At 46.0% G+C, this 57671-nt stretch carries 47 protein-coding genes (1 of these 47 only partly in view); 34 read left to right on the forward strand and 13 right to left on the reverse strand.

The genetic code is table 11. The features are described 5' to 3' along the window. Positions 1 to 13 precede the first annotated feature (13 nt). The 7 genes from chrA (at position 14) to KOD92_RS05705 (ending at position 6862) form a co-directional block, all read left to right on the forward strand. Positions 14 to 1156: a chromate efflux transporter gene (gene chrA / locus KOD92_RS05675; protein WP_215232514.1), complete on the forward strand. Its 1143-nt coding sequence runs from the start codon at positions 14 to 16 to the stop codon at positions 1154 to 1156. A 77-nt stretch (positions 1157 to 1233) separates the two neighbouring features. Then, the gene (locus tag KOD92_RS05680; RefSeq protein ID WP_215232515.1) at positions 1234 to 4215 is read left to right on the forward strand and encodes a glycoside hydrolase family 3 N-terminal domain-containing protein; all 2982 of its coding nucleotides are present in this window, start codon (positions 1234 to 1236) and stop codon (positions 4213 to 4215) included. A gap of 62 nt (positions 4216 to 4277) precedes the next feature. Next, the gene (locus KOD92_RS05685) at positions 4278 to 4604 is read left to right on the forward strand and encodes a DUF721 domain-containing protein (protein WP_215232516.1); all 327 of its coding nucleotides are present in this window, start codon (positions 4278 to 4280) and stop codon (positions 4602 to 4604) included. Positions 4605 to 4637: 33 nt separating this feature from the next. Then, positions 4638 to 4856 (forward strand): DUF2683 family protein, encoded by a 219-nt coding sequence (locus KOD92_RS05690; protein ID WP_215232517.1) that lies wholly within the window; start codon positions 4638 to 4640, stop codon positions 4854 to 4856. Further along, positions 4832 to 5104: a Txe/YoeB family addiction module toxin gene (locus KOD92_RS05695; RefSeq protein ID WP_215232518.1), complete on the forward strand. Its 273-nt coding sequence runs from the start codon at positions 4832 to 4834 to the stop codon at positions 5102 to 5104. The genes KOD92_RS05690 and KOD92_RS05695 overlap by 25 nt, the downstream gene beginning before the upstream one ends. Before the next feature lie 17 nt (positions 5105 to 5121). Beyond that, complete coding sequence (locus KOD92_RS05700) at positions 5122 to 6057, forward strand: S66 peptidase family protein (protein WP_215232519.1); 936 nt, start codon at positions 5122 to 5124, stop codon at positions 6055 to 6057. 4 nt (positions 6058 to 6061) lie between these two features. Next, entirely contained in the window at positions 6062 to 6862 is an 801-nt protein-coding gene (locus tag KOD92_RS05705) for an SDR family oxidoreductase (RefSeq protein WP_215232520.1), read from the forward strand. 11 nt (positions 6863 to 6873) lie between these two features. Here the strand turns inward: KOD92_RS05705 and KOD92_RS05710 are convergent, their stop codons facing one another. Beyond that, the gene (locus KOD92_RS05710) at positions 6874 to 8187 is read right to left on the reverse strand and encodes an amidohydrolase (protein WP_215232521.1); all 1314 of its coding nucleotides are present in this window, start codon (positions 8185 to 8187) and stop codon (positions 6874 to 6876) included. Between the two features lie 424 nt (positions 8188 to 8611). On the opposite strand from KOD92_RS05710, the gene KOD92_RS05715 reads away from it, so the two are divergent. The 8 genes from KOD92_RS05715 (at position 8612) to KOD92_RS05750 (ending at position 21725) form a co-directional block, all read left to right on the forward strand. Beyond that, positions 8612 to 11887 (forward strand): SusC/RagA family TonB-linked outer membrane protein, encoded by a 3276-nt coding sequence (locus KOD92_RS05715; protein WP_229254541.1) that lies wholly within the window; start codon positions 8612 to 8614, stop codon positions 11885 to 11887. Positions 11888 to 11894: 7 nt separating this feature from the next. After that, positions 11895 to 13358, forward strand: coding sequence for a SusD/RagB family nutrient-binding outer membrane lipoprotein (locus tag KOD92_RS05720; RefSeq protein WP_215232522.1), 1464 nt, complete (start codon positions 11895 to 11897; stop codon positions 13356 to 13358). 268 nt (positions 13359 to 13626) lie between these two features. Beyond that, entirely contained in the window at positions 13627 to 16782 is a 3156-nt protein-coding gene (locus tag KOD92_RS05725) for a SusC/RagA family TonB-linked outer membrane protein (protein ID WP_215232523.1), read from the forward strand. Between the two features lie 10 nt (positions 16783 to 16792). Continuing rightward, positions 16793 to 18367 carry a SusD/RagB family nutrient-binding outer membrane lipoprotein gene (locus KOD92_RS05730; RefSeq protein WP_215232524.1) on the forward strand — a complete coding sequence of 525 codons (1575 nt, stop codon included), beginning with the start codon at positions 16793 to 16795 and terminating at the stop codon, positions 18365 to 18367. Between the two features lie 10 nt (positions 18368 to 18377). Next, positions 18378 to 19346, forward strand: coding sequence for a DUF1735 domain-containing protein (locus tag KOD92_RS05735; protein WP_215232525.1), 969 nt, complete (start codon positions 18378 to 18380; stop codon positions 19344 to 19346). A gap of 103 nt (positions 19347 to 19449) precedes the next feature. Beyond that, positions 19450 to 19620 (forward strand): hypothetical protein, encoded by a 171-nt coding sequence (locus tag KOD92_RS05740; RefSeq protein ID WP_215232526.1) that lies wholly within the window; start codon positions 19450 to 19452, stop codon positions 19618 to 19620. Positions 19621 to 19692: 72 nt separating this feature from the next. Continuing rightward, entirely contained in the window at positions 19693 to 20937 is a 1245-nt protein-coding gene (locus KOD92_RS05745) for a pyridoxal phosphate-dependent aminotransferase (protein ID WP_215232527.1), read from the forward strand. A 5-nt stretch (positions 20938 to 20942) separates the two neighbouring features. Then, positions 20943 to 21725, forward strand: a complete 783-nt coding sequence (locus tag KOD92_RS05750; protein ID WP_215232528.1) for a queuosine precursor transporter — start codon at positions 20943 to 20945, stop codon at positions 21723 to 21725. A gap of 6 nt (positions 21726 to 21731) precedes the next feature. Here KOD92_RS05750 and KOD92_RS05755 read toward each other — a convergent pair whose 3' ends face one another. Continuing rightward, positions 21732 to 22493, reverse strand: a complete 762-nt coding sequence (locus KOD92_RS05755) for a TrmH family RNA methyltransferase (protein WP_215232529.1) — start codon at positions 22491 to 22493, stop codon at positions 21732 to 21734. On the opposite strand from KOD92_RS05755, the gene tamL reads away from it, so the two are divergent. The 6 genes from tamL to secG all read left to right on the forward strand — a co-directional run bounded on the left by tamL (position 22484) and on the right by secG (position 29596). After that, entirely contained in the window at positions 22484 to 24952 is a 2469-nt protein-coding gene (gene tamL / locus KOD92_RS05760) for a translocation and assembly module lipoprotein TamL (RefSeq protein ID WP_229254542.1), read from the forward strand. The genes KOD92_RS05755 and tamL overlap by 10 nt on opposite strands. A 151-nt stretch (positions 24953 to 25103) precedes the next feature. Beyond that, positions 25104 to 26537: a tRNA (N6-isopentenyl adenosine(37)-C2)-methylthiotransferase MiaB gene (gene miaB, locus KOD92_RS05765; protein ID WP_215232530.1), complete on the forward strand. Its 1434-nt coding sequence runs from the start codon at positions 25104 to 25106 to the stop codon at positions 26535 to 26537. Between the two features lie 48 nt (positions 26538 to 26585). Then, complete coding sequence (locus KOD92_RS05770) at positions 26586 to 27881, forward strand: sigma-54 interaction domain-containing protein (protein WP_215232531.1); 1296 nt, start codon at positions 26586 to 26588, stop codon at positions 27879 to 27881. Beyond that, complete coding sequence (lptE, locus tag KOD92_RS05775) at positions 27865 to 28425, forward strand: LPS assembly lipoprotein LptE (protein WP_229254543.1); 561 nt, start codon at positions 27865 to 27867, stop codon at positions 28423 to 28425. The genes KOD92_RS05770 and lptE overlap by 17 nt, the downstream gene beginning before the upstream one ends. A 54-nt stretch (positions 28426 to 28479) precedes the next feature. Beyond that, a complete protein-coding gene (locus KOD92_RS05780; RefSeq protein WP_215232532.1) occupies positions 28480 to 29130 on the forward strand; it encodes a hypothetical protein in 651 nt (216 codons plus the stop codon). A 79-nt stretch (positions 29131 to 29209) separates the two neighbouring features. Beyond that, positions 29210 to 29596, forward strand: coding sequence for a preprotein translocase subunit SecG (gene secG / locus KOD92_RS05785; protein ID WP_215232533.1), 387 nt, complete (start codon positions 29210 to 29212; stop codon positions 29594 to 29596). A gap of 69 nt (positions 29597 to 29665) precedes the next feature. Here the strand turns inward: secG and KOD92_RS05790 are convergent, their stop codons facing one another. Continuing rightward, positions 29666 to 30373: a hypothetical protein gene (locus KOD92_RS05790; RefSeq protein ID WP_215232534.1), complete on the reverse strand. Its 708-nt coding sequence runs from the start codon at positions 30371 to 30373 to the stop codon at positions 29666 to 29668. Between the two features lie 230 nt (positions 30374 to 30603). On the opposite strand from KOD92_RS05790, the gene KOD92_RS05795 reads away from it, so the two are divergent. Both KOD92_RS05795 and groL read left to right on the forward strand, forming a co-directional pair. Then, positions 30604 to 30900 (forward strand): co-chaperone GroES, encoded by a 297-nt coding sequence (locus KOD92_RS05795; protein WP_031526862.1) that lies wholly within the window; start codon positions 30604 to 30606, stop codon positions 30898 to 30900. A gap of 60 nt (positions 30901 to 30960) precedes the next feature. After that, positions 30961 to 32592, forward strand: a complete 1632-nt coding sequence (gene groL / locus KOD92_RS05800; RefSeq protein ID WP_215232535.1) for a chaperonin GroEL — start codon at positions 30961 to 30963, stop codon at positions 32590 to 32592. A 198-nt stretch (positions 32593 to 32790) separates the two neighbouring features. Here groL and KOD92_RS05805 read toward each other — a convergent pair whose 3' ends face one another. Continuing rightward, on the reverse strand, positions 32791 to 33453 hold the full coding sequence (locus KOD92_RS05805; RefSeq protein ID WP_215232536.1) for an ABC transporter ATP-binding protein: 663 nt from the start codon (positions 33451 to 33453) through the stop codon (positions 32791 to 32793). Between the two features lie 90 nt (positions 33454 to 33543). On the opposite strand from KOD92_RS05805, the gene sucC reads away from it, so the two are divergent. The 3 genes from sucC to KOD92_RS05820 all read left to right on the forward strand — a co-directional run bounded on the left by sucC (position 33544) and on the right by KOD92_RS05820 (position 35591). Continuing rightward, a complete protein-coding gene (gene sucC / locus KOD92_RS05810) occupies positions 33544 to 34767 on the forward strand; it encodes an ADP-forming succinate--CoA ligase subunit beta (protein WP_215232537.1) in 1224 nt (407 codons plus the stop codon). A gap of 123 nt (positions 34768 to 34890) precedes the next feature. Next, positions 34891 to 35295, forward strand: coding sequence for a HEPN domain-containing protein (locus KOD92_RS05815; RefSeq protein ID WP_215232538.1), 405 nt, complete (start codon positions 34891 to 34893; stop codon positions 35293 to 35295). Then, positions 35268 to 35591 (forward strand): nucleotidyltransferase domain-containing protein, encoded by a 324-nt coding sequence (locus KOD92_RS05820; protein ID WP_215232539.1) that lies wholly within the window; start codon positions 35268 to 35270, stop codon positions 35589 to 35591. The genes KOD92_RS05815 and KOD92_RS05820 overlap by 28 nt, the downstream gene beginning before the upstream one ends. A gap of 15 nt (positions 35592 to 35606) precedes the next feature. Here the strand turns inward: KOD92_RS05820 and KOD92_RS05825 are convergent, their stop codons facing one another. The 3 genes from KOD92_RS05825 to KOD92_RS05835 all read right to left on the reverse strand — a co-directional run bounded on the left by KOD92_RS05825 (position 35607) and on the right by KOD92_RS05835 (position 39050). Further along, a complete protein-coding gene (locus KOD92_RS05825) occupies positions 35607 to 36941 on the reverse strand; it encodes a GntP family permease (protein WP_215232540.1) in 1335 nt (444 codons plus the stop codon). Positions 36942 to 36953: 12 nt separating this feature from the next. Further along, entirely contained in the window at positions 36954 to 38105 is a 1152-nt protein-coding gene (locus KOD92_RS05830; RefSeq protein ID WP_215232541.1) for an alpha/beta hydrolase family protein, read from the reverse strand. Between the two features lie 69 nt (positions 38106 to 38174). Then, positions 38175 to 39050 carry a diacylglycerol/lipid kinase family protein gene (locus tag KOD92_RS05835; protein ID WP_215232542.1) on the reverse strand — a complete coding sequence of 292 codons (876 nt, stop codon included), beginning with the start codon at positions 39048 to 39050 and terminating at the stop codon, positions 38175 to 38177. A 46-nt stretch (positions 39051 to 39096) separates the two neighbouring features. On the opposite strand from KOD92_RS05835, the gene KOD92_RS05840 reads away from it, so the two are divergent. The 7 genes from KOD92_RS05840 to KOD92_RS05870 all read left to right on the forward strand — a co-directional run bounded on the left by KOD92_RS05840 (position 39097) and on the right by KOD92_RS05870 (position 49353). Next, entirely contained in the window at positions 39097 to 40131 is a 1035-nt protein-coding gene (locus KOD92_RS05840; RefSeq protein WP_215232543.1) for an App1 family protein, read from the forward strand. A gap of 53 nt (positions 40132 to 40184) precedes the next feature. Then, positions 40185 to 41345 (forward strand): trans-sulfuration enzyme family protein, encoded by a 1161-nt coding sequence (locus tag KOD92_RS05845; RefSeq protein WP_215232544.1) that lies wholly within the window; start codon positions 40185 to 40187, stop codon positions 41343 to 41345. A 21-nt stretch (positions 41346 to 41366) separates the two neighbouring features. After that, positions 41367 to 42053, forward strand: a complete 687-nt coding sequence (locus KOD92_RS05850) for a response regulator transcription factor (protein WP_215232666.1) — start codon at positions 41367 to 41369, stop codon at positions 42051 to 42053. A gap of 9 nt (positions 42054 to 42062) precedes the next feature. After that, the gene (locus tag KOD92_RS05855; RefSeq protein WP_215232545.1) at positions 42063 to 43430 is read left to right on the forward strand and encodes a sensor histidine kinase; all 1368 of its coding nucleotides are present in this window, start codon (positions 42063 to 42065) and stop codon (positions 43428 to 43430) included. Positions 43431 to 43697: 267 nt separating this feature from the next. Next, positions 43698 to 44945: a TolC family protein gene (locus tag KOD92_RS05860; RefSeq protein ID WP_215232546.1), complete on the forward strand. Its 1248-nt coding sequence runs from the start codon at positions 43698 to 43700 to the stop codon at positions 44943 to 44945. Positions 44946 to 44992: 47 nt separating this feature from the next. Continuing rightward, complete coding sequence (locus KOD92_RS05865) at positions 44993 to 46081, forward strand: efflux RND transporter periplasmic adaptor subunit (RefSeq protein WP_215232547.1); 1089 nt, start codon at positions 44993 to 44995, stop codon at positions 46079 to 46081. Positions 46082 to 46245: 164 nt separating this feature from the next. After that, complete coding sequence (locus KOD92_RS05870) at positions 46246 to 49353, forward strand: efflux RND transporter permease subunit (protein WP_215232548.1); 3108 nt, start codon at positions 46246 to 46248, stop codon at positions 49351 to 49353. Between the two features lie 74 nt (positions 49354 to 49427). Here the strand turns inward: KOD92_RS05870 and KOD92_RS05875 are convergent, their stop codons facing one another. From KOD92_RS05875 to KOD92_RS05895, 5 genes are all read right to left on the reverse strand, one after another. Continuing rightward, on the reverse strand, positions 49428 to 50879 hold the full coding sequence (locus KOD92_RS05875) for a hybrid sensor histidine kinase/response regulator (RefSeq protein ID WP_215232549.1): 1452 nt from the start codon (positions 50877 to 50879) through the stop codon (positions 49428 to 49430). Positions 50880 to 50898: 19 nt separating this feature from the next. Beyond that, positions 50899 to 52359 (reverse strand): sigma-54-dependent transcriptional regulator, encoded by a 1461-nt coding sequence (locus KOD92_RS05880; RefSeq protein ID WP_215232550.1) that lies wholly within the window; start codon positions 52357 to 52359, stop codon positions 50899 to 50901. Between the two features lie 27 nt (positions 52360 to 52386). Continuing rightward, the gene (gene rpoN, locus KOD92_RS05885) at positions 52387 to 53829 is read right to left on the reverse strand and encodes an RNA polymerase factor sigma-54 (protein WP_215232551.1); all 1443 of its coding nucleotides are present in this window, start codon (positions 53827 to 53829) and stop codon (positions 52387 to 52389) included. A gap of 543 nt (positions 53830 to 54372) precedes the next feature. Continuing rightward, on the reverse strand, positions 54373 to 54684 hold the full coding sequence (locus tag KOD92_RS05890; RefSeq protein WP_215232552.1) for a hypothetical protein: 312 nt from the start codon (positions 54682 to 54684) through the stop codon (positions 54373 to 54375). A 53-nt stretch (positions 54685 to 54737) separates the two neighbouring features. Beyond that, positions 54738 to 55025 (reverse strand): YtxH domain-containing protein, encoded by a 288-nt coding sequence (locus KOD92_RS05895; protein ID WP_215232553.1) that lies wholly within the window; start codon positions 55023 to 55025, stop codon positions 54738 to 54740. Between the two features lie 354 nt (positions 55026 to 55379). Here KOD92_RS05895 and KOD92_RS05900 point away from each other — a divergent pair, with 354 nt between their 5' ends. Next, on the forward strand, positions 55380 to 55757 hold the full coding sequence (locus KOD92_RS05900) for a response regulator (RefSeq protein WP_215232554.1): 378 nt from the start codon (positions 55380 to 55382) through the stop codon (positions 55755 to 55757). A 132-nt stretch (positions 55758 to 55889) separates the two neighbouring features. Here the strand turns inward: KOD92_RS05900 and KOD92_RS05905 are convergent, their stop codons facing one another. Further along, positions 55890 to 57671, reverse strand: the 3' portion of a protein-coding gene (locus tag KOD92_RS05905) for a tetratricopeptide repeat protein (protein ID WP_229254545.1). It continues 450 nt past the right edge of the window; only the last 1782 of its 2232 coding nucleotides appear in the window; the start codon falls outside the window, past its right edge; its stop codon occupies positions 55890 to 55892.

The raw sequence follows: 57671 nt of genomic DNA on the forward strand, positions 1-57671 counted from the left end.
CATCATTTACCTGATGGACATCCTCTTGTTATCACTGACAGCTTTCGGAGGCCCGCAGGTACATTTAATGATGATGATCGAGCGGCTGGTCAAAAAAAGGCGATATATTACTGAGGAAGAACTACTTGAATTACAGGCACTTTGCCAGGTATTACCGGGCCCGAGCTCGACGCAGACCGTCACGGCGATCGGTTTAAAAATCGGCGGGCAGCCGCTTGCTTACCTGACACTGATCGTATGGTCTATCCCCGCAATGGTTTTAATGACCGCGGCGGCGATCGGAATACATTACCTGGAATCGAAATCTATTTCGCTGGATTTCACCAAATTCGTCGGCCCGATGGCGGTGGCATTCCTGATGTACGGCGCTTCGGCTATTGCGCGAAAAGTGATTCATAACACACAGGGATGGACATTTCTGATCATTTCCACAATACTCGCCTACCTTTATCCCTCGCCTTACACGACACCGGTACTGATCGTGCTGGGCGGCGTGGCGGCTTCGCTGAATTTCAAAAAGCACGAGAAAATGGACAAAGCGCCGATCCGTGTAAAATGGCGGCCGATCATATTCTGGATATCGGTACTGGTGGCGGCGGCGATCGTGGGTAAGGTTACCAACTCGCTTCCTGTGAGGCTTTTTGAAAACTTTTACCGGAATGGAAGTCTGGTTTTCGGCGGCGGGCAGGTTTTGATCCCGATCCTTTATAATGAGTTTGTGGAATTCAAGCATTACCTCACCGAGCAGGAATTTCTGGCCGGAATGGCATTGACGCAAGTGGTACCGGGGCCGGTTTTCTCGATTGCAACATTTGTGGGAAGCGTTTCTCTGCAAACGCACGGGGTATTCGGGCAGATCGTCGGTGGGTTTGTTGCTACCGCCGGGATATTTCTGCCTGGCACTTTCTTCATATTCTTTGCTTATCCTTTTTGGGATCAATTGAAAAAATACCGCGGGATCCGCGCCTCGCTGGAAGGTATCCACGCCGCCAGCTGCGGACTCACGATCGCCGCCGCAATACTGCTTTTTCAACCCATGATGGACGATCGCCAGCCGCTTTTCACCGTCATCATCACCCTATTAGTGCTCACCTTCGCCAGGATACCATCCTACTTTATTATTCTGGCCGGGTTGATATTAGGGTTGGTGTTTTGAGGTGATTTCCTTTTGAGATTGCATTAATGAATTGCTTTTCTAAACTTTGAAAGCCATATTCCCATTTCTTTCGCCAAATGAATAAATCCTTCCGCTTACTGCTGGTTTGCTGCCTTCCTTTTTTTAGTCATATTTCAAAAGCCCAGATCGCCACTTCACCCGGCTTCTTAAACAAAAACCAGAATGCAGCGGCCCGGCAGTGGGTTGATTCTGTTTTTGATAAACTGACTCCCGACGAGCGGATTGCGCAGCTGATTATGATCCCGGCAGTTTCGGATGTAAAAAGGGCGCTCATTGACCCGAAAGCAAGTAGTCCGGCCATGGTTGAGAAGCTGATCCGGGAAAATAGGGTTGGCGGGATCGTCTTTTTTCAGGGCGGCCCAATGCCCCAGGCCCGGCTGACAAATTTCTATCAATCCATTTCAAAAGTTCCTTTGCTGATCGCGATGGATGCCGAATTTGGCCTCGCAATGCGGATAGACAGTACCGTGCGCTATCCTTACCAAATGACGCTGGGAGCTATTCAGGGAAACAACGACCTGATCTACGAAATGGGCGCGCAGCTTGCCAGACAAGCAAAAAGGTTGGGAATGCATATCAATTTTGCGCCAGTGGCCGATGTGAATAACAACCCCGACAACCCGGTGATCAGCTTCCGGTCTTTTGGTGAAAATAAATATAAAGTGGCTGACAAGGCAGTTGCGTATATGAAAGGAATGCAGGATAACGGACTGTTAACCAGTGCAAAGCATTTCCCTGGACACGGCGATACCGGCACCGATTCACATTACGATCTGCCACTGATCAAGCACGATGTTACCCGCATTGATTCACTCGAAATGTACCCGTTCAAAGCATTGATCAGCAATGGGATAAGCGGGATTATGATCGCGCATTTAAGCATTCCTGCTTTGGACAAAACCCCTAACCTACCCTCAACCCTGTCCAAACCGATCGTCACGGACATATTGAGGGACAAGCTCGGCTTCGACGGACTGATCTATTCCGACGCCATGAATATGAAGGGTGTAACCAAATATTTCCCCGACGGAAAAGCCGATGCAATGGGATTGGAGGCCGGCATGGATATTCTGGAATTTACGGAGGACCTGAATAAGTCGATTTCTGAAATCAAAAAAAGCATTGCCGAGGGGCGAATCAGCCAGGCTGAGATCGACGCGCGCTGTAAAAAGGTACTAATGGCCAAAGCATGGGCCGGACTAAACCGCTACAAGCCGGTCGACCTGAACAATTTATATGAAGATCTGAACCCAAAATCAGCAGAGTTGGTCAACAGGCTTCTGACCGAAAAAGCATTGACCGTTTTAAAGAACGAAAACAACATCCTGCCGCTGAGAGAACTTGATACCCTCAAAATAGCGTCTGTTTCGCTTGGTGCGGATACCATCACTACATTTCAAAAAACGCTCGAACTTTACACTTCCGTAAAACATTTTACAATTCCTGCAAAAGCAACCGAGATCCAGATCGAAAACCTCAGAGCCCAGCTGAAAAACTACAACCTGATTTTGGTAGGCGTGCATTTGGGAAGTATCTCCCCAAGAACCAACTACGGTCTGACGGACCCGATGAATGCGGTATTGCAGGAACTGATCGCGTCGAAAAAAGCAATTGTTTCCATTTTTGGAAATCCTTATGCATTAAATAAAATGAACAAGCCCGAAAATGCAAAAGCATTGGTTATGGCTTATCAAATGACAACCTACACACAGAATCTGTCGGCGCAACTGATTTTTGGGGCGATACCCGCGAGCGGAAAGCTGCCGGTTACTGTGAATGCACAATTTCCTTATGAAGCTGGTATTTCAACGCCAGCAATCGGTCGGTTGAAATATACTATTCCGGAAGAGCTGGGAATGGATTCGAAGGTTCTGACGCACAGAATCGACTCTATCGCCAACCTCGCCGTAACCCAAAAAGCAACTCCGGGCTGCGTGGTGCAGCTAGCGAAAGATGGGAAGGTATTTTTTAGAAAAGCGTATGGAAAACACACGTATGAAGGCGCGGCACCTGTTAAACTGAATGATTTGTACGATCTGGCGTCGGTAACGAAGATAACTGCCTCTACACTCGCATTAATGAGTTTGTGGGACCAGAAAAAATTTGATCTGGATGCGACGATGAAGGATTACCTGCCCGATTTTGCTAAATCTAACAAAGCGGACCTGGACTGGCGCCACGTACTGACCCACAGCTCGCGGTTGAAAGCGTTTATCGTACTCTGGAAAGAGGCACAAAAACCTGATGGCAGCTGGAAGAACAAGACATTCAGTACAAAACAGTCAAGACGGTACCCGACTTCGGTTGTGGGAGATAGCCTGTTCATTTACAAGGATTATCCTGAAACCATATTCAAATCGATCCGGGATTCTCCTTTGAATGAAAAAGAAGGATATGTATACAGCGACCTGTCTTTTATTTTGTACCCGCAGGTCGTAAAAAACTTGTCAGGCGAGGATTTTGAGGACTATCTTAAAAATCACTATTACAATAAACTGGGCGCTACTACGCTGACTTTCAACCCAAAGAGGTTTTACAAACTAGAAGATATTGTCCCGACCGAGAAAGATACATTTTTCAGAATGACGCAGCTGCATGGACAGGTTCATGACGAGGCGGCTGCAATGCTGGGCGGACTGAGCGGACACGCGGGCTTGTTCGGAGATGCGAATGATGTGATGAAAGTGTGGCAAATGTATTTGCAGGAGGGTTATTATGGCGGGCAGCAGCTTTTGAGCAAAGACGCATTGCTGGAATTTACGAGATACCAGTTCCCGGACCAGGGCAGCCGTCGCGGGATCGGTTTTGACAAACCTTCATTCAAATATACCGGCAATGCACCGAAGTACGCCAGCCCGTCAAGTTTCGGGCATACTGGCTACACGGGAATTATGACCTGGGCGGATCCGGCCTGGAAGTTGAACTACGTTTTTCTATCCAACCGCGTGTACCCCACAAGAGAAAACAGCAAGATATCAACGCTCAATATACGCACCTCGATTATGGATGTGGTGTATGAGGAGTTGCTTAAAAAGTAGGGCAGATCGCTGCGGTGAACCTTATTATATGTCTACATTTGCAAAAATCACCTCGCGCAACTATGGCACAACACTATCGGTTTGACAAAGAAAAGGCGTCTCGGAAGCCGGGTGTCACGCCGCTGAAAGATGCTATTGATCAGATGCTCGACAGGTACAAGATCCGGACCCGATTTGACCAGTCTTACGTAGTCGCGCACTGGGACAAAATCATGGGTTCGGCGATCGCGACGCGAACTAAAAAGGTATATATTCACGAACGGACATTATTTTTGCAAATAGAATCGGCGCCGTTGAGAAACGAACTTCTGCGCGCAAAATCAAAGATTATCGAGCTGATCAACCGGGAAATGAAGAGTGATCTGGTTGATGATGTGATATTTATTTGAGGTATATTTGATGGGAACAAGACATGGAATAACATGGCCACACTAATTATTGATACTGAAAGTCAAGAAGTTATTGAAGCAGTAAAAAGTTTACTCAAGAAATTCAACGTGTCCTATAACATCAGCGGGGAAAAAGCTTACGACCCGGAATTTGTCAAGAAGATCAAGCTCAGTGAGAAGCAGATCGGCGAAGGCAAGGTCGTGAAATACGAACCTGGCACTGATTTATGGGATATACTAAATACGAAATAGAGTTTTCTGATGCTGCCGCCGAAGATTTAAGATTTTTCTCAAAATCAGGGCAGCTTACTACAATCAAGAAGATCAAAAACCTTATTGATTCAATTTCGGAAAATCCTGTCACTGGCATCGGAAAGCCGGAGCTATTGAAACATAATCTGGCAGGATACTATTCCAGACGAATAGACCGGGAACACAGAATTGTTTATAAGGTAGATCAACAAACCATTCATATTCTTTCTTTGAGGGGACATTATTGATGTACCCTTTTTTATTTATGAATCAAATCAAACTCCCTCCTTTTCTAAAACCCGGTGACCGGATCGGAATTGTAGCGCCGGCTAGCGTGATCAAGTATGAAGATATCCTTGGCGGTATCGACATTTTTACAAATCAATGGGGATTACAGGTAAGAGAGGGAAAAACACTAAAAACAGCTTTCAATCAGTTTTCGGCCAGTGATGATGAGCGGCGTTCCGATTTGCAACAAATGCTGGACGATCCTGATATCAATGCAATTATCGCCGCGCGCGGCGGCTACGGCTGCTCCCGCATTGTAGACGAACTTGACTTCACCCGTTTTTTAGAAAACCCCAAATGGATCGTAGGATTCAGCGATCTGACTGTTTTGCTTTCGCAGGTTTATAATCTGGGATATGTGAGCCTGCACGCGCCGATGGCCAAATCCATTACCACTTACGGAGGTGAATTAGCGGCTGAGTCGCTGAGGCAGCTTTTGTTTGGAGAAATGCCTGAATATAACGTCAAGCCGCATATTTTGAACCGCGAGGGTGAAGCTACTGCTACGGTTGTGGGCGGAAACCTTTGTATTCTCAATCATCTGACCGGTTCCAAAACGGAGATCGATCTGGACGGGACCATTTTATTTATTGAAGATGTAAGTGAATACCTTTATAATCTCGACAGAATGATGATCCAGATGAAACGGGCGGGCAAACTGGCTAATCTGGCGGGGCTGATCGTGGGGCAGTTTACTGATATGAAAGATAATAAAGAGCCGACTTTTGGGAAAAGCGCAAATGAGATCATTCAGGAACATATTGCCGAATATTCTTACCCCGTGTGTTTCGACTTTCCGGTAGGACACGTGGGCGATAACCGGGCTATGGGCGTAGGAATGCAGGCCAAACTTACAGTGAGTTCTGAAAGTGCCGGGCTTCAATTTCTTTCAACCGTCCCCGCATTCATATAGATCAATGGAGAATTTTAAAGACAAGGTTGTGTGGATAACCGGCGCGAGTTCCGGGATCGGAGAGGCGCTCGCTATTGCATTTGCCCGCGAGGGTGCGAAACTCGTATTGACAGCACGGAGAAAAGAGGAATTGGAAAGGGTAAAGCTGTCGACCGGCTTACCGGATACGTCGGTGCTCGTGTTACCGATGGATGTAACCGACCTGGAAAAGGCAGTGCCGGCAGCTGAGCAGGTGATCGCGCAATTTGGGCGGATCGATATTATGGTACACAATGCAGGCGTAAGTCAGCGCTCGTATATCAAGGATACTGACCTGGCAGTTTATAAAAACCTGATGGAAATTGACTTTTTTAGTACGGTTGCGCTGACGAAGGCGGTTTTACCTTACATGATAAAGCAGAAAGGCGGGCACTTCATCGTCATGAGCAGTGTCGCGGGAAAAATCGGGACCATTATGCGCTCGGGCTATAATGCAGCCAAACATGCACTGCACGGATTTTACGATTCACTCCGGGCGGAAGGTTATGTAGATAATATCAAGGTGACAACTGTTTGCCCCGGCTACATCCGTACCAATATTTCACTGAATGCATTAAATGAATCCGGCTCCAAATTCGGCAAAATGGATTCCAATCAGGCGAATGGGATTCCTGCCGAGGAATGTGCGCGGAGGATATTGAGTGCGGTCAAAAAGGATAAAAAGGAAATATATATTGGCGGATTTAAGGAAGTCGCCGCCATTTATCTGAAAAGGTTCTTCCCTACCCTACTATTCGATCAGGTAAGGAAGAACATTCCGGAATAGTCAATGTCAGTTTATTTTGATTTGGCTTTGGCGCCTGCCATATAATCGGTAGTAAGCCTGGCGAGTGACCTTACACCCAACACGAGGCTTCCTTCATCCAGGTAAAAGTCAGGCGTATGATGCGGCGCGGCTTCTTCCGGGTTCTTTCCTTTTGGCATTCCACCCAGGAAGAAGAACAGTCCTGGTACTTTTTGTTGAAAATAGGAGAAATCTTCCGCGCCGGTTTTAGCCGGGATCAGACTTACATTGTCCTTTCCAGCAACATTCTGTAAAGTGCCGATCATTTTTTCGGTCAAAGGAATATCATTGACTGTAACCGGATAAAGTATATCAATCTTCACCTCCGCCTTCGCACCAGCGCTTTCGGCCACATTGGTAGCTATATCGTTGATCCGCTTGTGAACGAACTTGTGCATTTCTTCATCAAAGGTTCGTATCGTACCTACCATTTTCACGGATTCCGGAATAATATTCTGTCTGATACCTCCATTGATCATACCGATCGTCACCACGGCCGGCGCTTGCGTCAGGTTCAGGTTACGACTTACAATGGTTTGTAAAGAGTTGATAATCTGAGCCGAAGTAACAATAGGATCTACTCCCGACCATGGATATGCGCCGTGTGTTTGCTTTCCGGTCACATTAATAGTTAAAATATCTACCGCCGCCATCGTCGGGCCAGGCTTATAACCTATTTTACCCACTTCGATCTTCGAATCAATATGTAGTCCAAAAACGGCGTCCACTTTCGGGTTTTCCAGCACTCCTTCCTTGATCATCAGCTCGGCACCGCCTTCTTCTCCCTCGGGCGCACCTTCCTCAGCTGGCTGGAATATGAACTTGACCGTACCTTGCAGATCATTTTTCATGGAAGACAATACTTCCGCGACGCCCATCAATATAGCCACGTGAGTATCGTGCCCGCAGGCGTGCATGACGCCCGTTTTTTGTCCGTTAAACTCAGCGGTCACGGTGGATTTGAATGGAACATCGACCCGCTCTGTCACAGGAAGCGCGTCCATATCTGCTCGGAGTGCCACGACGGGCCCAGGCTTTCCGCCTTTCAGTATTCCGACGACGCCGGTGTGCGCCACCCCCGTTTTCACTTCTATTCCAAGTTGTTTCAAGTGGGCCGCTATCTTTTCGGCTGTTTTGAATTCCCTGTTTCCCAGCTCAGGATTCTGGTGAAAATCACGCCGCCAGTCCGACAGCTTCTTTTCGATGGATTGGGCTTTTTGATCAATCCTGGACACGAGGGCTGTTTGCGCAAAAGCGGCCTGTGCAAAGAACAGTGGTACCACCACCATCAGTTTGTTTAGTAGCATTCCGGCTGTAAATTTTAAGTAAATATTAAAATAATGCAATCACAGAAGGTGCCTAAAAGCACTTATTGACTGCCGAGATTTGAACAAATCGAGAAATTTCAATTTAGAAAAATTCTATTATTTCAAAACGTATAGTAAAACGGCGTTAATTATCAAAGTTAAAACTAGTTAAAGGTAATGATACGAAAAAGTTAACAAACAGAGGGTTATGTTAACAATTATATAATCATACCCAGTTTTTTACAGAATTTTCAACATTTACAAAATCGTTAAAAAACCCCGATTTGAATTATAATATTTTCCAAAAACGTATGTGATACCAAACTATATTTTGAAATTTCGCAATAGAATCGTTGTAATGGTTAAACTAATAATTAATTTTGCAACATTGTGTTCACGTAACAAAACTATTCTTTAATCAGGTATGAGGAAGTATCTATTATCCTTACTGGGCTGCATGGTGCTCTTAAGCACGCAATTGTATGCCCAGGATCGCGCCGTGACTGGTAAAGTCACCGCTGAAGACGGCTCAGTGCTGCCGGGTGTTAACATTTCTTTGAAAGGTACTACTCGGGGTACTACATCTGACACGCAGGGCGAGTATTCGATCTCAGCTGCGTCAGGCTCTACTTTGGTGTTTAGCTTTATCGGCTTCCAGTCTCAGGAAATCGAAATAGGTAACCAGACTACGATCAACGTTTCTCTTAAGAATGACGTAAGCCAGTTACAGGAAGTGGTTGTAACGGCTCTTGGTCAGGAAAGAAAAAGAAACGAGCTCGTATACGCTGCGCAGCAAGTAAATGCAGAGCAAATCACGCAGGCACGTAACCCGAGTGTAATGAATGCACTTGCAGGTAAAGTGGCTGGTTTGGACATTAAGACCAACAACAACATGGGTGGATCTACAAGCGCGGTTATCCGTGGTTTCAAATCCATTACAGGTAACAACCAGGCACTGTGGGTTATCGATGGTGTGCCGGTTTCCAATGCGAATACAAATACCTCGGATCAACAAACTGGTCGTGCGGGAACTGACTACGGTAATGCTGCTGCGGATATTAACCCTGACAACATTGCTTCTGTGAACGTTTTGAAAGGTGCTGCCGCTACTGCATTGTACGGTTCACGTGCTTCAAACGGTGTGATTTTGATCACGACCAAACAAGGTCGCAAAAACAGCTTCGACGTCACAGTAAACAGTGGTGTTACCTGGGGTAAGATCGACAAATCGACTTTTGTAAAATACCAGAAAGAATACGGTGCAGGTTACGATGGTGACCGTGCAAAAACCCGTTTCTATCGTGGAAACCTGGGATCAGGTGAAGGCAATATTACGCTTTTCGATGCAGATGCTTCTTTCGGTCCAAAATTCGATCCTTCTGTGATGGTTTATCAGTGGGATGCATTGGATCCAAGCTCTCCTACCTATCAAAAAATGACTCCATGGGTTGCTGCTGCAAACGGACCTGATGCATTTTATGAAACTGGCGTTAACTCTAACCAGAGTGTAAGCATCACCGGTGGCGGAGAAAACACAACTTTCAAAGTTGGTTATACAAGAAATGATGAAAAAGGTGTGCTTCCAAACAGTAAACTGGGCAAAAACCTATTCAACTTCTCAGCTTCTTTTGATTTGTCTAAAAAACTGACCGTTCAGGCTAACGCTAACTACTCGCAAATTAAAGGTCTTGGTCGCTACGGAACTGGTTATGATGGTAAAAACCCTAACCAGCAGTTCAGACAGTGGTTCCAGACTAATGTGGATCTGTTGGAACAAAAAGATGCTTATTTCAGAAACGAACAAAACGTAACCTGGAACTGGGCAAGCCCGACAAGACGTTTCGAGAACAATGGTCCTATCTACTCTGAGAACCCATATTACTCTCGCTACCAGAACTATTCGAACGATACCCGTGATAACTTCTTCGGTTATGCACAGGCGATTTACAAACTTGCTCCTTGGGTGGATGTAACAGGTCGTTTCGCTTACAACGGAACGCAGGATTTCCAGGAAGAAAGAATTGCATTCAACAGTTCCAGCCCGGCAGAATACAGCCGTTACAACAGAGGTTTCAACGAGACTAACCTGGATGTTATCGTTAATTTCCGCAAGGCGATCACAAAAGATATCAATTTCTCAGGTTTGGCGGGTGGAAGCATGCGCAGATCTAAACTGAATGCGATCAGAGCGAAAACGAATGGCGGTATGGTTGTACCGGGACTTTACTCCCTGCTTAACTCTATCAACCCAATCGAAGCGCCGTCAGAAACTTATCAGCGCATTGGTGTAGACGGTATTTATGCTCAGGCTTCATTTGGTTACAAAGACTTGATCAACCTTGACCTTACAGCAAGACAAGACAAATCTTCAACGCTTCCAAAAGACAACAACACTTACTTCTATCCTGCGATCGGAGCTAACTTCAACTTCTCAAACCTTCCAGGCTTGAAAGCGGATTGGTTGACAATGGGCAAGTTGAGCGCAAACTACGCTGAGGTGGGTAATGACGCACCTTGGGGAAGTACTTTGGATGTGTATGACAAACCTACGGGTATCGGATCAACTCCATACTTTACATTGCGTAACACGAAAAACAATCCAAATCTGAGATCTGAGCGTACAAAAAGTTATGAATTCGGTTTGGAAACTGCATTCCTGCAAGACCGCGTAGGTTTTAACTTCACTTACTACCGCTCACAAACGCTTGATCAGATCCTTCCGGTATCTATTTCAACTGCAACCGGATTTGCTTTCAAGTATATCAACTCAGGAGAAGTACAAAACAAGGGTATCGAGATTTCTGCCTACGTAACTCCGGTAAGAACTGGTGACTTCTCGTGGACAGTGAGCGCAAACTTTGCGCGTAACAGAAACAAGGTTATCAGCCTGTATGAAGACGTGAAAAACGTTCCGGTAGCCAGCTTGCAAGGTGGTGTTTCACTGAATGCTGCTGTTGGACAGCCATTTGGTATCATCCGCGGTACTGACTTCGAATACCATGAAAATGGTCAGAAAATCGTTCGCTCGAATGGTACTTATGCAGCAACTGCAGCTTCTGACAAAATCATTGGTAACCCTAACCCGGACTGGATTGGTGGTATCACCAACAATTTGAAGTACAAATCGTTGACGTTAAACTTCCTGCTTGATATTCGTCACGGTGGAGATGTTTGGTCACTGGATCAATGGTATGGAGAAGGAACAGGTATGTATCCTGTTACTGCCGGTCTGAACGAATTGGGTAACCCAAAAAGAGACCCTGCCTACAACTATGATGCTGACGGCAAAAAATTAGGTCTGACTGACAAGCCAGGTGGTGTATTGTTCCCTGGTGTTAAAGCTGACGGAACTCCGAACGATGTAAGAGCTGAAAACTCTGATGGTAACGGAAACACAGCTTACGGTTACCCAACCAACCCTCCACGTGCGATGTACATTTACGACGCGAGCTATATCAAATTGAGAGAAGTTGCGTTGACATATTCATTGCCACAGAATTTCGTTTCAAAACTCCGTGCGTTTAAAGGAATTGATGTTTCTGTAATCGGCCGTAACCTTTGGATCATCCACAAAAACATGGATTTCCAGGATCCGGAAGAAGGCCTGGGTTCAGGATTGCTGAACGGTGCTGGTGGATACCAAAGCGGTGCATACCCTGCGGTTAGAAGTTATGGTTTCAATGTTAAATTCCGTTTATAAAAATTATATGAAAAGATTAATCATTTTCTTTCTTCCGATCCTGCTGATGACGGCCTGCGTCGACAGCCTGGACGACTACAATGTGGATGCGAAGCGTCCGTCGGCAGTGCCCCCGGTGACTTTGTTCTCAAATGCTTTGAAAGGGCTTGCTGATACATTGACCAGCCCGAACGTAAACGTTAACAACTACCGTTTGTACGTACAACAGTGGGCAACAACCACTTATCTGGATGAGCCACGTTACAACGTTACTGCACGTACAGTTCCTCAGGCTTTCTGGCAGGGACTTTACAAAGGTGTTATTTCTGATTTGAATGAAGCACGCAGATTGCTTAACGAAGATGAATTCATTGTTCCTGCTAACAGAGACGTGCAATTGGCGCAGATCGAAGTAGTGGAAATAATGGCCTGGGCTGCATTGGTGAATACATTCGGAAATATTCCTTACTCGGAAGCATTGAATCCGGATAATGTTTTGCCGAAGTATGACGACGCGAAAACAGTTTATGATGCACTGCTTGTTCGTTTGGATGCGGCTATTCCTAAGTTTAGCACGAATGGCGTACCTTTTGAAAACGGCGACCTGCTTTATGAAGGTGACCTGACCCAGTGGGCTAAATTTGCAAATTCACTGAAACTGAAAATGGCGATGGTCATTGCCGACAGCGACCCTGCAAAAGCGAAACTTCTGGTAGCAGAAGCCGCACCGAAAGCATTTACTTCGAACAATGACAATGCAGCTTTCCCATACATCGGAACTCCTCCGAACTACAATGTGATCGCACAAAACCTGAATCCGCTGTATTCCAGCCGCCAGGATTTTGTAGCTTCTGCAACGATTGTTAATCCATTGAAAGAGCTGAAAGACCCAAGACTTCCTGCATTCTTCACTCCAAATGAAGCAGGTGAATATGTAGGTGGTGCTTACGGATTCTCAAATACGTATTCTGCATTCTCTCACGTAGGTGATAACGTCATCGAGCCGGACCTGGAAGGTTTGTTGCTGGATTATTCAGAAGTTGAGTTCCTGCGTGCGGAAGCTGTTGAAAGAGGTTTTATCGCCGGTTCAGCTGCTGAGCATTACAACAAAGGTGTTGGCGCTTCGATCGAATACTGGCTGGGTAATATCGGCCAGCCTGCTGCCGCAATCACAGCTGCAACCAATGCATACCTTGCACAGCCAAAAGTAGCTTACGCAACCGCGTCCACTAACTGGAAAGAGAAAATCGGTTTCCAGAAATGGCTTGCACTTTATAACAGAGGATGGGAAGCGTGGGTTGAATGGAGAAGATTAGACTTCCCGAAATTGCTTCCTCCAACCGGTGGTAATGCTCCTGCGGGACTTGCTATTCCTGTTCGGATGATCTACCCGATTAACGAGCAAACGCTGAATGGTGCAAACCGCGAAGCTGCCGCAAGTGCAATCGGAGGCGACGTGGTAACGACCAAATTGTGGTGGGATAAGTTCTGATCACATCTTATAGTATAATGCAAAAGGCGGGCTTCGGTCCGCCTTTTTGTATTATCAGTAAAATACAATTTATCCAACATTAGGAGTAACCGTAAATTGACAAATCTATTTCACAGATTATTTTGGCAAAAACCCTTTTTACGTGCTATTTGACAGTATATGATCGTTTCCGTCTAAAGATTATTTCGAAATAAGTGAATATGCTGTTGTAATTGTCAGGACAAACATTATTTTTACAGTCTTATTATTCTATAACAAACCTAACTTAATGAAAAAATTTCTACTGCCCTTCCTGGGAGGCTTGCTGCTGCTTTGCAGTCAGGTGTACGCTCAGAGCAGAGAGGTGACCGGGACGGTTACTTCCAAAGACGACGGGTCATTTTTACCCGGAGTTTCTATCAGGGTCGCCGGTACCAACACCGGAACGCTTACCAATGACAAAGGCGAATACAGCATCAATGCGCGCCCGGGTCAATCCCTTATTTTCTCGTTCGTCGGTTTTCTGAATCAGGAGTTGAAAGCTCCGGCTTCCGGTAATCTCGATGTTGTGTTGACATTGGACGAACTTGCATTGAATGAAGTCGTTATCACGGCGGGTGGTCTTACCGCCCAGCGACGCGAGCTGGGAAACCAGTCAACTACGGTAAAAGCGCAGGACATTGTACAGGGCAAGCCGATCAGTGTCGCAGCCAGCTTGGCGGGCCGCGTACCTGGTTTACTTGTAATGGGTGTAAGCTCCGGCGTCAATCCGAATTACCGTTTGGTACTTCGCGGTAACCGCTCGCTAACTGGTAACAACCAGGCGCTGGTTGTAATCGACAACATTATCTCAACCAACGACATTCTTGGAAACCTGAATCCGGAAGACATTGAAGATATCCAGGTTCTGAATGGTGCAGGTGCAGCCGCGTTATACGGTTCTGACGCTTCCAACGGTGCACTTATTGTTACTACTAAGAAAGGTAAGTCGGGTGTGACGCAGTTTAAAATATCCAACACGACTACGCTTGAGAAAGTGAGCTTTCTGCCTCAGCTGCAAAACGGGTTTGGATCAGGAACGACGCCGGATGACGTGCCTTCTTATACACCTTACGAAAACCAGCAGTATGGTCCGGCATACGACGGTTCGATGGTGAATATTGGTAAGCCTTTGCAGGATGGATCTATCCAGTCAGTGCCTTATTCTTCAAAAAATTTCCGCGAGGATTTCTGGAACACGGGTGTCGCAAACCAAACCGATCTAAGTGTCACATCTGGCGACGAAAAAGGGACGTTTTACTTGTCAGCGCAGTATTTTGATCAAAAATCAACTGTACCGTACGACAAATACAAGAGATACAGTGTGCGTGCAAACGTGGTTCGTCATATCTATAAGAATCTGACTGCGTCATTCAACACTAACTTTATTGCAGGTCGTACGAACCAAAGCAGCCTTACAGGAAATGCTTATGAAAACCTATTGATGTCACCAGGTCAGGTGGATGTTACGAAATATGAGGATTGGCAGAACAATCCATTTGCTAACCCGAATGGCTATTTCAACGAATATTACCAAAACCCATATTTCACATTGTCTAACAACCGGTGGGACCAGCGTAACGACTATTTGCAGGGTAATATGGAATTGAAGTGGAACCCGGTGAAACCGTTGACATTTACTTACCGTGTGGGTATGAGCGGGCGTAACTTGTCAGGAAAAGTTTATACCAACAAATTCACTTTTACGGATTATACCAAAAGCATCTCAGGAAGTTCTAAGACGGATATTGCTGGTTCAGTTGTCGATTACGCAGGTTATACAACACAGTTCGTAAACGACTTTTTGGCTGAATTCAGAACAAATCTTACGCCAGATTTTAACCTGAATGTTGCAGTGGGGACAACCGTTCGCGAGAATGCAACTAAGGCGATGGGTGTGGTAGCAAACGGTCTGGTTATTGACGGACTTTACAATGTCGGAAACAGCTTGAACCCACCAATTGCCAATGAAGGCAATTACAAAGCGCGACAGATCGGTGTGTATGGAGAAGCCCGTCTTGGTTTTAAAGAATATCTTTATCTGCACGTCACTGCTAGAAATGACTGGCGCTCGATCCTGGCGAAAGAAAACCGCTCCTTCTTCTACCCTTCTGCCGACGTTTCCTTCATCGCCAGCGATGCGATTCCCGGACTTGCAAATTCAGAATTCCTGGAAAGCTTGAAGCTGAGGGCAGGTTACTCGCAGGTTGGACAGGTTAATTTGGGTAATAACAGAGATTTTGGTCCTATTCCCTTGAACAACCTTGGGGCTTACTCACTGAGCAGCACATTCTCGCAAGGCTTTGGTTACCCGTATACCAGCGGCGCCGGTTTTGTACTGGACAACACGCTTGTGTCTTCCAACCTGAAACCTGAGATTACAACAGGAATTGAAGGCGGTATCGATTTTGAATTCCGTCCATGGAACATTGGTGGTGGTATTACATATTACAAAACCAATACTGTTGACCAAACCATTACCGTTTTGATCCCAAACTCTACGGGTTATGGCTCTTTGAGAACGAACATTGGAGAAGTTGAAAACAAGGGTATTGAAGCGACATTGAACATCACACCGATCAAAACTGCGTCAGGTCTGCAAGTTCAATTGGGAGCCAATTACACTTACAACCAGAATAAGGTACTTTCTCTATCCGCTCAATCCAATGAGTTGAGCGTTGGTTCTTCCGGTTCTGCTGCGAAGGTAATTGCAAAAGTAGGTCAGCCCTTCCCGCTTCTTCAGGTGACTGATTACAACCGTGATGATCAGGGAAGGATTATTGTTGATGCAAAGACTGGCTATCCATCGACAAATGGTACGTTTAAAGATGTGGGTATTACCAACCCGCCGCATATTCTGGGTATAAATGGTGGTGTTACCTTCAAAAAGCTGAGACTGAACCTGCTGTTTGAATACCGTAATGGCCACTACATTTTCAACTCAGTTTCGGGAGGTTATGACTTCTCTGGCGCTGGCGTTCGTACCGGCTGGTATAACAGGGATCGTTTTGTTATCCCAAATTCTTCTTATCTGAATGCAGAAGGCGAATATGTTGAAAACACCAATATAGCCGTAAGAAGCGGCGGTGCTGACTTCTGGACTGATGGAACAAGAAATACTAACATTGGCCAAAACTACACCAACTCTGCGGGCTTCTGGAAACTGCGTGAGGCGTCCATTGGCTACGAGCTGCCAACTGGATTGCTTGATAAAACAAAAGTTATCAAAGGTGCAAGTATCAGCATTCAGGGAAGAAACCTATTTATCTGGGCTCCAAAATCAAACCTATACACAGATCCTGAGTATAGCGCACTTGGTTCGGACAGCAATGCAGTTGGTTTCACCAGCCTTGGCCAAACACCGCCTGCTCGTTACTTCGGCGGCACATTATCACTAACATTCTAATTAAATACCAATGAAAAGATATAACATCAGTTGGATGCTGGCACTGCTAGTCACAGTACTTTCATCTTGTAGTGATTATCTCGATATCAATACCAACCCAAACCAGGCCACGAGCGTACAGCCGCTGTTGGTTTTGCCTGCTGCTATCACTGGCACAGCCTCGGTATCGAGCCAATTCAATAGTTATGGCGTGCATTTCGGTGGCTATATGGCCAATGCAGGTGGCTTTTCCGGCTTTGGAAACTTGTTTAATTACCAGTTGATCCCGGATAACTATAATGCTCTATGGGTAAATACTTACGACAACCTGAACGATTATAAATATGTAATCGATCAGACGGAAGGAGACGATACGCAGGCTTATGCCAATGCGGCCGCCAACATCATGGTCGCTTATAATTTCCAGAAACTGGTTGATGCATTTGGAGATGTTCCTTACACAGAAGCTTTGCAAAACAATGCAAACCTGACGCCTAAGTATGACGATGCGGCAACCATTTACCAGGATTTGGTAACCAGACTGAATGCGGCAATCGCCCTGATTGATGCAGCAGAATTTCCAGCAGCGCTGAATTCTTCGTCTGATCCGATGTTCGGCGGTGATATGGAGGAATGGAAGAAGTTTGCCAACACCATCAAGCTCCGCATTCTGGTGCGTGTTTCAGGTGTTGCGTCGCTTTCCTCTTTTGTAACCACCGAATTTGCCGCGCTTGACAAAACGCTTGGATTTATTACCGATGATGCTATCGTTAACCCCGGATATGTGAAAGACAAGCCAAATCCGCTTTGGAATTCCTGGGGTTATACTACAACCGGTACGCTTGCCAACTCTTCCCGCATTCCAACGCAATTCGCGTTCGGATTTTACAAAGGTCAAAAGCTGACGGATACCGGAAGAGGTGCAGTGGTCTACAAAAACTTCGAAACCAACACGCCGGTTAACCAGCTTGGAAACGAAGTGGATGCACCAACTATCATCACCAACTATTCTACCTGGTATACTGGAACGTTCAGCAGCGCCTCAAGTATTGGTAATGCACTTGGCGTATTGAAAGGAGCAAGTCAGGGACAAGTGCTAATGCTGCTTGCAGAATCGCAGTTTTTACAGGCAGAGGCCCGGTTGAAGGGCTTCCTTACTGGTGACTACGCAGCAAGTTTTGACTCAGGTATTGCTGCATCGTATACTTACCTGTACAAAGATGTGACCAACGTGGTTGCAGCAGGCAAGAACGTAACCGCTGACGTGGCTGCTTACAAAGCCGAAAATCCAGACAGCTATCTTGTAAACATCAAGTTGGCCACAACGCCTGCTCAGCGTTTGGAAGCAATCATTACGCAGAAATGGATTGCTGTAAACATGATCAATTCGGAAGAAGGTTATAATGAATTCAGAAGAACCGGCTACCCTGTTACCGTGCCGGGTGGTGATGGTTTTGAAAACATTGCCTCGAAGCTTTCGACCTCTACGCGCGCCGACAAGCTTCCTTCAAGAATTCTTTACCCTACTTCCGAGCAATCGTACAATGCTGGAAATTACAAAGTGATTAACCCATTTACCGATTTGATCTTCTGGGATCCTAACTGAAAAATTTATTATGAACTATTCAATAAAAATAGCGGGCTTATTCCTTTTTGGTCTAGCCTTCACATCTTGCCTGAAAGACGAGATGAACCTGGATCCTGATACTTCGACCAATGTAGTCGAATTCAAAAATCCGTCGAGCTTTGTGTCCCCCAGCGGAAGTACATATTCTCTGTATACCAGGGCATTTGATCTCGCCGACGAAAGTGAGTATCCGATCACTGTTAGTTATTCAGGTGCAGATGTTGCGCCTAATGATATAACCGTAAACCTTGGAATAGATACATCAGCACTTAGTCAATATAACGAGGAGCAGCACACCGAGTATGATCTAATTGAGCCAGCCGTTTATACAATGCCGACCTCTGTTGTGATTCCGAAAGGCCAGCGCACAGCTACTGTGACATTGAAAGTGATGCCCAACAAATTTGATTTCGAAAAGAGCTATGTGCTGCCGATTCAAATTCAGTCTGTGTCTTCCGGCGTAGTTAGCGGTAATTTTGGGACCATTCTTTTGAGTGTAAATGCTAAGAACAAGTATGACGGAGTTTACACTGTCACTAGCAAAATGGTAGACTATACCAATCCTGCATTTATCAGTATGTCGGAGCATGGAGATGCGCTTGAATATACATTGGAGACTATTTCTGCTACTGAGTGTGTTGTAGTGGATTACATCTACTGGGGTTCTCCATTCATCCCGTTCTGGACTGGAACGGGCGTAAGCGGATATGGTTCTTTCGCCCCGGTTGTGAAGTTTGATCCTGCGACTGATAAAATAGTAAGCGTTAGCAATTACTATGGGCAACCTGCCGGGAATACAAGGTCAGGTCAGCTTGATCCTACGGGCAAAAACGTATACGATGCGGCTGCTAAAAAAATAGAAATCAGTTACCGGATGATCCAGCCAAGCACAGTAGCTGCTCCGCCTCACATTCGCGCCAGCTGGGTAGATACATGGACGTTTAAAGCGCCAAGATAATTTTAACTTCCTCAAGTAATTTTTAAAAGCCGGCCAATTGGTCGGCTTTTATTATATTACAGCTCCTATTCTCTTATCTACCTTTCAATCAATCGTATAAACTATGAAAACGTACCTTACGGTCTTTCGGATTTTGTCAATGATCTTACTTGTGGGACTGATTGCTGTGCTGGTCTTGTTTCGGATCCAGAATTGGGAAATCAGTCCATTCTTCTATGGAGTGACGGGATTTCTATTGATGTCGGTGATTATCGACAGCCTTAGAAACCGATAGGCAAATCCCGCTCAGGATCGTCTGTTTGACATATTTGCTTAACTTTGAAAAAATCGACCGAACAACAAAGTAATGGAATTCCTCAAAAGCCAGCGCCTCAACAATCTCAAATATGAAATTCGTGGCGCTACTTACCAAAAAGCGCTGGAGCTTGAAAGTCAGGGTTATAAGATACATAATCTGAATATCGGCAACCCCGCGCCATTTGGTTTCGATTCACCCGACGAGATCGTACACGATATCATCATGAATATGCGCAATGCGCAGGGTTATTCGGATTCGAGAGGACTTTTTGCCGCACGGAAAGCGGTCATGCATTACACACAAACGATCGGTATTCAGGATGTGGAGATCAATGATATCTTCATTGGAAACGGAGTAAGTGAGCTGATCCTGCTTTCAATGCAGGCGCTGCTTAATCCGGGAGACGAAATCCTGGTTCCTTCGCCAGATTACCCGCTCTGGACCGCGTCAATCGCTTTGAGCGGCGGTACTCCCGTGCACTATGTGTGCGACGAAGCCGCTGACTGGAATCCGGATCTGGACGATCTTGAAAAGAAAATCACTTCCCGTACCAAAGGGATTGTTTTAATAAACCCTAATAACCCTACCGGCGCGGTATACGAAAAAGACGTATTGATACGCATTGCCAAAATCGCCGAAGAGCACGGGCTGATCATATTCTCCGACGAGATTTATGATAAGATTCTTTACGACGGGGCCGTGCATTATCCGATGGGCTCACTTGTAACCGATACGCTTTGCGTAAGCTACGGCGGACTTTCCAAAAACTACCGCTCGGCTGGTTTTCGCGGCGGCTGGATGATTTTGAGCGGCGCGAAACACAAAGCAAAATCTTATTCAGAAGGTTTGCTGCTGCTCGCGAGCATGCGGCTTTGCGCGAATGTTCCCACTCAATATGCGATTCAAACTGCATTAGGAGGTTATCAGAGTGTCAAAGAGCTGGTTGCTCCTAGCGGGCGTTTGTACAAGCAAATGAATCTGATTTACGACCGGCTCGTTTCCATTCCAGGTATTTCCTGCGTAAAACCGAAAGGTTCGCTATATGTTTTTCCAAAAATTGATCTGAAAAAATTCGGTCTTAAAAACGATGAGAAGTTCGTTTACGACCTGTTAAGTGATCAGAAAGTATTGGTCGTGGCCGGCACCGGGTTCAACTACATTTCAGACGACCATTTCCGCATTGTTTTCCTGCCAACTGTCGACGAGCTGAACCAGGCGGCAGATAAGCTGGAATTCTTCCTTGAAAACCGACGGGTATTGTCGACGCGCACCGTAGAAGATATGATCGTTTAGCGGCTATGCAGGACTCTACGATTCAGGAAGCGAAAAAGCAGAAACTGTTTCTCGTGCTTTGCGGCATATTCCTGACCAACGCATTGATCGCAGAAATAACCGGCGGCAAAATCTTTTCCGTAGAAGGATTATTGGGAATTCCGCCTGCGAATCTCCTCATAGGCGGTCAGCGGCTGGATTTCAATATGACCGCAGGCGTTGTAAACTGGCCGGTCGTATTTATCACTTCGGATATTATCAACGAGTATTTCGGTAAAAAAGGGGTCAAAAGAATATCCTACCTCACAGCCGCGTTGATCGTTTACACTTTCATCACCATATTCGCCGCTACCAAGCTTCCACCGGCACAATTCTGGCTGGATCTGAACAATACCGATTCTTCGGGTAATGTGTTCAATATCAATGATGCATTTGCCAAAATTTTCAATCAGGGGCTCGGGATTATGATCGGCTCGATCACCGCATTTTTACTTGGGCAGCTATTGGATGTATTTGTTTTCAGCTGGCTGCGCAGGAAAACGGGTAACCGTTTCATCTGGCTCAGGGCAACAGGCTCGACCATGTTTTCGCAGCTGGTCGACAGCTTTATCGTGATCACAATTGCTTTTTATGTGTTCGGCAACTGGGATTTGAAGCAGGTATTTTCGGTAGGTTCTATCAATTATTTATATAAAGCGGCAGTCGCTATTTTGCTCACACCAGTATTGTATATTGCTCATTATCTGATTGATAATTACCTCGGCAAAGAATATGCGGAAGAATTATCGCACCGCGCAGCTCACGAATAGAGACCTTTATTTACCCGAAATCTGACGGGACATATTATCCAGAATAATAGCGGTAGCAATGCCGGCATTCAGCGATTCGGCCTCTCCTATTCTTGGAATTGTGATTTTGGCAGTAACAAATTTCTCAACTTCCGGGCTAATTCCATTCGATTCATTTCCCATAATTATAAACCCGCCGATTGCCGGAAACTGGAATTCGTAAAGTGACTCTCCGCCTAAAAAAGCACCCGCCACAGATTTCCCGGCAGCCTGATCGGCAAGGTAAGTGGTGAGGTCGGTGTAAAAATGCTGGACGCGGGTAAATGAACCTTTGCTCGCGGCGATCACTTTGGGGTTGTAGAAATCGGTGGTATCTTCTGAACAAACGATCTTTTGAATGCCGTACCAATCTGCCACCCTGACGATCGTACCGAGGTTTCCAGGGTCGCGGATATCGTCCAGAACCAATACAAATTCAGGTTCCTGGTAAGACAAAAATTCGTTTTCCTTCGTTCTAGCAACTGCCAGACAAGAGTCGTTGGTTTGAAATGAACCCAATCCTTCCAGTTCCTGTGCAGTTACCGTTTCTGCTTCGGCGCTATTGCGGGATAAAATAGTTGAGTATTTTTGCTGAAATTCCTGTGTCGCCAATACAAACTCAATTTCATAGTCAGAATCCAGCAGCTCTAAAACACTTTTGGCGCCTTCGACGATAAAAGCTTGACTCAACTGCCTGTATTTCTTTACTTTAAGCGAGTTTATATACTTAATACGATTTTTTGAAAGCATTGAATATCAATTGTAGGGTTACATACAGCTTGCTCATTTTCCTTGTTTTCACAGGATTGTTGTCCTGCGCACCCAAGTCCACCACAAACAAAAATTATTACCTCGGCACTTCTTCCATCAAAGGCAATCGCATCGTGAACGATTCGGAACTGGACGGGTTGATCCCTCAAAAACCAAACCGCAGGTTACTCGGGCTCCCTGTTTTTCCTTATGTGGGCCTCTACCGCTTCGGCGAGATTTTCTATAACCGCGAGGAGAAGCAGCGCAAGGTGATCGAGGTGACGCAAAATTATCAGAAAGAATCCCGTATTCACGAAAACGACCCTAAAAAGCTGGGCAGAATTCAGCGGCGGTATGCCAAAAAGCTTGAAAAGGCGCAGATAAGAGCCACCCAGGGCAACTTCTGGATGCGGGTTCTGGGCGAAATGCCAGTTTATTACCAGCAGGACGAAGTGGTTCAAAATGCAGAAAAAATGCAGCGGTACCTGTACAACAATGGCTTTTTTGAAGCAAAAGTCAGTTTCAAACCAGATACTATTTTCAACAGGATCCGGGTTAATTATCTTGTAACGGAAAATAAACCGACCATTATCCGTGACGTATACTACCAGGTGAAAAACTACTTCGCCGATAGTATTATCAATGCAAATTCGAAAACCGCCGCATTAATCGGAAAGAAAAGGTATGATGGGGACGCGTTTGAGGAAGAGCGTATCCGGATCGAAACCTTGCTTAGGAACCAGGGTTATATGGAGTTTTCGAGGCAAAATGTCTCGTATCTGGTCAACGATACAATTACCAATGTGTTGACAGACAGCAGTTTCAAGTCAGTTGATGTCAATGTAAATGTTGAAATGCCCGTGAAAGACAACAAGGGTGTGCGGTACAAGATCAATTCGGTTCAATTTGAGGTTTTGCCGCCTGTGGGCATTCCTGATTCACTTTTTGCACGAGATACCAGCACTTTTAATGGGATCCGGTATTCTTTTGTGGATAAAAAATTCTCGAGAAAAATTCTCGACAGCAAGATCCAGGTCAGGCCAGGAGATTATTATAGTCAGGATAAAGAGCGAGGTACCCAGCAGCAACTATCTCTCACCGACCAGTTTGACTTTGTGAATTACAGTTATACACTCGATTCTTCCGGGGCGGGTATTAATAGTTATTTCAAAGTGATCCCGCTTGAAAAATATCAGATCTCCACGGATGTGGGGCTGAATGTAATACAGCTGCAAGGCGCGCCGGGGCCTTTTGCGAGTTTGTCTTACAAGATCCGGAATGTATTTAACGGACTTGAAAACTTCGAAGCCAATGTACGAGGTGGTATTGAGCTCGTCCCCGGATTTTTAGGAGATCAGGATATTTACCGGAGTGAAGAAATTGGTTTGAATACTTCCCTGATATTTCCGAGGTTACTCACTCCGGGCAACTTTTTACAGCGCCGCACGTCCAAATATAATCCACGGACGCAAGTTGGGGTTGGATACAACTACGTGAACCGGCCTGAATATACCCGGACCAATCTGAAAATGGCGATGACCTACTCTTGGCAGCCTACGAGTAAAACGCTATTCAACCTATCCCTGGTTGATCTTAATATTTTGAACACCCAGAATATCCGCCCGGATTTTCAAAACCTGCTTGACACGTTGTTTTTACAAGGTAATAACCTGATTAACAGCTTCAACAAATCTTTTGTATCCGATATTAACGCCAATTTCATTTACAATACCAATGCATTGATGGGGCGTCAGAAAAAGGCCACGTATTTCAGGGTTGCACTGGAATCTGGCGGCACCTCGCTGAATGTATTACCGAAGCAGCAGGATCTGATCCGAAGTGTTTTCAAAGACTTACAATTTTACAAATACCTGCGTTTAAATGCCGATTATCGGAGGTACTGGCCCGTTGGAAAGAGATCTGCCTTTGTCGCCAGGGTGAATACCGGGGCGATTTACAGCTACGGCGACAGCAAAGTGCCACCTTATGAAAAGTACTTTTTTGCAGGCGGCTCAAATAGTTTGCGTGCGTGGCTTCCGCGCCGGCTTGGTCCTGGCTCCTCGCCTCCGCGTAAAACTTTCAACAATCTCACAATTGAATCGCCCGGCGAGTTCCTGCTCGAAGGTAATCTGGAATGGCGCGGGTATCTGGCTAATTTCTTCGGCGACATCAACTATGCACTCTTTCTCGACGCCGGAAATGTCTGGAACCTCAATAGTACTGCCGCAGCATCTCAGAAGTTTGACGCGCAAAGTTTCGGACGTGAAATTGCAGTAGGTACCGGGTTCGGTATCCGTTATGATCTCTCATTTTTTATCCTGCGATTTGATTTTGGTATCAAAGTCTACGATCCTGCGGTTCAGAAGTTTGTGCTCGATGAGCTGCAATTCAAAAGGCTCTTCAACCGCACACAATCGAATTTCCTTAATATTAATTTGGGTGTAGGCTACCCCTTCTGATTTTGGTTTGAGCGGTTCGTTTCCATGACAGTTTGTCAGTTTTTCTTCGATTTCTTCCTATATTTGTATTCTTTCGGTGTATTCAAAATGAACCCGAAAGTGATTAAAGCTGCATTAACGCAGCGATTTTAAGTGCCTAAGAATCCTTCCGATGGAGCAGAAAATTGTCAGTTCACTAAAAATATTGACCGACGCAGATAAAGAGGCGTGTGAGACCGTGCGTGTTTCGGAAAACGAGCCTGCGATCGGCAAAAAGAGGCTTTTTATAGAAAGTTACGGCTGTCAGATGAATTTTTCAGACAGCGAAATTGTGGCCTCCGTCATGCGTGATGCAGGCTACGCGACTACTTCCGATGAGCAGCATGCAGATGTCATATTTTTGAATACCTGTGCGATCCGCGATAATGCGGAGCAGAAAGTACGGAACAGGTTGAGGCATTTGAATTTCCTGAAACTGAAAAAGCCAGGCATGCTGATCGGCGTCCTGGGCTGTATGGCGGAAAGGCTCAAAACACAGCTGCTGGAAGAAGAGCAAATGGTTGATATCGTGACCGGCCCGGATGCTTACCGCGATCTGCCGAGACTGGTACAGGAAGCTGAAACCGGCCAAAAAGGCGTGAACGTTTTTCTTTCACGCGAAGAAACATACGCCGACATTTCTCCGATCAGGCTGAATTCCAATGGCGTGACGGCGCTCGTTTCGATCATGCGCGGCTGCGACAATATGTGTAGCTTTTGCGTGGTACCGCTTACACGTGGCCGGGAACGCAGCCGCGACCCATATTCGATCGTAAAAGAATCGCGTGACCTTTTTGAACGTGGCTACCGTGAAGTTACCCTCCTGGGACAGAATGTGGATAGCTACAAATGGGAGAACAAAGTAAATTTTGCGCAGCTCCTGGAAATGGTCGCGTTGATAGATCCCGACCTGCGTGTGCGGTTCAGTACCTCGCACCCGAAAGATATTACCGACGAGGTTTTATACACCATTAAAAAGTACGACAACATTTGCAACTACATCCATTTGCCCGCGCAAAGTGGCAATAGCAGGGTTTTGGAAATGATGAACCGGACTTACAACCGCGAATGGTACCTGGAAAGAATTGACAGTATTCGCCGGATCATCGGCGAGGATTGCGGTATTTCTCACGATCTGATCTCCGGTTTTTGCTCGGAAACAGAAGAAGAGCACCAGGATTCGATCTCGCTGCTGGAATATGTCCGTTTCGATTTCGGGTATATGTTCTCCTATTCCGAGCGGCCGGGTACACTGGCTGCGAAGAAATATGCGGATGATATTCCGGCGGATGTGAAGCAGCGAAGACTGGCGGAGATCATTGAAGTGCAGCAAAGGATTTCACTCGAAAGAAATCAACGATTGATCGGTACCGTGCAAAAAGTGCTGGTTGAAGGGACTTCCAAACGTTCTGAAAATGATTTTTCGGGAAGAATGGACCAGAATAAGCGCGTCATTTTTCCGCGCGAGCATTACAAAATAGGTGATTATGTAAATGTAATGATCACCGAATGCACCGCAGCAACCCTTAAAGGAAAAGCTTTGACAGAGGTTGAGGCCATTTTTTAAACCCTTGCACAGCTAAAAGTCAGCGGCTGGTAGGATATCGCTATTTGAATGAACTCAACTGAAATACAAGCTATAAAGAACCGTTTCGGGATCATCGGAACTGCCCCCGGCCTCAACCACGCGATCAATGTGGCAGTGCAGGTAGCGGCAACGGACCTTACCGTGCTGATTACCGGCGAAAGCGGAAGTGGAAAGGAGTCATTTTCAAAAATCATACATAGTCTGAGCTCGCGCAAACACGGTCCGTTTATCGCGATCAACTGCGGGGCTATTCCCGAAGGAACGATCGATTCAGAGCTGTTCGGGCACGAAAAAGGTGCATTTACGGGCGCTCTCGATGCCAGAAAAGGCTATTTTGAAACCACCAATTCAGGTACCATTTTTCTCGATGAAGTAGGTGAAATGCCGATCGGGACGCAATCCAGGCTCCTCAGGGTTTTGGAAAATGGTGAATATATCCGGGTAGGTTCTTCAAAAGTGTTAAAAACGAATGTACGTGTGGTTGCTGCCACGAACGTGAATCTCCTCGACGCTGTAAATCATGGAAAATTTAGAGAAGATTTATATTACCGGTTAAATACAGTACCTATTTACGTACCGCCGCTGCGCGATCGTGGAGAAGATATCTTGCTGCTTTTCAGGAAGTTTACCAATGATTTTTCTGAGAGATACCGGACAAAGCCTGTGCGCCTCGACGGAGATTCGAAGGATGTATTGCTTCAATATGCATTTCCCGGAAATATCAGGCAACTGAAAAATATCGCCGAGCAGATCACCATTCTGGAAACGGATAAAGAGTTGCCGATCAGTGTTGACACCTTGAACCACTACCTTAATCCTGTGCAGCCGGCCAGCCGCAAAGCGTTGGTCACATTGCGCAACGGAGAAGATTCTGCAAGCTCATTTTCAGAAAGGGAGTTACTGTATAAAGTGCTTTTCGACATGCGGCGGGATATGACCGAATTGAAAAAACTGGTCAGAAATGTGCTTGAAAATGAAAAATACGGCGGAGATATATTGAAGGACCACCAGGAACTATTCAGCTCGATCAATAACGCCGAACCGCCGATGAATAACCCGACGATCGAACCTTCGCGGTTGCTATCGCCCCCGCCTTCGAGAATGGTGGATCTGGACAGATATTCAGACGAACGAAGTGAAATTGAAGATGTGGTGCACGTTTCGGCCGAGGAAGAATCGCTTTCACTGGAAGACAAAGAGAAAGAAATGATCATTAAGGCTTTGCGTAAAAATAATAACAAACGAAAGTATGCTGCGAATGCATTGGGCATTTCCGAAAGGACGTTATACAGAAAAATCAAGCAGTATGATATTGAAGAATAAAGTGGCTAAATGGGCTGATTATTTGAGTGACGTGCGTTTTAAGAAGTTTCTGATCGTTTTGCTGGTATTGCACAGCCCGTTTTTTCTGTCAGGATGTGGCGTATATTCCTTTACAGGCACCAACCTTTCCCCGGATATCAAGACTTTCAGTGTGCTGAACTTTACCATGGGAACTGCGGGCGGGCCTTCGGATCTGCCGCAACGTTTGACGGAAGACCTGAAAGAATATTTTCAACGCAATACAAGTTTGACAAGTCAGCCGGGTGGCGGTGACCTGGTGCTCGAAGGTTCTGTCACAGGCTATGATGTATTACCTGCTGCCCCTACCGCGAATGACCAGGCCGGACTTAACAGGCTGAATGTGACGATACAGGTTCGCTACACAAATGCAAAAGACGAAACCAAGAATTTTGACCAGTCTTTTACTTACTATGCGGATTTCCCTCAGGATCAAACACTGAACCAGAATGAAGCGCGTCTTTTACCTACAATCCGTGAAAACCTGGTGCAGCAGATTTTCAATAAATCAGCCGCCGACTGGTAGTTGACCGCCGATTTTACTTAATTTCATCGCTTGAATCTAACTGAATAGCCGGGTATGGCAATTATTGAAAAGGAATCCTTCAACCGGCTTGTAAAACAACCTGCGCTTACGGGAAGTGAACTGATCGACGAACTTGAAGCTACGATCAAGACATTTCCTTACTTCCAGATCGCGCATTCACTGCTTGCAAAAGCGTCGGTAGGATCCGAAAAACTGGATGAAACCCGACCGAGAGCGGCGGTTTATGCATTAAGCAGAATTGCTCTTCAGCAATTGATTGAAAATAACACAGATCGCATTGAAACTGTTGCCGAAACGGCAGAAACAGAGCCGGTTGCGGAAACCATCGAGCCGCAGAACGGCGAAGATATCCTGATCAGCGACGTGGATCAGCAGGTTACCACACTCGCCTCCCAGAAGTCGGAAGAACAAAAGCGGCAGCAGCTGATCATTCAGGGTTTTATGAAGAAAAACCCAAGGATCAACCGCCAGGACAACAACCTTGATCCGGTGGAGGTTGATCTGACTGGGCGGGTCGCCGAATCGTGGGAAGGAAGTATTGAGACCGAAGCATTTGCGAAAATTTTAGTCCGCCAGGGCAAAATCGAGAAAGCAATCGATATCTATCAGAAAATGATCTTGAAAAAACCGGAAAAAAGGAATTACTTTGCGAAAAAATTAAGCGAATTATATCACGCAAACTGAGTTAATAAGGAGCGAATGAACCATTAATCAATTTGCACCTTCAATCATTCAGTCATTCAATCATTAATTAATATAAAGCATGTATTTGGGTTTGATTATTCTCGTGGCGATCGTCGCAGTTTTATTGATTCTGGTAGTATTGGTTCAAAACTCAAAAGGCGGCGGACTTTCAAGTGAGTTTGCCGGTGCTGGTACTACTCAGATGTTCGGTGTAAAGAAAACGACCGATTTATTGGAGCAAATCACCTGGGGACTTGCAAGCACTATTATCCTGATCTCGCTGGCTTCTTATATTATGGTAGGAGGCGACGACAATGGAGGCGGCATTAAAAGTGTCAATGTAGACAGAGCACAAAATGCAGTGGTACCTGGCGGCAACATTGCTCCGGCACCTGCACCTGCTGCTGGTCAGCAAGCGGCTCCTGCGGCAACTACGCCAGCTGCCCCTGCGGATACTACGAAGTAAGAGATACTTAGTTAAAAAATAGGTCACAATTTACATTGTGACCTATTTTTTATGTGCATTGCTGCCGGATCAGGCGATATTGATTTCTTTCAAAACCAGCTTCTTAGCAACCGGAAGCAAGGTTTCGTGCAGCGGATAATCGTATTTGGATTCAATAATGTAGGTAGCAGGATTGGGAAGCGACTTGTCCTTTTTGGTAAGATCGACCTTGATCTGCGACACTGTGTAACCCAATCCGATCCGTATAGTTTCCAGAAACCTGGTATTCAATATCCGCTCCTTCATTTCATCAAACAAAGCAACCTGATATTGGAATACACTCACCAGAGGCTGGAAAGCGTGCAAAAATAGCAGGTAACCCTCTTGCAAGCGCAAAGGCACGATGCCCACAGGCGAGATCGTCAGATTTTCCGCGACTTCCGTAAAACGCTCGGTACCCTGACCGATGGATTTCTCAAACCTGGGGATTGCAAAGTCAAGTATGTAGTTCAGCTCTTCCATATACGGATCGTCCTGGTGCGTTTCCTCGTATTGTAGCTGCCAGCTTTGCAGGTCGATGCCCGTCAGGTTTTTCGGGAAAGAGGTTTTGATCTGCCTTTTATTAGCCCGAATATCATTACAAATACCAAAATGAACGCGCAGCTCGGGCAGGTGCGGGTGCAGGCGATGGAGGTCGAACTCCTTATTAATATGCTGCAAATACGCCATCAATACATACTTTTTGTATTCAAAATCAAAAACTCCCTCGGTCAGCCAGTCTCTTTGCAGATTTGTCATAAGATTCTAAAATTGATGCCGATAAAATTTAGTCATTTTGAAAACGCGAAGCAATTTTTTTAATGTACTGACAACTGAATAGCATTATAATCATATTGCCGCGGGGTTAGGTACAAATTTGTCACACTGCCCGGAAAAAATGTCAGAGCCCGGTCTGCTGGCATAGATTGTGCTTACTGGTTACCAGTCAAGACAATTACTGACAATCAAAAAACAAACGTTTAATATTTATGTCAACTTTAGCAGAAATACAAGTGAACGTACAACCTCTGGCTGACCGTGTTCTTGTAGAACCAGCCCCAGCCGAAGAAAAAACTGCATTTGGTATCATTATCCCTGATACTGCAAAAGAAAAGCCACAACGCGGAACAGTAGTTGCCGTTGGCCCAGGTAAAAAGGATGAGCCACTTACTGTGAAAGTAGGCGATACTGTATTGTATGGAAAGTATTCAGGTACCGAGTTAGCATATGAAGGAAAAGATATCCTGATTATGCGCGAATCAGACATTTACGCCATTATTGGTTAATTGTCTGACAATTATTTTTCATTAAGTTTCTCTTAAAGTTATTTCAAATTATTAACTGTTATGTCTAAGAAAATATTTTTTGACACAGAAGCACGCGACAAGATCAAGAAGGGCGTGGATACATTGGCTGACGCCGTGAAAGTTACATTGGGACCCCGCGGTCGTAACGTTGTAATTGATAAAAAATTCGGTTCTCCAAGCATCACCAAAGATGGTGTTACTGTTGCAAAAGAAATTGACCTGAAAGATCCTATCGAAAACATGGGAGCTCAGTTGGTGAAAGAAGTTGCTTCTAAAACTGCTGACTCTGCGGGTGACGGTACTACCACTGCAACTGTTCTGGCACAGGCGATCTACTCGATCGGTGTTAAAAACGTAGCGGCTGGCGCTAACCCAATGGATTTGAAACGTGGTATTGACAAAGCTGTTCATATCATTGTTAAAGATCTTGAAGCACAGAAAAAACCTATTACAACTTCAAAAGAAATCGCTCAGGTTGCTACAATCTCAGCAAATCATGACGAAGAGATCGGTCAAATGATCGCTGAGGCGATGGAGAAAGTGGGTAAAGAAGGTGTGATCACTGTGGAAGAAGCTCGTGGTACTGAAACGGAAGTTAAAACCGTAGAAGGTATGCAGTTCGACCGTGGTTACCTGTCTCCATACTTCGTAACTAACACGGAGAAAATGGAAGCTGATTTGGAGCGTCCATATATCCTGATCTCTGAGAAAAAAGTTTCTTCCATGAAAGAGCTTCTTCCTGTTTTGGAAGCAGTAGCTCAAACTGGCCGTCCTTTGCTTATTTTGGCAGAAGATGTTGACGGAGAAGCACTTGCTACACTGGTAGTAAATAAAATCCGCGGTGCATTGAAAGTAGCTGCTGTTAAAGCGCCTGGTTTCGGTGACCGTCGTAAAGCAATGCTTGAAGATATCGCAGTAATCACTGGCGGACAGGTTATCAGCGAAGAACGCGGTTTCAAATTGGAAAACGTTACTTTGGATTACCTGGGTACTTGCGAAAAAGCGATTATTGATAAAGACAACACAACTTTGGTAAATGGTGCAGGTAACTCTGAAGATATTCAGGGCCGCGTAAACCAGATCAAAGCGCAGATCGAAAATACCACTTCGGATTACGATCGTGAAAAACTTCAGGAACGTCTGGCTAAATTGTCAGGTGGTGTGGCTATCCTTTATATCGGAGCTGCAACTGAGGTTGAAATGAAAGAGAAAAAAGACCGCGTTGACGATGCATTGCACGCAACCCGTGCTGCCGTTGAAGAAGGAATCGTTGCTGGTGGTGGTGTAGCTTACATCCGTGCTACTGCTGCGCTGGAGGGCGTTGAAGGTTCTAATGAAGACGAAAAAACCGGTATCAATATCATCCGTGTTGCTTTGGAAGCTCCTTTGAGAACAATCGTTTCTAACTCAGGTCAGGAACCTTCGGTTGTTGTTCAGAAAGTGAAAGAAGGAACCGGCGCTTACGGTTACAATGCGAAAGACAATGTATATACAGACCTTTTGGAAGCTGGTATCATTGATCCTAAGAAAGTATCCCGTTTGGCTCTTGAAAACGCAGCATCTATCGCAGGCTTGTTGTTGACAACAGAATGTGTAATTGCTGACGAGCCAGAAGAAGCTCCTGCAGGTGGCGGTCACGGCCACGGCGGCGGAATGGGCGGAATGATGTAATTTCAAAAGCATTCTTGCTAATAAAGAAAAACCGTCGGGATCGCCCGGCGGTTTTTTTACTTTCAACCAGAAAAATTAAAATATCCGCTTAAAACTTCAAACGGCTATTTACTTACACAACGTTATGAAAAACTTCTTCCTTTAGACGTAAGCCCATCGGTTCGGTCACATATTTGTGTAAAAATATTTTTTGTGAGATTAAGAAAGCATTTTCCCGTCCTGCATGATCAGCCGGCGGTCGGCCATGCCGGCGAGCTCTTCGTTGTGGGTGACGATGATGAAAGTCTGCCCGATATCATTGCGCAACTTAAAAAATAGCTGGTGTAGGTCGAGCGCAGTATGCGAATCCAGATTACCGCTGGGCTCGTCGGCCAGCACGATTGCGGGCTTATTCAGCAAGGCGCGCGCCACTGCAACACGCTGTTGCTCCCCGCCCGAAAGCTGCGAAGGCAAATGGTCCATTCGACCCGCAAGACCCAGCAGATCAAGCAATTCCTTCCCTCTCTGAAGAATATCCTTTTCGCTGATCTGCCCATTTATATAGCCCGGCATACACACGTTTTCGAGCGCGGTAAACTCAGCCAGCAGGTTATGAAACTGGAAAATAAAACCGATTTTCTCGTTCCTGAACCGGGCCAGGTCTTTGTCTTTTTGACCAAAAACATTGACACCGTCGATAAATACCTGCCCTTCTTCCGGTCTGTCCAAAGTGCCCAGGATATGCAGAAACGTACTTTTTCCGGCACCGGAAGGACCCACGATCGCCACGATCTCTCCCCTCTTCACTTCCAGATCAATTCCCTTCAAAACCTGTAAAGAACCATAAGTACGCCTGATCCCGTTTGCCTGAAGTAAATTCATGATCTGATTGAAGATAATTGGACGTATTCCTTCGCCCGTTTTGATTAATTCCTTAATTTGCCGTGAAAATACCAATTTACTTTTATACTCATGAATATTCACGAATATCAAGGCAAAAGCGTTCTTAAAAAATACGGTGTGCGTATTCAGGAAGGCCTTGTAGCCGACACTCCTGATAAGGCAGTGGAAGTAGCTCGCGAGCTAAGCCAGCAAACGGGCACCAAATGGTATGTTGTAAAATCCCAAATTCATGCCGGTGGCCGCGGAAAAGGCCGCATCGTTGGTACCGAACAACGTGGCGTGGCGCTTGCCAAATCAGTAGAAGATGTAAGGACTATCTCCAACAATATTCTGGGTAAAGTATTGGTGACCCACCAGACTGGTCCCGAGGGAAAACGAGTAAACAAAGTACTTATCGCCGAAGACGTTTACTATCCAGGCGCCAGCGAGCCGAAAGAATACTATCTATCGATCCTTCTGGATCGCGGCAGAAACTGTAACGTGATCATGGCCAGCACCGAAGGCGGTATGGACATTGAAGAAGTTGCAGAGCATACTCCTGAAAAAATCATGAAGGAATGGATCGATCCAAAAGTTGGATTGCAGCCGTTTCAGGCACGTAAAGTAGCTTTCGCTCTTGGATTGGAAGGCGATGCTTTCAAAGAAATGGTGAAATTCATCACTTCTCTTTACAAAGCTTATATAGAAAGTGATTCTGCGATGTTCGAAATCAACCCGGTTTTGAAAACATCTGACAATAAGATATTAGCAGTTGATGCAAAGGTTGATCTGGACGATAACGCACTGTACCGTCACCCCGAGCTGGCTGAAATGCGCGATACCAACGAAGAAGATCCTTTGGAGGTAGAAGCAGGTGCAAACAACCTGAACTACGTGAAACTGGACGGAAACGTAGGTTGTATGGTAAATGGCGCCGGGCTTGCAATGGCAACAATGGACCTTATCAAGCTTTCTGGCGGTGAGCCCGCTAACTTCCTTGATGTTGGGGGTGGCGCGAACGCACGTACTGTTGAAGCTGGTTTCCGTATTATTCTCAAAGACCCGAACGTAAAAGCGATTCTGATCAACATCTTTGGTGGTATCGTACGGTGCGACCGCGTGGCTGCCGGAGTTGTGGAAGCTTACAAAGCGATCGGCGAAATTCCTGTACCTATTATCGTTCGTCTGCAAGGAACGAATGCAGAAGAAGGCGCACGGATTATCAACGAATCTGGTCTGAAAGTGCAGTCTGCAATCGAATTCAAAGAAGCCGCAGCGAAAGTTTCAGAAGTTTTGGCCGAGCTGGGCGTTTAAGATAAGATTTAGATAAACATCAATAGCCGGGGATATCTGTCCTCGGCTATTGTTTTTTTTAGGGCGATAATATCATGCCTTTTTTGTTATCTTACAGTCGACTATCATTTATATCATAATTAAATGGAGCAGAATTTCGACCGGGATAAGCAACTGAATTATTGGATTGAAAGTTCAGACGACGACTTTGAAACAATGCAGGTTCTTTTCTTAAATAGAAAGTATAGCTGGAGTCTTTTTCTCGGACATTTAATGATCGAAAAACTGCTTAAGGGTCTGTTTGTGAAAATCAATAATGAACATCCTCCATTCACTCATAATTTACTTCGACTGGCGGACAAATGTAATCTGGCTTTGACTGATGATCAGAAATTGTTTCTAGTCTCGGTTACTGCATTCAATATCAATGGTAGATATGATGATTATAAATTGAGTTTTCAGAAAACCTGTACATTGGAATTCACTGGTAAATGGGTAGATGAACTTCAAAAAAATAGGATATGGATCAAGGAATTAATCGAAAAATAGAAGATTATATAGCTGCTGTGGCAAAAAAACTTCCGGGTTTGGTCAGTGCTTATCTCTTCGGATCGTATTCAACAGGAAATGATAGAACAGAAAGTGATATAGACATTGCTTTGATCCTTAATCACCTACCCGATCAGGAACGATTCAATATTCAGGTTCAGCTTATGATGCTAGCCTCACAATTTGATACTCGTATCGAACCACATCCAATATCATCGCAAGAACTGAATTCCGCTGCCAGTTCATTTGCAGCAGAAATTAAAAAATCCGGGATAGAATATAAGGTGAGAGCATAAAGTATCTTTTGTTTTTTACACTAATATCCAATACAAAACCATCACCGCCGCGAAGCTCACTAGGCCCTGCAAACCTGTCAAGATCGTATGGGTGCGATAAGTATCTCTTGCTGAGATGCCTGTGAACTGTGATACTACCCAGAACCAGGCGTCGTTTGTGTGTGACACGACCATTGCGCCGCTCCCCACCGCCATTACTACCAAGGTAATTTGGATTGGTGTTACAAAGCCTAGTGAAGCCAACAAGGGAGCCAGGATGCTGGTTGTCAGCACCATGGAAGAAGTAGTAGAACCTTGCGCTGTTTTGAAAAAGAGCGCGATCACAAATGCGATCAACAGCAGGTAACCGCCCGACATTTCGTTGTTCAGCAGCCACACACTCACCATTTCCTTCAAGGGTGTTTCCTTTAAAATAGCCCCAAATGCGCCACCGGCACCTACTAATACGAGTGTGGTACCGCAATGCTCAATCCCACTTTTGAAACATTCCATCATGCGCTCAGCTGCCGAGTCCGCAAATAGGGAATAGCTGAAAAAGATCGCCAGCAGAAAGGAAACCAGCGGACTGCCAAAGAAACCCAGCCATTTTATCCACAAATCAGGAAAGTTGAGAATACGTGCAAAGGAAGCGAGGGTAATCAATAAAATAGGAAGAACAATAGGCATAAATGCTTTCCAGGCCGGCGGAAGCTGATTTGCAGGAACCATAACCGGCTCCTCTACCGCTGCATCCGACACGATTGCAACATCCCTCGCATACTTTCCTGCAAACCACGTCGAAAGAAACAGACTTGGAATAGAAACCACCAAACCGATCAATATCACCAGCCCCACCGAATCGGCGATGCCTAAATTACCCGCAGCTGACAATGGGCCCGGAGTAGGCGGCACCAATGTGTGGGTAGCAAATAATCCTCCGGAAAGAGAGAGTGCCACGGTCGCCAGCGGCTGTCCCGTTCTTTTAGCAACTATCTGATTGAGTTTGTGCAAAATAATAAACCCGGAATCGCAGAAAACAGGTATCCCAACAATTCCACCGATCACCGACATAGCTAATGCCGGACGCTTTTCGCCAAATAGCTTCAATATCACATCCGCCACTTTGATCGCCGCGCCCGATTTATCGAGAATAGCGCCGATCACGCAGCCTAATATCACCATCAGACCGATTTTCGACATTAATTCCCCAAAACCTTTCCCGATCGTTTCGGCAAGTTTGTCAATAGGAAGCCCTGCAAAGACGCCCACGCCGATCGCCGCCAGCAGCAAACCGACGAGCGGATGCAGTTTGAAAACAGTGGAACTGAGGACAATGAAGACAATTGCAGCGAAAACGATAATGATGATCATGGACGAAAACTGTTACAAAAGTCCCATAACAGCTGCGTCGCCCATTACCGCATTGTCTGGCCGCGGGTGCGCTTCATTGAAAACTTCGAGTTCTTTTTGGGTCAGAACTTTTGCCGGCTCCTCATTGATTTTTCCGGATGCATCAGAAACCTCTTTCAGGTCGAGTTTCAGATGTTTCGCCATGAAAGCATACATTGCATTTCGCTTCGAAGGACCGAAATCGTGCTTTTCGTCGGGCAGGTGAACAGCTTCCAGCCGGTCCGTTTTTCCATACAAACTGTAAATACTTTTAACAAAAGGATATTCGACTTCGGGCGTATTTTTGGTCCAGTCTCCTCCGTCCGAGATCATGATCATCGGCCGCGGAGCTGCCAGTGCGGCTATTTCTACATTATTAGTCTGGTAATCTCCTTTTTTATGAATCGGCATGCCACTTTCGCACACACATCCTCCGAAAAAGTAACTCGAGACCATCACAACCGGCACGGATACTTTCACCCGATCATCCAGTGCGGCTAAGAGAAAAGTTTGTGTACCGCCACCCGATTCGCCTGTAACTGCCACGCGCTCAGGATCAACACCGGGAATAGAAAGGATGTAATCGAGCGAGCGAATGCTATTGATCGTTTGCAATTTGAGCGCTTTCGGCATCTTATGCTCGCATTGTTTTGCATCTCCCTGCCCTACCATATCCCAAACGAATACGATCGCGCCCATTCTGGCAAGAGTAGCGCAGCGTTTTTGGGTTTGCTCGCGAAAACGTCCGTGCGGGTTTTCGCCGTGTCCGTGCGGACTGAGAATAGCGGCGTAAGATCTCTGTTTTTTGAGTGGTTTGTACAGGTTACCAGTAACATAAATGCCCGGCAGACTCTCAAAAGCAACACTTTCTATTGAGTAACCATCCATTTCCTTGCGACTGTGAACCATCGGTTTTGAAGCTGGTTTTGGTGGTAAAGTTTGCAGGTCCATTCCTTCGCGGATCTGTTTTCTGATCTGCGCCGAGCGGGTTTCCCAGGCTACTTTCGAAGTTACTTTGTGTTTTTCAAGAAACTCCTTTCCCTGCTGCTCGGTAAAATAAGCGCCCTGACAAAGCTCAACAGCCTGTCCGGCACTTTTAAAATGACAAAAAATCAACCCGGATAGCAAGAGAAAAACAGCCTTCATTTGTAGAATGGTAAAGAGTTATAGGTTTTGACAAAAAAGCCCTGCTGGCGGAGAACTACTGGTTTGGCACTACAATACCGCCACCTTAATATACTTCTCTAAAATATGCGCCTCAACTTTTGTCACCATTCCTTTATATTCTCCGTCGATCTGAAAATGCGCCTCTTTGTCCAGACATTCAATCACAGCATTTTTGACTGAAATAACGCGCATGATCTCGGGATTGAAATCTGTATTGCCGGCCAGGATCTTGGCCGTTTCAATAAAATCAAGCTTTTTGGCTATTACCAGTTCAAAAAATCCGTCTGCCATATCTCCCGCCGGATTAATCGTAACGCCGGTTCCGTATTTCTGGGCATTTGCAATGATCACGATCAACGCATCGGTCTCGATCACTTCATTATCCACAGTGATTTTTGCGAGGAAATTCTCGTGTTCACTCAGCGTTTTCAGCATTTCCCGCGCATACCCCAGCTTTCCGCGGGTCTCGCTGTTTTCATAGTTTTTGACCAGTAATGCATTTAACCCTAAATCACTCAAATGCAGGCTGATATCGCCGTTGATCGAAACTGCGTCCATGTGCATGATCTTTTCACCAAATGCCACTTCAATCGCCTGCTCCAGAGAACCTGAAAGACCAAAATCTACCGAAAGTCCATTGGCAGACCCGGCGGGAATAATACCCATAGTCACGTCGAAACCGTACGCAGCCTGTGCTACCAGCGATATTGTCCCGTCGCCGCCTGCTACCAGTATCCGCTCAGGTTTCAATGTGGTCACCATCTCCCGGATCGTTTCGAGATCGTGCTCGCCTGTGGTAGAGTAAATGCGCAGGTCATATCCGTCCTGGCCCGTTTTTTCTATCACTCTTTCAAAAATTACATCCTTGTTGACATCTCCGGAGATCGGATTAACAACCAGCAAAACTTTTCGTTCTGAAAACATATTGGCTAAATTAGGGACCTGAAGTCTAAGTGGGTTAAAGATAAGTATGAAACGTTGTGACTTGAAGCTGTATCGCGGTTATGCGAATAAAAAGGAACTGGTTGTATTTGGGCATATTGTCAAAAAATATCCTTCCGGTGATCGTAAGTACACACGTAGCGGCTTTCGGTACGCGAGAACGATCATAGAATTGTTCTCTGTTAAACCTGTTCCATTCCTTAAAGTTTTCCTCAAAGTCGGTAACGTAACGGCTGAAACGACCGCCGAGGCAGATGGTTATTTCCGTTTCCAGGTCCCGCTGACCGAAACTTTGCCCAGTGGCTGGCACACCTATGAAGTGACTGTGGACGATGAGGTGAACGGAAAAAAATACCACGCTGTAAGTACCGAGGAATTCTTTTTACCCTATAAAACGTCCTACGGACTAATTTCCGACATTGACGATACTTTCCTGATTTCCCACAGCCGCCGCTCGTTTCGAAAACTATTTGTGCTGCTGGCGCGCAATGTACAGGCCAGGAAGCCTTTCGACGATGTGGTAAAACATTACCAGCTACTTTCCTTTGCAAGCCGGACCCACCCGCAAAAAGAGAGCAACATTTTTTTCTATGTATCAAGCAGTGAGTGGAACCTGTATGATATGATCGTCAGGTTTGCAGAATTGAACGGCCTGCCTAAGGCAATATTGAAATTAAAAAAAATCAAGTCCGGACTGGACGATTTTGTAATGACCGGCGGCGGCTCCCATTTGCACAAGCTTCGGAAGATCCATAATATCATTAATTTTTATCCCGAATTGCAATTCATATTACTCGGTGACGATTCGCAGAAAGATCCTGAGATTTATGAAGAAATTTGCAGGACTTTTCCTTCCAATATCCGCGCAGTTTATATTCGTCAAACGCGCAAGCGGCCAAAACCTGAGGCTACGGTGCTTTTAAAAAATATACAGGAGCTGGGGGTGGATACCTGCTATTTTGCACACAGCAATAAGGCAATCATCCATTCGCTCGAACAGGGGATCGTATTTGAAGCGCCCGCCGAAGCGATTGCAGAGATCATTCCCAAGGATATCCTGTGATTTTATAAGCGAATATCCTTTTTGCCAAAACATTAAGATTTAACCTCTTATTAATGGAAATTTCCCATATACTAAACGAGTTGGGCGAAGATAGGAGCCTGTATTTCAATGCAGTATCTCCACCGATCGTTCAATCCAGCAATTTCGTTTTCGACACTTTTGAAGATTTAAGGAAAGCATTTGAAGACGAAGATTCTGCCTATTTATATTCCAGAGGCAAGAACCCGACTATTGAGATTTTGCGTAAAAAACTGGCTGCGCTCGACGGCGCAGAAGATGCACTCGTTTTCAACAGCGGCGCATCGGCTATTTTTGCTTCTGTTCTGGCAAATGTCGGTGCCGGCGACCATATTGTTTCGGTGGACAAACCTTACAGCTGGGCCTGGCGAATGTTTGACAATATGCTTCCCCGTTTCAATGTAACAACTACCTACATTGACGGTACCAGGATCGAGAATTTCGAGAAAGCGATTTTACCAAATACGCGCATTATATACCTGGAATGCCCCAATTCGAACACTTTTGAAATGCAGGACCTGGAAGCTGTGGCCCGGCTGGCGAAAGAGCGGGGGATTATTACCATCGTCGATAACAGCTATTCCACGCCTTTACACCAAAAACCAATCTCGCTCGGTATTGACCTGAGCCTGCAATCGGCGACGAAATACCTCGGTGGTCACAGTGACACAGTGGCGGGCGTTTTGACGGGTAAAAAGGATATGCTGCAAAAGATATTCAATGAGCAGCTTTTGAACAACGGTTCAGGTATTTCGCCTTTCAATGCGTGGCTGATCCTGCGCGGGCTGCGCACATTGCCGGTTCGGTTGCAGCACATTACCAAGACGACCGAAAAGGTGATTGGTTTTCTCAAAAATCATCCCAAGATCGAGCGCGTTATCTTTCCATTTGATGAAAATTTCCCGCAGATAGAATTGGCTAGAAAGCAGCTATCTGGCGCCTGCGGCTTGCTTACGATCGTTTTAAAGGCTGATTCCCACGAAGCGATCGAGCGGTTTACCTATTCATTGAAACATTTTCTGGTAGCAGTTTCCTGGGGCGGGCACGAGTCGCTGATATTGCCGCAGGCCGCCGGTATTGCTCCCGAAACTTTTGATCCAACCATTGAAAAACACAGAATGGCGCGGATGTACCTGGGCTTGGAAGACGCAGATTATCTGATCCAGGATCTGGAACAGGCACTTACCGTGTTATAGCGGCTCACTTTTTCAGGCATGATGAAAAAAATATTGATTGTAGAAGACGACCGCAGAATTGCCCAGAATATATTCCGAGGTCTTGCTGCCGAGCAGTTTGAACCCGAAATCGCTTACGACGGGATCACCGGCAAGCAGCTTGCGTTGGATAAAAAGTTTGATCTGGTGTTACTGGATGTCAACCTGCCGGGAATGCGCGGATATGAAGTTTGCCAGCAGATCCGCATTTACAAACCGGCATTACCAATTATTATGCTCACTGCTTACGGGGAGATTGAAGATAAGGTGGAAGGGCTAAACCGTGGCGCAGACGATTATATCGTCAAACCGTTCGATTTCAGGGAATTGCTAGCAAGAATTAATGCGGCGCTCCGGATATCAGAAATAAATAATCCTGAATCGACTGACAAAACCCTGCGTATCGCCGACCTGGAAATGAACCTGGGAACCAAGCAGGTGAAACGGGCTGGGAATCCTATTGAGCTGACAGCCAAGGAATTTGCATTGCTGGAATACTTCATGCAGCACCGGGGGCGGGTCGTATCCAAAATGGACCTGGCAGAGCATGTGTGGCACCTCAACTTTGATCCCGGAACCAATGTCGTGGAGGTTTATATCAATTATTTACGCAAAAAAGTAGACAAGGATTTTGCTGTAAAACTGATCCACACGCGTCCGGGAATGGGCTACATTATGAGAGAGGAATAATTAGTGGACATGAAAATAAAGGAACGTATCGCTTTACAATTCACGCTCTTGGTAGCGGCGATACTGCTTATATTTTCACTCGCTATTTACAGTGTATCAGAACATTACAGACAGGAAGAATTTTACGACCGACTGAAAAGCCGCGCCCAGACTACCTGCCGGCTGCTCGTGAAAGTGCAGGGGATTGACAAACATTTGCTCAAAGCGATCGACCAGAATACCCTTTCCGAAATGCTCGATGAGAAGGTACTGATATTCGACAGCCAGAACGAAATGGTGTATTCGAGCGTCGACGATAAGCTGCTTACTTACCAGGCTTCGCTGCTCGACGAAGTACGAAAGGAAAGGTATATTGAATATCATCAGGGTGAAAATGAGGTGATTGGCTTGCTGTATCAGGATGAAAGCGAGCCACTGGTGGTTTTGGCTTCGGCTTACGATACTTTTGGACATAGCAAGCTCACCAACTTGAAACATACCCTCGGCTGGGGTCTGCTGGCGGGAATTGCTGTCACGATCGGGCTGGGGATTTATTTCGCGGGCAATGCACTGCGGCCGATCAGCCGGATCAACGAACAGGTTTCGCTGATTACTGCTCAAAATCTTTCCCAAAAACTCGATGAAGGCGATCGGAAAGATGAGATTGCGCAGCTGGCTATTAATTTCAATACCGTGCTTGCGCGGCTGAATAATGCATTTGAACAACAAAAAAGCTTTGTTTCGCACGCTTCGCACGAGTTGCGCACGCCGCTGGCCGCATTGAAGTCCGAGATCCAGCTGGGGCAGCGATTTACCAAAAACAATGCGGAGCTGGAAGAGGTTTTCGCCAATTTGTTTTCGGACACCGAGCGGCTGATCAGCATTACGAATAGTCTGCTTTTCCTCGCCCGCTCCTACGAGAACTCCACTAATTTCAAAATGACCACTATCCACATTGAGGATCTGGTTTTTGTGGCGAAAGACGAACTGCTCACCTCCCACCCTGCCTACCGCGTGGATATTGATTATGAGCGCATTCCGGAAAATGGTAATGAAACGGTCGTAAAAGGAAATGAGGAATTATTGAAACGGGTACTTGTGAATCTGCTTGATAATGCGTGCAAATATTCCAGCGATCGGCACGCCAGCATCATTATCTCCACGGACCCGAAATTCTGTACGGTTAAAGTAAAGGATAACGGGATCGGGATCAGTGAAAACGACCTGCCGCATATTTTTGACCCATTTTTCAGAGCAACTCAGGCCGCCGACCAACCCGGGTTTGGAATTGGCCTTTCAATCTGTCAGCGCATCATCGAGCTGCACCACGGCACTATCTCGGTCGCGAGTGAAATGGGTGTAGGAAGTGAGTTCAAGGTGCAATTAGAGCATGTTTGACCCCCTGGCCCCCTGCCCTTCCCCCTGCCCCCTGAAGGGGGTTCATTCTTTGGTATCGATAAGAGGCGCGTACAATAGAAAAGTCCCCTCTAGGGGATTTAGGGGTACAAGCACAAAGTCCCCTCTAGGGGATTTAGGGGTACAAGCAGCAAAAGTCCCCTCCCAGGGGATTTAGGGGTAAAGGGTACTTCTAATTTTTTTCTAACTTCGTTTTAAGCCTGCTATAATACTGGTTCCCGAATATCGCATCGTTCTAAAACAGAAAACATGCGAATCTACATTTTCGGGCTGTTCGTTTCCCTTGCACACACTTTACACGCACAGGACACGCTCCGACTTTCTATCAGACAGGCTGACAGCCTTTTTCTCCAAAACAATCTCGAATTACTTGCTGAAAAATACCAGATCGATATTGCCAAGTCGATGGAGATCCAGGATAAACTTTGGAACAATCCCACGTTTGGGGTTGAGGTAAGTGCCTACAATCCTTCCCGAGGTGCATTTGATGTGGGCAAGAATGGGCAAAAAGCGTTTACGATCTCACAAATGATCACGCGTGCCGGCAAGCGTAACAAGCAGGTGGCGCTCGACGTGGAGTCGACGCGCAAGAGTGAATACCAGTTTTATGACCTGATCCGCACATTAAAGTTCGAGCTGCGAGAGATCTTCTTCGAGTCTTATTACCTGGAACAGACGATCGCACTCTATGATAATCAGATCAATACCCTTACTACGACCGTAGCCGCGTTTCAGAAGGAATATGAACGCAAAAATATTTCGCTGAAAGAGGTAGTCCGCCTGAAAGCATTGCTATTCCAGCTCTCAAACAACCGCGCCGATATTCTTTTTGAAATACAGGAAAACCAACGCGACCTGCGTACGCTGGTTAATACCGACCGGCCAGTAAAACCGACTGTGGACAGTTCGGATATCCGTCGCTACGAGCTAGCCAGATACACACCGTCGGTACTGAAAGAGAAAGCGTTACAAAGCCGAGCAGACCTGAAAGTAGCCCAGTCGCTGACCAAAGAGGCGGAACTCAACTACACCTTACAAAAAGCGCTCGCCGTACCCGATATCGAGATCGGGGCGGTTTACGATCAGGCGAGTAACTATGTCAACAATTATTTCGGTGTGAATGCGTCCATTTCCTTGCCATTTTTTAATAGGAACCAGGGAAATATCAGGGCTGCGAAAACGAATATCAGCTATTATAAAACGGCTGAAAATGCGCGGCAAAACAGCATTGGTAACCAGGTTGACGCTGCAATCGAGAAGGTAAATATTGCGGAAAAAGCTTATCAGAGCGTTGAAAATCAGTTCACAGATCAGTTCCAGCTGTTGAGTACCGGCATTTACGACAACTTCCAGAAAAGAAATATAACCCTCCTCGAATTCATCGATTTTATTGAAACCTACAACGAAAGCATCCAGGAATATAACCGGTTGCAGGCCGATCGCATCAAGGTTTACGAAGAGCTGAACTACGTAGTCGGCGAAGAGCTATTCAACTGAAATTTCTAAAAGATTACCATTTACCGGTGGCATTGCCATTTCAAGTTATGAGGAAGGAAATATTTTATGCAGCTGCATTTGCAGTCGCCGGGCTCAGTCTGGCAGCTTGCGAGAAGAAGGAGCATATTGAGGAGTCGAAAGCATTCATGCTGTCGGATACCATGATGAGCCGCATTACACTCGATACTGTTCGAACAGAAGCAGTGCGCAACGAACTGACGCTGGTGGGAAAGGTAGTTCCTGACGAAAACCAGGTGATCAAGATTTACCCGCTGGTAGGTGGGAACGTGGAAGAAGTGGATGTGGAACTCGGCGATAATGTGCAGAAAGGTCAAAAACTGGCCGTGATCCGGTCAGGCGAAGTAGCTGATTTTGAGCGGCAAATGATCCAGGCGCAGTCTGATCTGCTGGTAGCGCAAAAGAATCTGTCTTCAACCGAAGATCTGTTTGAAAGCAAACTGGTACCCGAACGCGACGTGATTTCTGCGCGGCAGATGGTGGACAAGGCGCAGGCGGAGCTGAACAGAGTGAAGGAGATTTTCTCCATTTATGGTTTGGGTAAATCCACAAATTACACGGTAAAGTCGCCGATCAATGGTTTTATTATTGATAAAAATGTCAACCGCGGCATGCAGCTCCGGTCGGACAATAGCGAAAGCCTCTTTACAGTCGGCCAGATCGCCGATGTGTGGGTAATGGCGAATGTGAATGAAAGCGACATTCCCCGCATTAAGCTTGGAATGCCCGCCGCAGTGCGCACGATCAGCTTTTCGGACGAGATATTCAAAGGAAAAGTTGACAAAATATATAACGTCCTCGACCCGGATACCAAGGCAATGAAGATTCGCATTCAGCTTCAAAATGTAGGTTTTAAACTAAAACCCGAAATGCACGCAACTGTATGCCTGAACTTCGAGGAAGGCAGCGAAATGCAGGCGATCCCCTCGCAAGCGATCATTTTCGACCGGAGTAAGAACTGGGTAATGGTATATCACAGCCGCTCGAAAATCGAAACCCGTCCGGTAGACGTTTACCGCTCCCTGGCCAACCGTACCTACATCAAATCCGGCCTAAAACCCGGAGAAACCGTCATTTCAAAAAATCAGCTGCTCGTGTACGACGCGTTGAATGATTAAAGGGAGGAGGGTTTGAAGTCGTTTGAAACGGTTCGAAGCGGTTCGAAGTGGTTCGAAGTAGTAAAAAAATGAGAAGCCATTTCTAACAAACCCGAACGACCTCGAACAAATCCGAACTACTTCGAGCAATACTATCAGTTTAAAATTTCTTCAAAGCTGCAAAGATGAACAAATTCATCCGTGGGATCGTCGGGTTTTCTTTGAAAAACCGGTTCTTCATATTCTTCATGACCGGCCTGCTGATTGTGGCGGGTATTGTCAGCTATCGCAATACGCCGCTGGAAGCTTTTCCGGATGTTACCAATACACAGATCATCATCGTTACCGAATGGAATGGGCGTAGCGCCGAGGAGATTGAGCGGTTTGTGACGGTGCCGATCGAGGTGGCGATGAACTCGGTGCAGCAGAAAACCAACGTCAGGAGCACGACGATGTTTGGTCTGAGCATTATCAAGATCATTTTTGATGACCATGTAGAAGACTTTTTCGCCCGGCAGCAGGTCAATAATCAGCTCAGGAACATTTCGCTGCCCGACGGCGTGGAACCTGATGTTCAGCCGCCGTATGGTCCTACCGGAGAGATTTTCAGGTTTACATTGAAAAGCAAAGACCGCGACAGCCGCGAGTTGCTCACGCTGCACAATTGGGTGATTGACAGGCAACTGAGAAGTATCCCGGGCGTGGCCGACGTAGTTGCATTTGGTGGACGGGAGAAGATCTACGAAGTCCAGGTAAACCCTACCAAGCTTGTCAAATACAACATTACGCCGCTGGAAGTATACCAGGCGGTTTCAAAAAGCAATATCAATGTAGGCGGCGACGTGATTGAGAAAAACGGGCAGGCTTATGTGGTGCGTGGAATCGGCTTGCTCAATTCTATTCCTGATATTGAGAACATTATCGTTGAATTTGTAAAAGATAACCCCGTGCTGGTCAGGGATGTGGCGGACGTGAAAGAATCGGATATGCCGCGCGTCGGGCAGGTGGGGCTCGATGGAAATGATGATGTGGTGGAAGGTATTGTAGTACAACGCAAAGGCGAAAATCCAAGCGAGGTACTGGCGCGTATCAAGGAAAAAGTAGAGGAACTGAATACGAAGATCCTGCCGCCGGACGTGAAAATGGTGACGTTCTACGACCGGGACAACCTCATCGAATTTTGTGCGCATACCGTGAAGCACAACCTCATTGAAGGTATTGTGCTGGTAACGGTGATCGTATTCATTTTCATGGCCGACTGGCGCACGACGGTTATCGTATCAATCATCATCCCGCTTGCGCTGCTTTTTGCATTCATGTGCCTCAAACTCATGGGAATGTCGGCCAACTTACTCTCGATGGGGGCGATCGACTTTGGTATCATCATCGACGGGGCGGTGGTTATGGTGGAGGGGATATTCGTGGCGCTCGATCACCTGGCGCACAAAAATGGCATGGCGCGTTATAACAGGCTCGCGAAAATGGGACTGATCAAGAAAACCGGCGGCGAGCTCGGAAAGGCGATATTCTTTTCCAAACTCATCATTATCACCGCATTGATACCCATTTTCAGTTTTCAGAAAGTAGAGGGAAAAATGTTCACGCCGCTCGCTTTTACCCTGGGTTTTGCTTTGCTTGGTGCATTGCTATACACGCTCACGCTGGTGCCGGTACTGTGTTCCATGCTGCTTAATAAAAACGTACGTGAAAAAAGTAATCCGATCGTACGATTCTTTGACCGCTCCGTTTCCCGGGGCTTTGAATGGTGCTATGCGCGCAAAAGATTAAGTGTTCTTTTCGCGATGATCTTCCTGAGTGTCACCCTTTTCTCTGCCAAATTCCTCGGTACCGAATTCCTTCCTACTCTGAATGAAGGCGCATTGTGGGTAGAAGCGAAAATGCCGATGAGCAGCTCTTTGAATGAGACTATTAAAATGGTGAGCATTCTGCGCGGTAAACTGAATGAGTTCCCGGAAGTAAATGGCGTTTTATCCCAAACCGGTCGCTCAAATGACGGAACAGATCCTTCCGGTTTTTACTATGTTCAAATGCAGGTGAACCTGAAACCGAAATCTGAATGGACGCGCAAGATCACGCAGGACCAGCTGATCGAAGAAATGGACACCAAGCTGAAACAGTTCCAGGGAATCAACTACAACTATTCACAGCCGATTATTGATAATGTGGCCGAGGCCGTGGCGGGAATGAATGCCAGTAATGCCGTAAAAATCTATGGTGACGATCTGGAAACGCTGAATAACAAGGCAAACGAAGTGCTCGAAGCGATCAAGGATGTGCCGGGGATTAAGGACGTCGGTATTTTGCGGAATATCGGTCAGCCCGAAGTGAGCGTGATCCTGCATGATCATAAAATGGCGCAATATGGCGTGAGCATTGCCGACGCGCAGGCGGTCATAGAAATGGCAATCGGTGGTAAAACGGCCTCGATCCTTTACGAAGGCGAACGAAAATTTGATATCAGGCTTCGTTACGAGCAGCAGTACCGCAGCAACGTCGACGACATTCAGCAGCTGATGGTCCCTACGCTTACCGGCGGCAAGATTCCGTTGAAAGAAATTTCCAGCATTCGAACCGTAACCGGACCTGCATTTGTGTACAGGGATAATAACAAACGCTTTATCGGTGTAAAATTCTCGGTGCGTGAGCGTGACCTTGGGAGTACAATCGCCGATGCACAAAGCCGGGTGAAACCCATGCTGCAAAATCTTCCGAAAGGCTATTCAGTCAATTGGTCGGGTGAATTCGAGAACCAGGTGCGGGCAACAGAGCGGCTCGGCCAAGTGGTACCGATCAGCCTTATCGGAATTTTCATACTCCTCTTCATTATGTTTAATAATGCAAAAGATGCAGGTCTGGTGTTGATCAACGTTCCATTCGCGCTGATTGGCGGAATACTTGCGCTGCACGTGACGCACATGAACTTCGGCATTTCCGCCGGGGTCGGATTTATAGCCCTATTCGGGCTCTGCGTTCAGAATGGGGTGATCCTGATCTCGGTATTTAATAAAAACCTGTCGGCGAGAATGCCGCTCGACGAGGCGATCAGGGAAGGTGTAAAATCGCGGATCAGGCCGGTGGTAATGACCGCATTAATGGCGGCGATCGGATTGCTTCCGGCTGCAACATCAACAGGTATTGGTTCGGAAACGCAGAAGCCACTTGCTATCGTCGTGATCGGCGGACTGATCACAGCGACGGTGCTGACCTTGCTAGTCTTCCCGATCATATACGCATTCTTCAATCGCAAGACAAAAAATGCATACGCGGCATAACGCTGAAAATGTGATCCGATTCTGGCGGTGGGCCTTATACGTGCAGACTGCGCCTGCTTTTAATACGGCGAATGTCAGATCTGCGCGTCGGGGATAGGCGCATTCGGCTTGAAAGTGATCGTAAATGTAGTACCGACCCCCACCTCTGATTGCACATCGATGCGTCCGTGGTGGGCGTGAATAATGCTCATAGTAGTCGAAAGCCCGATCCCCATACCATTATTTTTACCCGTAAAATAAGGCTCGAAGATCTTCTCAATATGCTCTTCACTAATGCCTGAACCATTATCTGTAAAGATCACCTGAACACCTTCACTGTGGTTTCTGGTGGAAATAGTAAGAATACCTTTATCTTCCTCCATCGCCTCGATCGCATTCGTTATCAGGTTGAGAAAAGCCATTTGCAGGGAAACAGAATCGAGCGGGATAGCCAGTTCTTCTTCTGCAAAATAGGTGACGATCTGGATCCGCTTCAATTGCACACGGTCAAGCGCCGCTCCTATTGCCTGACTCAAAACAGTATGTACCGAATTGTTAACCAACTCTATATCAGCAGAATTGGAGGGTTGCAGTAGCTGGGATATCAGATCGTTGATACGGGTACAATTCCGCTTGATGATCTGTGTATAAAATTTCTGGTCTTCGTCCGTCAGCTCCATTTCGAGTTGCTCGGCCGACAAGTTCACATTTGTAAGCGGGTTACGTACCTCATGCGCCAGCATGCGCACGAGCCGACCGGTAACAGCCATTTTTTCGGAAAATAAACGCTCGCGTTCCGATTGCTTTCTGGCGGTCATATCATGCAGCCGCCCCTGAATGTAAGGGTGATCGTCGTCTATTTCTACCGAAGCGGAAAAGAGACAGTACTTTTTATCGCCTTCCCTGGTAAGCAGCCGCACTTCGTGATCGTGAATGGTGTGGTCTTTAATATTTCCCCAGAGTGCATTAAATTGCGGATCCTCAATCAGTTCGACGATATTTTTCAATTTGAGATCGTCTTCTGCATATCCTGTCAGGACGCTGCCGGAAGCATTCAAATCGATGATATTGCCTGCTAGATCACTGATAAACAGAAAATCATTAGACTCTTCAAAAACACGGCGATACCTTCTTTCGCTGTGTTTCAGTGCTTTTAAAACCGAAGTTCTTTCCAGCGCATACCTGATGCTCCTTTCCAGCTTTTCAGCGTCGAGCTCACTTTTAATCAGATAATCGGCAGCGCCCAGGCGCAGTGCTTCGACAGCGATCTTAGTATCGCCTTTTCCAGTCAGAAGTATGATCGGTTCCTCGCATTCAAACTGGCAGGCCAGATCGATCAGGTCAATACCTGTACTTTCGCCGAGCAGATAATCGAAAAGGTAGAGATCATACTTTTTAGTTTTGATCTCCTTCTCCGCATCCCTGAACGTTGCACACCAGGTGATATCAAATTTCCAGTTGACGAGGTCATTAAAATACTCCCTCGTTAAGAAGTAATCATCTTCGTCGTCATCAACGAGAAGTACCTTTATTAGTTTGTTGTTCATGCCGCATTACCCTTTACCACTAAATGTCAAACTGCTTCATTTTATTATAAAGCGTTTTCCTGTCGATGTTCAGTAAACGGGCCGCTTTGCTTTTGTTGAAATTTACATCCCTCAAAACCTGCATGATCATATCATATTCAGCTTCATTAGCCACTGTTTTCAAACTCGGCTTGGAATCGTCTCCGTCCACCGGTTCTACAATCCCGGGAGCAGCAGGCGCAACAGCGGCAGGTTCCTCGTCGAGGTCTTTCAGCTTGCGATAATTTACAATTTCAAAAGGCAGCGATTTTTCTTCGATCAGGTCGCCGTCGGAAAGTAATGTGGCCCTTTTGATCACATTCTTCATTTCGCGAAGGTTACCCGGCCAGGAGTAGTTCAGGAAGTCGCTTTTCACTTCTTCCGAAAATCCGCTTACACTCTTGTTCAGCTCTGCATTTGTGGTTTCGAGAAACGAGTTCGCGAACAACATCAGGTCGTCTTTCCGGTTTCTCAACGCGGGTACTTCAATGGTAAATTCATTGAAACGATAGTAAAGATCTTCTCTGAATTTCCCGGTTTTCGCCGATTCCAGCAACCGCTCGTTACTCGCAACGATAATACGTACATCGAGGTCGATTTCTTTTGATCCGCCGATGCGGCGCATTTTACGTTCCTGTACTACGCGCAACAATGCAACCTGGATCTCGTAGGATAAATTGGAAACTTCATCCAAAAACAAAGTACCGCCGTTAGCAAGCTCGAAATGCCCTATTTTGGTTTGAAGTGCTCCTGTAAACGATCCTTTTTCGTGTCCGAAAAGCTCGCTACCTGCCAGTTCTTTTGAAATAGCACCGCAGTCCATCGCTACAAAAGGCATATCCTTCCGACGGGATCTGTTGTGGATTTCCTGCGCAATCGCTTCTTTTCCCGAACCACTTTCTCCATAAATGATCACACTGAAATTGGTAGGCGCTACCAGGTCAACCTGCCGGAAAAGGTTATCGGAAACTTCCGAAGTTCCCATGATATAGCCGGCCTTGGTGCGTGGATTCATCTTTCTCGCAGGTTTCGGACTGTTTTCAGACGTAGTGCCTGAGGTAGCCGACGCGGTGTACATTTGCTCTTCGTTTTGAGAAGATTCCGCATCCGCAATCGCTTTTTTCACTGTGACTAATATTTCGTCAGGAAAAAGCGGCTTAGTGATATAATCGTAAGCGCCCAGCTTCATGACGCTTACAGCGATTTTAATATCTGAATAGCCAGTAATGATCAGCACCGGCACATTTGGCCGTTTCGCCTTAATGGCAGTCAGCAATTCGGTTCCTGTAATATCGCCCAGGCGAAAGTCCGTCATGACAAGGTCCGGCGAGATCGATTCGATCAATGCGAGACCATCTTTCCCGTTTTGTGCTGTTTCTACTATGAAATCATTCTTCGACAAAAACCTTTTCAACAGAAAACAAATATCTGCCTCATCATCAACAACAACAATTTTTTTCATGCCTGGTTTTTAGGGCTTAATTTAGATTTAAATAGTCACTCTTAATCTAGCGGTGGGTATGTTCAGCTGCTCCCGATATTTTGCTACTGTCCGTCGGGCTACTGAATAGCCTTTTTCTGACAACATATCGGTAATCTGCTGGTCGTTGTACGGGTGTCTCTTATCCTCCGCGACAACAATTTCCCTGATCGCCTCCTGGATTTCTCTATTAGATACCTCGGTACCGTCTTCATTCGTAACACCTTCCGTAAACAGGTCTTTCAACAAAACGATCCCGAACGGTGTTTGCACATATTTATTGGTAGTAACCCTCGAAACCGTGGAAATATCCATATCGATAATTTCGGCCACATCTTTGAGGATCATCGGTCTCAGTTTCTTAACATCACCAGACTGGAAGTAATCATATTGCAGCCGCACAATCGCTTTCAATGTGCTCAGCATTGTATTTTCCCGCTGCTTAATGGCGTCTATGAACCATTTCGCCGAGTTCATCTTGTTTTTCAGGAACTGGTTGGTGGCTTTGTCGTTCTTCTGCTCCGCCATTTTTGTAAATACCTTGCTCAGTTTCAGGGCAGGGCTGTTTCCCCAGGTCAGCTGTACTTCTATCTCACCGTCTTCTGCATACCATAACATGAAATCCGGCTTGATGCTTTCATTCACTATTGAATCATTGCGAAGTCCGGAGGCTGGCTTAGGGTTTAATGTAGTGATCAGCTGAATTGCCTTTTTCAAAGCTTCTTCGTCGAGGCCGGTAATCCGCATGATCTTGTCATAATTGCGGGAACCCAGCTCGTCGAATGCGTCGGTTACAATGCGGTAAGCCGATTTCCACGTATCATTCTGCGTTTCCATGCGGTTCAGCTGGATTAGCAAACATTCACGCAGGTCACTCGCAGCAATACCCGGTGGGTCAAGCTGCTGTATCACTTTCAGCATTGCATTCACCTCGTCGGTATCGATGAACATGCTGTTGGCAAACGAAATATCATCTGCTATCACGTCGCTCTCGCGTCTTAGGAAACCATCTTCATCCAACGAATCGAGGATAAAGTCTGCCACCAGCTGCTGGCGCTCGTTTAGTCTTAGAAAATGGATTTGTTGTTTGAGATCGTCGCGAAACGAGATTGACTCCACCATCGGCCGCGTATATAGCTCATTATCTGCCGATTGGTTATTTGCATAAGTCTTGTAGTCGGGCACATCGTCGTCCCTGAATTCGTCCCAGTCGTAATAATCCTGAACCGAATTGTCCTCTCCTGTTCCGGTATCAGCTGGATCCTGCAGATCGTCGGAAGCTTCCTCTGCGGCATTCTCCTCTTTACCCTCTTCTAGAATCGGGTTTTCCTCTAATTCTTCTTTGATTCTCTGCTCAAGCTCCATGGTTGTCAAATGCAGTAGGTTCAGCATTTGAATTTGTAATGGAGAATATTTTAAGGTCTGCCTTTGCGTCTGCGTCTGTCTTTGCATAGAGCAAGTAACGGTAAGATGGTAATTTTCTTAATGCTTTAAATTTACAATTCTTTATTCAATGTTCAGGTAACGCGGAACAGCGATTGCAAAGATTGCGTAGTTATTTCCACAGACTGAGTATTATAATTCAGAAAGTAGGGATACTCCACACGGTCAGTACTATTCGCCGGATTCCAAATACCATTTCCGGACAAGGCGGATCAATCTGACAGCTTCGAGACAGATGCTCGCAAGCTTTTTGTTTTCCTGTTTCAGCGCAAAATATATTTGCCTGATAATCATAAGTGTAGAAAGGGCCGGTGATCAGAAATGACTTTCCCGGTAACGCCTTGCCCACTTCATTTGAGGTTGAAAACTTCGTTCAGTACGATTTTCGCAGCCGCCTGTCCGAGACCGGAATAAAGAGACAGAAATGTTTTAAACAAAAGGCTTGCCGACCCGGATTCTATCTTTCCCCAAGCCAACCATCTTTTTTAAGCAGCGCATGTAAAATAAAAAACCCTTCGCTGGAAGGGTTTTACTTGTATAGTTAAGCCGAAATCAGGATAACACTTCCGGCTTTTCGTCAGTCGCCTTTTTGACCCACCTGAGCCCTTTTAGTAACAGATCACGGCCTTCGTCGACGCCGTGTTTTAATATCACCTTTTCCACAACCATCGGAACTACGAAGTTAAGCGGTGCGGGTAAGCGTTTCAATGCAGTGCGTGCAAGTACTGCGCCCACACCAAGTTCTAGTCCCCGGCCGGTAGCGCTTTGCGGGCCGGCGGTAAGCAATTCTTTAATGTAATCGACCGTATTGGATACGGAAACTTTCGGCTTTTGATCCGCTGATGGATCTGTGTTGCTTTCCATGGTGGTGTGAAAATAAAGTCGGCCGGAACTGGTGGGTTCCGGCCTTATAATATTTAGTTAAAATCGTTGAATTCGCGCTTAGCGGTATCAGTATATTCTGCGGCTTTGTTAACCGCCTCGTCTTTCAATGCCGAGCCTTCTTCTTTCAGGTTCTCCGCTGTGTCTTTTGCACTTTGCTTGCTTTTTTCAAGTGCATCAATCAGATCGCCGGCGAGACTATTTGTTCTTTTCTTGATCTTTTTCCGGATTTGCGCTCCTTCTTCCGGAGCTACAAGCAACCCGATAATCGCTCCTACAACGGCAGCTGATATTACACCCAAAATCACTTTATTACCTGACATAGTTTTAGCGTTAATGTGAACAATCATTTCCAGTATCTGAGCAAAATCCTTACCAGCTCCTCCTCAGTCCATATATTTTAGTTAATAAGTTGAAAATCAATGCACTACAAGAAATACTAATAATAATTCCCGTCCCGAACCTGTAAAGAAAAATTCCTAAATAGCGGAAAAGCCGGACAAGAAGAAACTCAAATAATGCCCACTGAATAATTTCGACAAACCATTGTCCCGGCTCTCACTCCAAAAAGCTCTTAAATGGCAGGATTATTGCAACAGAGACCTCAACTACATTCAGTACAAGCTATCTTAAGTACCTCCGCTATTGATGACTAAATTTATTTTCGACACATCGCTATGAAGATTGTAATTATTGAAGATGAGAGAGATTTGGGAGTGTTGATGCGCAATTTTCTAGTGAGACAGCTTAATATCAGGGAGCCAGAAGCGGCTATTAAGGTAGCAGGATCCCTGAATGAGGGTATGGCTTGCATAACCGAAATAATGCCGGATTGGGTATTCATTGACAACAACTTACCTGATGGAAAAGGTATAGGCGAAATTCAGAAGATAAAAAGTATATATCCGGACAAGAAGGTTTATATCGTCACAATGAGCGCCATGACCAATTTGCGCGACGAGGCTTTTAAAAATGGAGCAGACTATTTCCTGGACAAGCCGATCAGCTTTGTCGAGATCCGAAACATCTTCTCCCAGCACCGCGGAGAAGCTTAATTTCTGAGAAAGAAAAGGGTGTTTTTACAGTAGAGAAATTTGCGTCAGTTGGGGATGCGCGGTAAAGAAGACGTAGAAAATATTTCTCACAGACCTGTTCCGCACGGATTTCGCCAACTTATTAAATTCAGATTAAAAAAGAACAGGGCAATGCGTGCCCGATTTATTTCGCGAGCCCGGCAACTTCACTTTCTGACTCCGGTACCTGACTCGCTTCGTCTTGTCTTCGTCGCTCTTCTTCTTCTCGTAAGCTACCAGCTTGAAATCGTATTCAGGAATAAAATAATCTTCATTGTACTCGGCAACCGGCAGCGGCATATAGTGTCGTCCTGGGAAGGTCAGCACGTCATATTCATAATCGTACAAATAGATCGTCACAAATCCGTCGCGGCTGTATTTGATCCCGATATCAGAAAACGGGCTATTCTCACCCGCTGAGGCTACGAGTCGCATCATTTCCTTTTGCTTCCCTTTCGCAAGTACGGTCATATTGTATTGAAACACCCGGTGAAGCGAATCGATTTGCAGTGCTACTCCCAGGTAATATTTGGCATCCTTGATCCGCTCCTGTCCCGCGTACATGATTGCGGTATTGTTCAATGCACTTTTATCCTGATAGGTCTGGTAGCTTAGTTTCGCCTCATCATATTTTTCAAGATAGCGGTATACATTTCCTTGATTTACATTATAGAACTTGCGTGAAGGCGCTACTTCCATTGCCTTTTTAAAATCCTCAAAAGCGCCGTCATAACGCGCATTCGCCTCATTCACCTGACGTTTCTGATCGTGGCGGTTGCCGATATATGCCTGGATAATACCGTGGTTATTGTGCAGGAAAGGCAAGTCGGGCTTTTCTCTTACTAAGCTGTCGAATAGCGCCATTGATTTGTCGAGCTGATCGTTTTCCAGCAGCACTACCCCCCACCCGTTCTGTGCATTCACATTGGAAGGATTCAGGGAAACTGCTTTTTTGAATACCTGATAGCTTTTTTTATACATATCGAAGTGGAGGAGCAGGTTCCCGTAATTGCTCCACATCAGATCGTAACCCTGCTCGTATTGCAGTGCTTTTGCCAGGAAAGTACCCGCTTCCGAGTAGCGTTTTTGGTCGATCATAATGCCGCTCATACCTGCCAGCGCTTCGTAACGCGTCGCGTCGAGCTTGATCGCTTTTTGGAAATCATCCTGCGCTTCGCTGGTGCGTTTCAGATAGTATTCGGAAAATGCTTTGGTAACAAAAAGATCGGCAAAAAACCGGTTGTGTTCATCCAGTGCTTTTTCTGCTTTCTTAAAATCCTTCAAAGCCAGCTCGTATTTACGCTGACCATAATATGAAACCGCGCGGCCGAGATAGGCAGGCAAATAGGTCGAATCCTTTTTTATAACCCGGTCGAAAAGTGTGAATGCTGTCTGATACTCGCGCTTCGAAAGATGCGTATTCGCGATTCCCGACTGCAATGCAGGTGTTTCACGTTTGAGCGTGGAAGCCAGCTTGTAGTAACGCTGCGCTTCGCTGATCTGCTTCAATCCATAATTCGAATGCGCCATTCCCAGGTAAGCATCGCCCCGGAAAGTGCGGTCGTCGGTTTCGAGATAGGAGGAGAAAACGGCCTTTGCGGGGCCAAACTGATTGAGGGAAAGCAATGCATTTGCATATCGGATCTGTGCTTTCGGATGAGTACGTGCCACTTTTTCAAAATCTTTGACAGCCCGCTTTTCATTCCCGGTCCGCATCAGCATATCGCCGCGCTGGAGCCGGAACGCCATTTCATCTTTCTGCCTGATCGCGGTGGTAACTTCTTCAATGGCTTCCTCAGTCCGGCCACTGTATTTGTGTACCATTCCAAGATTGTAGTTCCATTTGCCGCCGCTGTTCTTTGCTGAATTACCGGCTGCAAAATCAGCCGCCTCGCT

Source organism: Dyadobacter linearis (assembly GCF_907165045.1).
GTDB classification, from domain to species: Bacteria; Bacteroidota; Bacteroidia; order Cytophagales; family Spirosomataceae; genus Dyadobacter; species Dyadobacter linearis.

What these genes read in the sequence shown, in the direction of transcription:
- chrA (WP_215232514.1), top strand. Translation starts at nt 14, where the DNA reads ATGGACATCCTCTTGTTATCACTGACAGCTTTCGGAGGCCCGCAGGTA.
- KOD92_RS05680 (WP_215232515.1), top strand. Translation starts at nt 1,234, where the DNA reads ATGAATAAATCCTTCCGCTTACTGCTGGTTTGCTGCCTTCCTTTTTTT.
- KOD92_RS05685 (WP_215232516.1), top strand. Translation starts at nt 4,278, where the DNA reads ATGGCACAACACTATCGGTTTGACAAAGAAAAGGCGTCTCGGAAGCCG.
- KOD92_RS05690 (WP_215232517.1), top strand. Translation starts at nt 4,638, where the DNA reads ATGGCCACACTAATTATTGATACTGAAAGTCAAGAAGTTATTGAAGCA.
- KOD92_RS05695 (WP_215232518.1), top strand. Translation starts at nt 4,832, where the DNA reads ATGGGATATACTAAATACGAAATAGAGTTTTCTGATGCTGCCGCCGAA.
- KOD92_RS05700 (WP_215232519.1), top strand. Translation starts at nt 5,122, where the DNA reads ATGAATCAAATCAAACTCCCTCCTTTTCTAAAACCCGGTGACCGGATC.
- KOD92_RS05705 (WP_215232520.1), top strand. Translation starts at nt 6,062, where the DNA reads ATGGAGAATTTTAAAGACAAGGTTGTGTGGATAACCGGCGCGAGTTCC.
- KOD92_RS05710 (WP_215232521.1), bottom strand. Translation starts at nt 8,187, where the DNA reads ATGCTACTAAACAAACTGATGGTGGTGGTACCACTGTTCTTTGCACAG.
- KOD92_RS05715 (WP_229254541.1), top strand. Translation starts at nt 8,612, where the DNA reads ATGAGGAAGTATCTATTATCCTTACTGGGCTGCATGGTGCTCTTAAGC.
- KOD92_RS05720 (WP_215232522.1), top strand. Translation starts at nt 11,895, where the DNA reads ATGAAAAGATTAATCATTTTCTTTCTTCCGATCCTGCTGATGACGGCC.
- KOD92_RS05725 (WP_215232523.1), top strand. Translation starts at nt 13,627, where the DNA reads ATGAAAAAATTTCTACTGCCCTTCCTGGGAGGCTTGCTGCTGCTTTGC.
- KOD92_RS05730 (WP_215232524.1), top strand. Translation starts at nt 16,793, where the DNA reads ATGAAAAGATATAACATCAGTTGGATGCTGGCACTGCTAGTCACAGTA.
- KOD92_RS05735 (WP_215232525.1), top strand. Translation starts at nt 18,378, where the DNA reads ATGAACTATTCAATAAAAATAGCGGGCTTATTCCTTTTTGGTCTAGCC.
- KOD92_RS05740 (WP_215232526.1), top strand. Translation starts at nt 19,450, where the DNA reads ATGAAAACGTACCTTACGGTCTTTCGGATTTTGTCAATGATCTTACTT.
- KOD92_RS05745 (WP_215232527.1), top strand. Translation starts at nt 19,693, where the DNA reads ATGGAATTCCTCAAAAGCCAGCGCCTCAACAATCTCAAATATGAAATT.
- KOD92_RS05750 (WP_215232528.1), top strand. Translation starts at nt 20,943, where the DNA reads ATGCAGGACTCTACGATTCAGGAAGCGAAAAAGCAGAAACTGTTTCTC.
- KOD92_RS05755 (WP_215232529.1), bottom strand. Translation starts at nt 22,493, where the DNA reads ATGCTTTCAAAAAATCGTATTAAGTATATAAACTCGCTTAAAGTAAAG.
- miaB (WP_215232530.1), top strand. Translation starts at nt 25,104, where the DNA reads ATGGAGCAGAAAATTGTCAGTTCACTAAAAATATTGACCGACGCAGAT.
- KOD92_RS05770 (WP_215232531.1), top strand. Translation starts at nt 26,586, where the DNA reads ATGAACTCAACTGAAATACAAGCTATAAAGAACCGTTTCGGGATCATC.
- lptE (WP_229254543.1), top strand. Translation starts at nt 27,865, where the DNA reads ATGATATTGAAGAATAAAGTGGCTAAATGGGCTGATTATTTGAGTGAC.
- KOD92_RS05780 (WP_215232532.1), top strand. Translation starts at nt 28,480, where the DNA reads ATGGCAATTATTGAAAAGGAATCCTTCAACCGGCTTGTAAAACAACCT.
- secG (WP_215232533.1), top strand. Translation starts at nt 29,210, where the DNA reads ATGTATTTGGGTTTGATTATTCTCGTGGCGATCGTCGCAGTTTTATTG.
- KOD92_RS05790 (WP_215232534.1), bottom strand. Translation starts at nt 30,373, where the DNA reads ATGACAAATCTGCAAAGAGACTGGCTGACCGAGGGAGTTTTTGATTTT.
- KOD92_RS05795 (WP_031526862.1), top strand. Translation starts at nt 30,604, where the DNA reads ATGTCAACTTTAGCAGAAATACAAGTGAACGTACAACCTCTGGCTGAC.
- groL (WP_215232535.1), top strand. Translation starts at nt 30,961, where the DNA reads ATGTCTAAGAAAATATTTTTTGACACAGAAGCACGCGACAAGATCAAG.
- KOD92_RS05805 (WP_215232536.1), bottom strand. Translation starts at nt 33,453, where the DNA reads ATGAATTTACTTCAGGCAAACGGGATCAGGCGTACTTATGGTTCTTTA.
- sucC (WP_215232537.1), top strand. Translation starts at nt 33,544, where the DNA reads ATGAATATTCACGAATATCAAGGCAAAAGCGTTCTTAAAAAATACGGT.
- KOD92_RS05815 (WP_215232538.1), top strand. Translation starts at nt 34,891, where the DNA reads ATGGAGCAGAATTTCGACCGGGATAAGCAACTGAATTATTGGATTGAA.
- KOD92_RS05820 (WP_215232539.1), top strand. Translation starts at nt 35,268, where the DNA reads ATGGATCAAGGAATTAATCGAAAAATAGAAGATTATATAGCTGCTGTG.
- KOD92_RS05825 (WP_215232540.1), bottom strand. Translation starts at nt 36,941, where the DNA reads ATGATCATCATTATCGTTTTCGCTGCAATTGTCTTCATTGTCCTCAGT.
- KOD92_RS05830 (WP_215232541.1), bottom strand. Translation starts at nt 38,105, where the DNA reads ATGAAGGCTGTTTTTCTCTTGCTATCCGGGTTGATTTTTTGTCATTTT.
- KOD92_RS05835 (WP_215232542.1), bottom strand. Translation starts at nt 39,050, where the DNA reads ATGTTTTCAGAACGAAAAGTTTTGCTGGTTGTTAATCCGATCTCCGGA.
- KOD92_RS05840 (WP_215232543.1), top strand. Translation starts at nt 39,097, where the DNA reads ATGAAACGTTGTGACTTGAAGCTGTATCGCGGTTATGCGAATAAAAAG.
- KOD92_RS05845 (WP_215232544.1), top strand. Translation starts at nt 40,185, where the DNA reads ATGGAAATTTCCCATATACTAAACGAGTTGGGCGAAGATAGGAGCCTG.
- KOD92_RS05850 (WP_215232666.1), top strand. Translation starts at nt 41,367, where the DNA reads ATGAAAAAAATATTGATTGTAGAAGACGACCGCAGAATTGCCCAGAAT.
- KOD92_RS05855 (WP_215232545.1), top strand. Translation starts at nt 42,063, where the DNA reads ATGAAAATAAAGGAACGTATCGCTTTACAATTCACGCTCTTGGTAGCG.
- KOD92_RS05860 (WP_215232546.1), top strand. Translation starts at nt 43,698, where the DNA reads ATGCGAATCTACATTTTCGGGCTGTTCGTTTCCCTTGCACACACTTTA.
- KOD92_RS05865 (WP_215232547.1), top strand. Translation starts at nt 44,993, where the DNA reads ATGAGGAAGGAAATATTTTATGCAGCTGCATTTGCAGTCGCCGGGCTC.
- KOD92_RS05870 (WP_215232548.1), top strand. Translation starts at nt 46,246, where the DNA reads ATGAACAAATTCATCCGTGGGATCGTCGGGTTTTCTTTGAAAAACCGG.
- KOD92_RS05875 (WP_215232549.1), bottom strand. Translation starts at nt 50,879, where the DNA reads ATGAACAACAAACTAATAAAGGTACTTCTCGTTGATGACGACGAAGAT.
- KOD92_RS05880 (WP_215232550.1), bottom strand. Translation starts at nt 52,359, where the DNA reads ATGAAAAAAATTGTTGTTGTTGATGATGAGGCAGATATTTGTTTTCTG.
- rpoN (WP_215232551.1), bottom strand. Translation starts at nt 53,829, where the DNA reads ATGCAAAGACAGACGCAGACGCAAAGGCAGACCTTAAAATATTCTCCA.
- KOD92_RS05890 (WP_215232552.1), bottom strand. Translation starts at nt 54,684, where the DNA reads ATGGAAAGCAACACAGATCCATCAGCGGATCAAAAGCCGAAAGTTTCC.
- KOD92_RS05895 (WP_215232553.1), bottom strand. Translation starts at nt 55,025, where the DNA reads ATGTCAGGTAATAAAGTGATTTTGGGTGTAATATCAGCTGCCGTTGTA.
- KOD92_RS05900 (WP_215232554.1), top strand. Translation starts at nt 55,380, where the DNA reads ATGAAGATTGTAATTATTGAAGATGAGAGAGATTTGGGAGTGTTGATG.